The organism is Brevundimonas sp. GW821-FHT10A07, assembly GCF_059415785.1.
Map to the genome: position 1 here is coordinate 112,963 of NZ_JBWKNX010000009.1, position 45,731 is coordinate 158,693.

The window sequence follows — 45,731 nt, forward strand, 5'->3', positions numbered from 1 at the left end:
CACGGGCTGTTTGCGGTGGTTCGGGTGCGGCGAAAATGCGCCCCTCGCATTAACTGCTTGCAAGAATGCCAGATGTTTGCATATTTTTGCGAAGGCTTCGGCTGCGACATTCAGAATCGCGGCAGCCCCAGGGAGGATGACAATGTCTCAACGTCTTAATCGGCGCGTGCGCCTGCTGTCGGGCGCCGCATTCGGCGCCGCCGCGCTCGTGGCCGTCAGCAGCGCCCAGGCGCAAACCGCCGCGGCGACGACCCAGGCCGACGAACAGCCTGCGGAAGTCGGCGAAATCGTCGTCACCGGCATTCGTCGCTCGATCGAGGCTTCGATCTCGGCCAAGGCCAACAACACCTCTATCGTGGAAGTCATTTCGGCCGAGGACATCGGCAAGCTGCCGGACGTCTCTATCGCCGAATCCCTGGCCCGCTTGCCGGGCGTGACCATGCAGCGCCTCGACGGCCGCAGCCAGCAGATCTCCATCCGCGGCCTCGGCCCGGACTTCACCACCGCCCTGCTGAACGGCCGCGAACTTGTCACCACCGGCGACAACCGCGGCGTCGAGTTCGACCAGTTCCCCTCGGAACTGCTGGGCAGCGTCGTGGTCTACAAGACCCCGGATGCGGCCCTGATCGGCCAGGGCCTGGCCGGCACCGTCGACCTGCGCACCGTCCGGCCCCTGGCCTATGGCCGTCAGGCCATCGCGGTGAACTATCGCCACGAATGGAACGACATCGGCGCCCTGAACTCGGGCACGACCGACAGCGGCGACCGCTACACCGTCTCTTATATCGACCAGTTCATGGACGGCACCCTGGGCGTCGCCCTGGGCTACGCCCACATGAGCTCGCCCTATCAGTCCGAGCGGTTCAACGCCTGGGGCTATCCGAACTATTCCGACGGCAATCTGCTGACCGGCGGCGTCAAACCCTATGTCATGTCGTCGGAGCTGGAGCGCGACGGCTATATGGGCGTGCTGGAATGGCGTCCGAACGACCGCATCCACTCGACGATCGACGCCTTCTATTCCGAGTTCAAGAACACCCAGGTCCTGCGCGGCATCGAGTTCCCGCTGGCTTGGGGCGGTTCGTCCGGGGATTGCACAGTGAACGTGCCGTCGTCGCTCTGCCGTCCGGCGCCCTCGCTGCGAGCCGGCTACACGGTCGAAGACGGCATGATCGTCGCCGGCACCTGGGACAACATCAAGGGCGTCGTCCGCAACGACCTGAACAAGCGCGACAGCAATATCACCGCCCTGGGCTGGAACACCGAGTTCGTCGCCAACGACGACTGGACCCTGGCTCTCGACGTCAACTATTCGAAGGTCGAGCGGAACGACATCATCCTCGAGACCAACGCTGGCACGGGCCGCAACATCAACGGCGCCCTCGACACCCTGGGCTTCGAACTGACCGACGACGGGGTGACCCGTTTCACCAGCCAGCTCGACTACGCTGACGCCAGCCTGATCCGCATCACTTCGGCCCAGGGCTGGGGCTCTGACGTCATCGCGGGTGGCCAGGTCGGCTATATGAACACCCCGTCCATCGAGGATGAGATCAAGGCCGTTCGCCTGACGGCCAACCGCACTCTGCACCAGAGCCCGTTCAAGTCCATCGACTTCGGCTTCAACTATTCGGAGCGCAACAAGACCTTCGTCAACGACCAGTATTACATCGGCGTCCCGGGCGGCGGGGACCTGTTCGTGCCGTCGGAATATCTGCTGGCGCCGACCGACCTGGGCTACCTCGGCATCTCACAGGTGCTCAGCTACGACGCGCTGGGCGTGGTCAACAGCGGCCTGCTCGACCTGGTTCGCAACCCCAATGCCGACGTCGCCGCCGGCAACTGGGAAGTGACGGAAAAGGTCTCGACCGCCTATGTCCGCGCCAACATTGACCACTATCTGTTTGGCTTGCCTCTGACCGGCAATGTCGGAATGCAGTTCGTCTACACCGATCAGATGTCCGATGGGTTCTCGGCCCGCCAAGTCTCACCCGGCGTGTCGGAAACGCTCGCCGTCAGCGGCGGAGTCGACTATCTGGAAATCTTGCCAAGCTCGAACTTCATCCTTGAGGTCGGCGACGACATGTTCGCCCGCTTCGCTGCCTCGCGCACCTTGGCGCGGCCGCGGATGGACGACATGCGCGCCTCGCGGAACTACAGCTACAACACCAGCCTTGCCCAATCGACGGACATCAATCGTTCGCCGTGGGGCGGCGGCGGCGGCAATCCCGAGCTCCGGCCCTATATCGCCGATGTCGCCGACGTCTCGTTCGAGAAGTACTTCGCCAACCGCAAGGGTTATGTCTCGGTGGCGGCCTTCTACAAGTATCTCGAATCCTATGTTTACAACCACAACCAGATATTCGACTTCACCGGCTATCCGATCGGCGTGATCTCGCCGACCAACCCGGAGCCGGCCTTGCGTCAAGGGCTGGTCGGGGCGCCGGACAATGGCGATGGCGGCTGGATCAAGGGGCTCGAATTCTCAGTGTCGGCGCCGTTCGACATCTTCCATCCGATGCTGGAAGGCTTCGGCGGCGTCTTCAGCGCCTCGACCACCGACAGCGAGGTTCAGCCGGATCCGACCCAGCCTCCGACCGCCCTTCCCGGTCTGTCGGAAACCGTCGTCAACGGCACGCTCTACTATGAGCGTTACGGTTTCCAGGCGCGCGTCTCGGGTCGTTACCGTTCGGACTTCCTGGGCGAGGTCGCCGGCTTCGGCAACGGCCGCACCCTGCGCTCGGTCGCGGCGGAAACCGTCGTGGACGCCCAGGTCGGCTACGAGTTCCTGTCGGGTCCGCTGGAAGGCCTGTCCATCCTGGCCCAGGTCAACAACCTGACCGACGAGCCGTTCAAGACCTTCGAGAACGGCGATGAGCGCCGGACCATCGATTATCAGAGCTACGGCCGGACCTTCGCGGTGGGCATGAACTACCGCTTCTGATTTCTCCCCTGAGCAAACTTGGGCCGCCCCGGAAACGAGGCGGCCCTTTCTTTTTGGCCCTGGCCTATCGCCCCCACCGCTGGTCGCCGCCGCCCAAGTTTGGTTACAGCCTGTGTTTTTCCGCTGGACGGCGCGTCCGCGATGCCCGAACCAAGGCGACCAGAACCGCGCGGGGAAAGCGCGGCCGTCCTTAGTTCTATCCGCAGGGGGAATTCATGTCCGCTCCAGAGGCCGCCAAGCGCCAGGGTACGACCCTGGCCTTCGCCTATGTCACCACGCTCTTCTTCGCCTGGGGCTTCGCCACCTCGCTGATCGATCCGCTGATCGCGGCGGTGAAGCGGGTGTTCGATCTGAACAACGCCGAGGCCTTTCTGACCACCTTCGCCTGGTTCATCGCCTATGGGCTGATGTCCCTGCCGGCGGCGGCGGTGCTGGGCCGGCTGGGCTACAGCCGTTCGATCATCGGCGCTCTGGTGGTCATGGTGGCGGGCTGTCTGATCGTGCCGGCCGCCACGGCCGCCGACTGGTACCCCGGCGTGCTGATCGCCCTGTTCGTGATCGCCTCGGGCGTCACCCTGCTTCAGGTCGCGGCCAATCCGCTGGTCGCCGAACTGGGCAGCCGCAAGGGCGCGTCCAGCCGTCTGAACCTGTCGCAGGCCTTCAACTCCCTGGGCACCACGGTCGGACCGTGGCTGGGGTCGCACGTGCTGCTGACGGGGGGCGTCTTCGCCGCCGGCGCCGTGGTCACGGCCGCGACCCGCACCCAGTCGCTGCGCAGCATCGACATGGCCTTCCTGGGCATGGGCGCCTTCTTCGCCGTCGTGGCCTTCTTCATCTTCACGGCCCGCAAGAAGATCAATGTGGCGGCCCCGGCCGCGACCGAGGCGGTCTCGCCGCTGAAGGCCCTGTCCTCGCCCTGGGCGATCTTCGGCGCCCTGGCGATCTTCCTCTATGTCGGTTCGGAAGTGGCCATCGGCGGCATGCTGACCAACTTCCTGGAAAGCCCCGACATCCTGAACGCCCCGATCGAGACGGCGGGCAAGATGGTCGCCCTCTACTGGGGCGGCGCCATGGTCGGCCGGTTCATCGGCTCGTGGGTGCTGTCGCGCGTGTCGCCCGGCGTGGTCCTGGCCTGCTGCACCGTCGCTGCGGCCGCGCTCTGCCTGCTGGTCAGCCAGATCGGCGGACCCACGGCGGCCTATGCGGTCCTGTCGATCGGCCTGTTCAACTCGATCATGTTCCCGACCATCTTCACCCTGACGCTGGAGCGGTCCACGGCGCCGACCTCGGCGACCTCGGGCCTGCTGGTCTTCGGCATCATCGGCGGCGCCCTGCTGCCGCAGGTGGCGGCGCGCATCGCCGACGCCGCCGGCGCCCTTCAGCCGGCCTTCCTGGTGCCGATGGCGGGCTATGTCGGCCTGACCGTCTTCGCCATCGCCTGCGCCCGCACCAAGGCCAAGGCGGAAGTGACCACGGTCGCCTCGCACTAAGGGCCGGTCGTCGGACAAGACAAAGGGCGCGGAGGGCGACCTCCGCGCCCTTCTTCATTTCGGGGGCGTGATCAGCCGTCGATCAGGGACTGAAGGATCGGCGCCAGCCGGTCGCGCATCGCCTCGCATTCGGCCGGCTCGATATTGAAACTGCCGCCGCCCAGTTCGCGGCTGACCGACATGCCCATGATGAATCCCGCCAGCAGCCGCGCCCGCACCGTGGCGTCCGGGCCGCTGAGCCAGTCTTCCAGGGGGCCAAAGAAACGGGCCGTGCAGGTGGTCTGCACCATGTCCGCCGCCTTGGCCGAGCCGATGGAGCGCAGCATGATCGACATGCCCTTGAGCTTCTCGGCCTTCTTGGGTTCGAACACGATCTCATGGGCCACGCACCGGCCGAAATCGGACTTTTCGCCCGACATCAGGGCGCTGCCGTCGCCGCAGCTGTCCAGCGCCGCCAGGAACAGATCGTCCTTGGATCCGAAATACCGGCTGATCAGGGCCGCATCGACGCCGACGTCGCGGGCGATGTCGCGCATGCCCACGTCGTCATAGCTCTCGGCCGCGAATCTCTCGCGTGCTGCGTCGAGAATGGCCGTGCGCGTCGCAGCGGCGTTCCTCGGGCGTGGGCCGGGACATAACAAGGGGATGACACTCCACAGAACAATAACCGTAGACACCATATGGCTTTGTCAACGCGTGTTGACAAGCGTCACGACGCCCATCATTAAGTCACCACGCGTTGACAACGGCCGACTCCCCATCGGCCTCTGTCCGCACGACAGGGATTTACCTCCGACAGGGAGATTGCGCAGATGCGCGGGCTGAAGATTGCGGCCGTGTCCGTCATGGTGACGGGCGCGCTATATGGATGTTCCCCCAAGGCCGAAGGCCAGGCGCCCGGCGCCCCGCCGGTGACGGTGGCCACGCCGCTGCAGCAGAAGGTGGTGGACTGGGACGAGTTTACGGGCCGCTTCGAGGCGGTCGAGAGCGTCGACGTGCGGGCGCGGGTCGGCGGCTATGTCCAGGCCGTCCACTTCCGCGACGGCCAGATGGTCCAGAAGGGGCAACTGCTGTTTACCCTGGACCCGCGTCCGGCCCAGGCCGCTCTGGCCCAGGCCCAGGCCCAGGTCGCTCAGATGCAGTCGCAACTGACCCTGGCCCGCGCCAACCTGGCCCGCAGCGAGACCCTGCTGGCCTCGCAGGCGGTGTCCAAGGCCGAATATGATTCCAACAAGGCCGCCGTCGATGCAGCCGCCGCCAATATCGCCGCCGCCAACGCCGCCGTGCGCACGGCGCGGCTGAATCTGGAATATACGCGGGTCACCGCGCCGACCTCGGGCCGCGTTTCCGATCGCCGCGTCGATCCCGGCAACCTGATCGCGGGCGGCTCCTCGGCGGGCGACATCCTGACCACCATCATTTCGGGCGGCCCGATCCACTTCGTCTTCGACGGGTCGGAAGCGGTCCTGCTGAAATATCTGCGTGACGGCGGCGCCGCCAACGGCGCCCCGGTCCGCATCCGCCTGCAGGACGAGAGCGGCTTCACCCGCACCGGTCGCCTGGACTTCTCGGACAATGCGCTGGACACCTCGTCAGGCGTCATCCGCATGCGCGCCATCGTGCCGAACGGCGACGGTTTCCTGCGTCCCGGCCTGTTCGGCCGCGCCCAGGTCGCGGGCGCCGGCTCCTACGACGCCCTGCTGGTGCCGGACACCGCCATCGGCACCGATCAGTCGCGCCGCGTCGTCTCGGTCGTCAACGCCGACGGCTCGGTCACGGCCAAGGCCGTCCAGTTGGGGCCGATCGTCCAGGGTCTGCGCGTGATCAAGTCGGGTCTGGCCCCGACCGACCGCGTGATCATCGCCGGTCTCCAGCGCGCCGCCCAGCCGGGCTCCAAGGTCACGCCCAAGAACGGCCGCATCGCTCCCGTCGCCGAACAGGCGTCGGACGCCCCGGTCACCCAGGCGGCTCCGGCCTCGACCGGCTCGTTCGCCAACAGCCTCTCCACCGGCGACTAAGCCATGAACATATCCCGCTTCTTCATCGACCGGCCGATCTTCGCGGCCGTGATTGCGGTGGTGATCACCATCATCGGCGTCTTCGCCTATCCGCTGCTGCCTCTGTCGCAGTATCCGGAGATCGCGCCGCCGACGATCACCATCAACGCCGCCTATCCGGGCGCCTCGGCAGAGACCCTGGCCGAAACCGTCGCCGCCCCCATCGAGCAGGAGGTGAACGGCGTCGAGGACATGCTCTACATCACCTCCTCGTCCACCTCGGACGGCTCGGTGGCCATCACCGTCACCTTCCAGCCCGGCACGGATCTCGACGCCGCGCAGGTGCTGGTCCAGAACCGCGTCTCCCTGGCTGAACCCCGTCTTCCCGACGCGGTCCGCCAGACCGGCGTCGTGGTCAACAAGGCCGAGAGCGGCTTCCTGATGGTGCTGGGTCTGACCTCGCCCGATGGCTCGCTCAGCAACGACTATGTCGGCAACTACGGCAATTCGACGCTGCGGGACCGCCTGCTGCGGCTCGAGGGCGTGGGTGCGGTCCAGGTCTTCGGCGGCGGCAACTATTCGATGCGGATCTGGATCGACCCGGCCAAGGCGGCCGAGCGCGGCCTGACCGGCCCGGATATCGTCGCCGCCCTGCGGGCCCAAAACGTCCAGGCCGCCGCCGGCTCGATCGGCCAGCCGCCCTTCCCCAACAGCGCCTCGGCCTTCCAACTGCCGATTCAGGTTGAAGGTCGTCTGACCGATCCCGACCAGTTCTCCAATGTCGTCCTGAAAACCGACAGCCAGGGCCGCGTCACCTATCTGCGCGACGTGGCTCGGATCGAACTGGGCGCCCAGGACTACGGCATCCGCGGCTTCTTCGACGGCCAACGCGGCGTCGGCCTGGCCGTCGTCCAGCAACCGGGGGCCAACGCCCTGGGCACCGCCGAACGCGTCCTGGCCGAGGTCGAGGCCGTCAAGGCCGAACTGCCCGCCGGCATGGACCTGTCCGTCCCCTATAATCCGACCGAGTTCGTCGCCGCCTCGGTGGAGTCGGTTCAGCATACGCTGATCGAGGCCGTCATCCTGGTCGTGATCGTGGTCATGATCTTCCTTCAGACCTGGCGCGCGGCGATCATCCCGATCGTGGCCATCCCGGTCGCCCTGGTCGGCACCTTCGCGGTGCAACTGGCCCTGGGCTATTCGATCAACTCCCTGTCTCTGTTCGCGCTCGTCCTCGCCGTCGGCATCGTCGTCGATGACGCCATCGTCGTGGTCGAGAATGTGGAGCGGGCCATCAGCGAGGGGCTGACTCCCAAGGAGGCCGCCTACCGCTCGATGCAGGAGGTTTCCGGCGCCCTTATCGCCATCGGCCTGGTGCTGATCTCGGTGTTCATTCCGACGATGTTCGTGCCCGGCATCCCCGGCATCTTCTATCGCCAGTTCGCCGTGGTCATCGCCTCGGCCTCGGTGATCTCGCTGTTCGTGTCGCTGACCCTGTCGCCGGCCATGGCCGCCCTGCTGCTGAAGCCGCACAGGAAGGACCACGAGAACGACCGCAAGCCGGGCGTCCTGGGTTCGGTCGTCTATTACGGCGGCTGGGCCGGGCGTAAGTTCAACGAGGGCTTCGACTGGCTGTCGGATCGCTATGGCCGTCTGACGGCGCGCCTGGTGCGCACCGTGGGTCTGGTTCTGATCATCTACGCCGGTCTGCTGGGCCTGACCGCCTGGCGTCTGGTCGACACGCCCTCGGGCTTCATCCCCGAGCAGGATCAGGGCTTCCTGATCGGCGTCATCCAGCTTCCGGCCGGCGCCTCGCTGGACCGCACCGAGGCGGTGATGCAGCGCGCCAGCAAGATCATCCAGGATACGGGTGGCGTGGACGGCACCGTGGCCTTCGCGGGTCTCGACGGCGCCAGCTTCTCGTTCGGCTCCAACGCCGCCACCATCTTCGTGCGTCTGAGCCCGTTCGAGGACCGGACCAAGGAAGAGGCCGCCGCCGCCCTGGCCGGGGCCATCACCCAGGCCACGGGTCAGATCGAGGACGCGCAGATCTTCGTCATCGCTCCGCCGGCGGTCCAGGGTCTGGGCAACGGCAACGGCTTCAAGATGATGATCCAGGACACCTCGGGCGCCGGCTACCGCGCGCTGGAGGGGGCGACCTTCGCCATGATGGGCGCCGCCGCCCAGGCCCCGGATCAGGTGAGCCAGGTCTTCTCGACCTACAACACCGGCTCGCCGCGCATCTCGGCCGACGTGGATCGTGACAAGGCGCTGATGATGGGCGTCCAGCCCGGCGCGGTGTTCGACACCCTGGGGGTCTATCTGGGCTCATCCTATGTGAACGACTTCAACATGCTGGGCCGCACCTATCGGGTGACGGCGCAGGCCGAGCCCCAGTACCGCGACGACATCGCCGACATCGCCAACCTGAAGACCCGCTCGTCCAGCGGGGCCATGGTGCCGATTGGTTCGGTGGCGAACCTGGTCAATGACTCGGGTCCGTCCCGGATCGTCCGCTACAACCTGTTCCCGGCGTCCGAGCTTCAGGGCAACCCGGCCATGGGCGTGTCTTCCGGCCAGGCGCTGGGCGTCATGGAGCAGATGGCGACCAGCACCCTGCCGCAAGGCTTCAGCTACGAGTGGACCGAACTGGCCTACCAGCAGAAGGCGGCGGGTTCCGGCACGACCATGATCTTCCTGATGGCCGTGGTCTTCGTCTTCCTGGTGCTGGCGGCCCAGTATGAGGCCTTCACGCTTCCGCTGGCGGTCATCCTAATCGTGCCCATGTGCCTGCTGGCGGCCATGATCGGGGTGAACCTGCGGGGCCTGGACAACAACATCCTGGTCCAGATCGGTCTGGTGGTCCTGATCGCCCTTGCGGCCAAGAACGCCATCCTGATCGTCGAGTTCGCCAAACAGGCGGAAGAGGACGAGGGCATGAACCGGTTCGATGCAGCCGTGGCTGCGGCCCGGACCCGCCTGCGTCCGATCCTGATGACCTCCTTCGCCTTCATCCTCGGCGTCGTGCCGCTGATGCTGGCGACCGGGCCGGGCGCCGAAATGCGCCAGTCGCTCGGCACGGCGGTCTTCTCCGGCATGTTGGGCGTGACCTTCTTCGGCCTGATCTTCACGCCGGTCTTCTATGTCGTGACCCGCTGGCTGTCGTCCAAACTGCCGCAAGGCAAGAAGCCGACGCCGAAGTCGAACGTCACCGAAGCCGTCCGCTACGATCAAACTTCCAGCCTGACCGATCCCGATGCGCCGGCTCCGGCCGCCGGGCGGGGAGGGGACTTCTGATGACCCGCACCAAGACCCTCCGCTTCCTGACCGTCGCAGCATCCGGCGCCCTGCTGGCCGCCTGCGCGGTCGGGCCCCAGGCGCCTGCCGCCGACCTGCCTGTGGCCGGGACGGGCGCCTTCGTCGGCTCCGCCTCGACCACGGTCTCGACCGCCCAGGCGCGAGATGACTGGTGGCGGCTGTACGACGATCCGACCCTGGACGGCCTGATCCGTCAGGCCTTCGCCGAGAACAACGAGCTGGAGGCGGCCTTCGCCAACCTGCGCGCGGTTCGGGCGTCGCTGTCCGAGGCGCGCGTGGGCCGGTTCCCGACCACGACCACCAGCGCCCAGGCCCAGCGCAGCCGCGCCTCGGCCGCCACCTCCTCGGTTCTGGAGGCGGACGGCAAGGCGCCCGAGATCGACACCTATGACGTCGGTCTGTCGGCCAGCTACGAGGTCGATCTGTTCGGCCGGGTGGAATCGACCATCCGCGCCGCCCGCGCCGACGCCCGCGCGGCCGAGGCCGCCCTGGCCACGGTCCAGGTCTCGGTCGCGGCCGAGACCGCCCGCGCCTATGCCGACGCCTGCTCGGCCAACGCCCAGATCGCGGTGGCCGAACGGACGCTGGGGCTGCAACGCAATACGGCTCAGCTGACACAGACCCTGCTCGATGGCGGGGCGGGCACCGGCCTGGACGTGGCCAGCGCCCGCGCGGCCCTGGCCCAGACGGCGGCGACCCTGCCGACGCTGCGCGCGTCGCGCAACGAAGCCCTGTACCGGCTGGCGACCCTGACGGGCGTCACCCCGGCCGAGGCCAGCCAGGCCGCCGCCGCCTGCGTCCGGCCGCCGCAACTCAGCCAGCCGATCCCGGTCGGCGACGGCGCCGCCCTCCTGGCGCGTCGTCCCGACGTGCGCCAGGCCGAGGCGAACCTGGCCGCCGCCGCGGCCCGCGTGAACGTGGCGACCGCCAATCTGTATCCGCAGATCAGCCTGGGCGGCTCTCTCGGCTCGACGGCCCAGGACTCGGGCGAACTGGGCGACGACCAGAACTTCCGGTTCAGCTTCGGTCCGCTTATCAGCTGGTCCTTCCCCAACGTCTTCGCCGCCCGCGCCCAGATCAAGGCCGCCGACGCCCGCTCCGACGCGGCCCTCGCAACCTTCGACCAGACGGTGCTGACGGCCCTGCAAGAGACCGAGACGGCGCTCAGCAACTACGCCAACGAGCTGGACCGCCGCGCGGCCCTGACCGAGGCGCGCGATCAGGCCGCCCGCGCCGCCAACCTGTCGCGTCAGCGCTTCAACGCCGGCGCCGACAGCTTCCTGCTGGTGCTGGACGCCGAACGGACCCAGGCCGCCGCCGACGCCGCCCTGGCCCAGTCGGACGCCCTGGTCACCACCTACCAGATCGCCCTGTTCCGCGCCCTCGCCGGCGGCTGGCAGGCCGACAGCTGATCGACCCCGTCCCCCCGCTCGGGCGGGGGGGACGGTTTCGACGATGACAAGCGCCGGCGGCCTCACGGTCGCCGGCGTTCGTCTGAGCATGAGGCGCCGAGCCCGGCGGCCGTGACTGCGGTCGTCCACAGCTGCGATGCGTCAGTGTGTTCGTGATTTGTTCCATTCGTGCTTTAACCGCTGGCGGCGGTCGGCGGCGTGACGGAGGAACAGATGAACGACGGAGTCTGGCCGATATGATGGCCGAACTGGATGCGGAACTGGCGCGGGCGGAGGCGTCCCTGCCGGAACATCCCGAACAGACGCGCCAGACCGAGGTGATGCGCGCTCTCGCCCTGGGCCTGGGCAATTTCGAGCGGATGCAGGCCCACGACGTGCATCTGCTGGCGGCCCGTTTGTCGCCCCGCCGGGGGTGAGGGCGCGCGCGGCGGCGGTTCAGGGCTTGCGCTTGAAGGTGTCGCCGATCTCCGCCGCGTCCGGACCGTCCGGTCCCGCGCTGCGTCGCTCCTGCTGACCGACCTTCTTCACATCGGCGTCGGAGGTCAGGCCGTCGGGCTTGCCCGCCGGGTCCGCGCCGTTCTTCTCCCGGCCCTTGGTCTGTTCACGGTCCATCAGGATCTCCCTTGCTGGGAGGGGAGCGCGGGGGGAGGGGGAGGGTTCCGTCAGCCGCCCGTATCCACCTTCGCCACCACCGACATCCCCGGCGCGAGACGCTCCACGCCCGCCTGCCCCGGCTCGATGCGGATGCGGACCGGGATGCGTTGGGCGACCTTGGTGAAGTTGCCGGTGGCGTTGTCGGGGCGGATGACGCTGAACTCGCTGCCGGCGGCGGGGGCGATGCGTTCGACGCGCCCGCGCAGGGTGCGGCCGCCCAGGGAATCGACCGCGATCTCGACCGGCTGGCCGATGCGGATGTCGCGCATCTGGGTCTCCTTCATATTGGCCGTGACCCAGACGACGTCGGGCACCAGGCCCATCAGCTGGGTTCCGGCGGTGACATACTGGCCCTGGCGCACGCCGACCTCGCCCAGGCGGCCGGGGCGGGGGGCGGTGATCCGGGTGTTGGCCAGGTCGATCTGGGCCAGGCGGACGGCGGCCTGGGCGTTCTCGACGGCGGCGGCCAGACTGTCGCGGTTGACCACGGCCGAGGTGACGCCGGTCTGGGCCACGCCTTCGCCGGCCTGGGCCTGGGCCAACTGGGCCTGGGCGCTGCGCAGGGCGGCGACGGCGATGTCCACATTGGATTGCGACACCCAGCCCCCGGCCTTCAGGGTGCGGGCGCGGTCGGCGTCAGCCTGGGCGCGGGTCAGGGCGGCCTGGGCGGCGGCGATGCCGGCGCGCTGTTGCGCCACCGCGCCGCGGGCCGAGGCCTGGCTCTGGGTCGAGTTGGACAGGGCCGCCTGGGCGGAGTGCAAGGCCGCCTCGGCCTGCTCCAGCTTCTGGCGATAGGTGCGGTCGTCGACCTGGGCCAGCAGTTGGCCCTGCTGAACGGCCTGGAAGTCCTGGACCGGGACCTGGACCACATAGCCGCTGACCTGGGGGCTGATGATCGTCACCTGGCCGCGCACATAGGCGTTGTCGGTCCGCTGCACATGGCCGGTGAAGGGCGGCAACTGCCAGGCGTACAGCACCAGGCCCACGGCGAAGACCGCGACCACCGCGGCGATCATGGCCCAGAGGACGCGTTTGTCCGGCTCGGGCGACGACGCAGGCGAAGGCGCAGGTTGAGCGGATTGGGGGGATGTCGTGTCGGTCATCGGCGTGCGGGGGGCTTTCAGGGGATCAGTCGGCGGTCGGGGCGGCGGTCGGGGCGGCGGCGGGTGCTGGGCCGGCGGTCATGGAACGGGCGGCGCGCTTCGCCTGGCGGCGCGCCTCGAAACGCGGATGCAGATGGACGGCCGTGACCCAGGCGCAGCCCAGGCCGGCGGCCGCGGCGATGATCAGGAAGACGTCGTTATAGGCCAGGATATTGGCCTGTTGCGTCACCTGACGGGTCAGCATGGCCACGCCCTCGGCGTTCAGCAGGGCCGGGTCGGTGATGGTCGAGGCATAGGCGCCGGACAGCTGGCGCAGGCGCAGAACCACCTCGGGATTCAGGCTGGTGATGTCGGCGGACAGCTGGTTCGAATGGAATTTTTCGCGCACCACCTGGATCGTGCCGATCAGGGCGCTGCCGGCCAGGCCGCCCAGGTTCTGAAGCACGCTGAACATGACGATGAAGCTGATGATGTTGCGCGCCCCCTGTTGCAGCACCTTGCCGACGCCGATCAGCAGGGCCGGGCCGACGAACATGGCCGAGGCGAAGGCGATCATGGCCTGGCTGACATACAGCTGGGCCGGACGGGTCAGAACGGTGGCGTGGCTGTCGATGAAGGCGCCGACGGCGATGAGGCCCAGGGCGATGGCGATGGGCTTGTTCAGCTTGGCCATGTTCAGGGTCAGGGCGCTGACCGCCGTGCCGGCGATCATGGCCAGCAGGATCAGCAGGAAGAGGCCGTGCAACTGGTCCGGACCCAGGCCGACTACGGTCAGGAAGCCCACGGCGCCCGAGGTCTGTTCCGACAGGGTGATGCGGATCAGCAGGATGGCGCCGAACAGGCGCAGGATGTCCGGGCCGGTCAGCCAGCGGACGTTGATCAGCGGATTCCGCCGATCGTACTCGATCATCAGGGCCGCAGTCAGCAGCAGGATGGCGCCGGCCAGGGCCCAGCCGATCCAGGCGGCCTCGGTCCACCAGACGATCCGGCCCAGACCCAGGACGGCGGCCAGCAGGGCCACGCCCGGCGCGAACAGGGCGAAGGTGACGAAGTCCAGCGGCTCGAACAGCTTCAGCCGCTCGGACGGGGGCAGGCGCAGCACCTGGACGGCGGCCCAGGCCAGAAGCGCCATGCCCAGCTCGAAGGTGTAGAAGGCGCGCCAGTCGTTCATCTCCAGCAGGCTGGGCATGATCAGGCGGGCGATGGGGACGGCGAAGCTGGACAGGCCGATGCCGATCACCAGTCCCTTCAGGCGGTGCTGGGCCGGGAAGGCCTGGATCATATAGAGGAAGCCCAGGGTGCTGAGCCCCACCGCCGCCATGCCTGCGACGGCGCGGACGAACAGGGTGGACTCATAGTTGTCGACCGCCAGGTGGGCGGCGCAGGTGACGACGAAGGCGGTCAGGCAGATCTGGGTGAACAGGCGCAGGCCGTACTGCTGTCTGAACTTGAACAGGATCAGGTTCATGCAGGCGTTGGTCATGACGAAGACGACCGGCAGCCAGGCCGCCTCGGTGATCGTGATTCCCAACGAGCCCTGAAGACTGGTCAGATTGGCGGTGACGGCCGCATTGCCCAGGCTGCCGACCAGGGCCACCAGAACCCCGGTCAGGGCGTACTGCAACCGCAGCCAGGCCGTATGGTCGGGCGTGGCCGGCGAGCCGGGCAGGGTGGGTCGCTCGTGCGGCTTCAGGGTGGCGAGATACTGCTCCCAGGGCAGATGCCAGTTGTGATCGGCGCGACGAGCCATCAGGACGCCTCCGGCCTGGGCTTCAGCCCGTCCAGAATGATGACGCGGGTGCGCTGGGACACGGCCTGACGCTCGGCCTCGTCGGCGCCCTGGAAGCCGGCGCCCAGCAGGGTGGCGATCAGGCGGATGTCCATCGGCCGCAGATCCTTTCGCACCAGACCGGCCGCCTGGGCCCGTTCGAGGGGGGCGGCGCCCGCCTCCATCAAGCTCTGCCGCAGGGGGGTAAGCGCATCGGGCGACCTCACGTTCCGGACCAACCCCGCCAGGCCGGCGTTGCGGATCATGTCCTCGGCCAGCCGGTCCAGAAACCAGAAGAAGGCTTCCGGGGCGTCGCCCTGTTCCGCGGTGCGGCGGTCCAGGTCGGCGAGGTCGGCCTCGAGCACGGCCAGGGCCAGTTCGGTGCGGTCGGCGAAATGACGATACAGGGTGCCGCGACCGACGCCGGCCTTTTCCGCGATCAGGTCCAGCGGCGCGTCCAGGCCCTGGTCGGCGAAGACCGCGCGCGCGGCCTCAAGCAGGGCGGCGTGGTTGTGGACGACGTCCTTACGGACATGTTTGGGGGCGGGGCGCGACATGATGACGCGCATAAATGGACATGGGTGTCCGTTTTGCAAGGGGCCGTTCGAAGATCCCTCTCCCAGCGGGAGAGGGCTTGAGCGCCTGAGAGCGTAGCGATCAGTCTTGCGCGCAAGGGTGAGGGGCACGGTGGTGCGAGCTGGCCCACCGGCGGGCCCTCATCCGGCCCTTCGGGCCACCTTCTCCCCATGGGAGAAGGAAGGGGAGTTTACAGCCCCTTCTCCAGCACCACGAAATCCAGCTCGGGCCGAGGCGGATCGACGGGGAAGGGGCGGGTCTCGCCGGTGGGGCGGTAGCCGCGCCGTTTGTACCAGGCGATCAGTTCCGCGCGGCGGTGGATGACGGTCATCTCCATGCGGCGGGCCGCGAACCGGGCGACGGCCTCGGTCTCTGCGGCGGCCAGCAGGCGGCGGCCCAGGCCGGAGGCTTGCAGGCTCGGCTCAACGGTCAGCAGGCCGAGATAGGCCCGGTCGTCGCCGATGCGGGCGACCTGGACGCAGCCGACCGGGGCGCCGTCCCGATGGGCCAGCAGGATGACCCGGTCGGGGTCGGCGATCAGGGCCGACAGCTCCTCGGCGCTGGTGCGGGTGTCGAACAGCAGGTCCGCCTCGTGCGTCCAGCCGGCCTTGGCCGTCTCGCCGCGATAGGCGCGCTCGATCAGGGGATGAAGCGCGGCGACGTCGTCGAGTGTCGCCGCGCGGAAGGCGATGTCGCTCACCTGGAAACGCCCAGCTCCCGCACCAGATGGTCCATGCCATAGACGTCGCGCAGGGCCACGGTGACGGCCTGGGTGGTGACGATGACGCTGCGGTTGACGGCGCGGTCGTAGCCGTAGGCGTTGCGTTGGGTCAGGACGGTGGAGTCGAAATTGGCCCCCACGATCTCGCCCTTCGCATTGATGGCGGGGGACCCCGACGAGCCGCCGATGGTGTCGGTCGAGACGGCCATGTCCATGACGGCGTTCGGGTCGATCCGGTCCTTGGCCGCCAGCAGTTTGGGCGCGACGGCGAAGGGCTCGGCGCCGGTGGCGCGGTCCCACAGGCCGGCGAAGGTAGTGAAGGCGCCGAACCGCTGACCCGGAACGTCCGAGCCTTCGACCTGGCCATAGGTCAGGCGAAGCGTGCCGGTGGCGTCGGGATAGACGGCGTCGCCATAGGCGGCGAAACGGGCGGCGGCCAGCTGTTCCGAGGCGCGGTCGGTCGGGGCCTGGACCCGCGTCTCCCAGGCGTCGCGAACGGCGCGGGCGTCGGCGTCAATGGCCAGGGCGTATTGGATCATCGAGTCGGTCGAGGCCTGGACGGCGGCGAGACCGCCGGTCCACAGGGCGCGGCGCACGGCCGGGTCAGCCAGGGTCGTGCCGGCGACCAGTCGGGCCGACAGGGTCTCGGGGCTTTCCTTGCCCAGCAGGGTGCGGACCGAGGGGTTGTCGACCGTCAGCCATTCACGGGTCTTGGACAGCCACCATTCCAGCCGGATCTGCTCAAGCTCGGGATAGGTGGGGCGTTCGGCGAACAGGCGGGACTCGACGCCCGACAGACGGCTGTCGGCGAACTCGGGCAGGCGCTGGTCAGACGGCTTGGCGCGCTCCTGGGCGCCGCGCACCAGGGTGCGGGCCCAGGCGAACAGTTGCGACCCGCCGGCGACCGAGGTCGTGCCCAGGCCCGTGCCGCCTTCCAGCAGGGCCATGGAGGGATAGAGTTCGCGGGCGACGGGCTGGACCGTGCTGAGCGTTGACCAGGGATCGACGCCGGACCTGGCGGCGCGGGCGCGGAAGTCGGTTTCCTGCTCGGCCTTGCGGGCCATGAAGGCCGGATCGATCAGGGCGGCCATCCGGCCACGGCCGCGCTTGTAGGTGTTCTCAAGGCTGACGATGGGGTCCATGGCGATGAAGGCCTGGTCCTCGCCCTCTTCGGAATAGCGGATCAACCGGCCGCGCAGTTCGGAGGCGATCAACTGGTCCAGCGGCAGGACCACGTCGCGGATGGTGGTCAGCTGGTCCATGGTCAGCAGGCGCTGGGTCGAACCGGGATTGCCGGAGATGAAGACGGCCTCGCCCTCGGTCGGCTTGTTCGGGTTCCAGGCGAAATGGGTCGATGTGACCGCAGGCTCACCATCCTCGTACAGGCGGATGAAGGCGGCATCTATGGCGAAGCGGGGGAAGGAGAAGTTGTCCAGATCGCCGCCGAAGGTGGCGGCGCGATCCTCGGGCGCCCAGGCCAGGCGGACGTCGGAATATTTGCGGTACGTGTAGAGCTTGAACTGGCCGCCCCGGTACAGGCTGACGACCTGGCAGCGGATCTTGGGGTCGTTTCCGCAGGCTTCGCTCTCGATCCGGCCGGCCTCGGCGTCGCGGGCCTGGGTGAAGGCCTGGCCTTCAAGCCCGGCGCCGGCCCTGTGCATCCGCTCGGTCACGTCGGTGATGTCGGTCAGGATCTCGGCGGTGGCGCCGGGGCATTTCAGCTCTTCCTCGCGCGACTTCGGCGTGAAGCCGGTCTCGGCGTAGTTGACCTGGGGCGTGGACAGGTTGGCGACGCAGGTGGCGACGCAATGGTTGTTGGTCATGACCAGGCCCTGGCCCGAGACCACGCCCGCCGAACAGCCGCCGAACTTCACCGAAGACAGCCGCACCCGGTCCAGGAAGGCCTGGTTGATGTCGGTTCCCAGCGCCTGGTTGGCGCGGGCGACGGGGAAGTTGTCGAAGGTCCACATGCCTTCTTCGGCGCTGGCCGATGAGGCGAAAGCGATGACGGCGGCGGAGGCGAGAAGGGCGAGGCGCATGGGGGGCTCCAAAACTCTCCCTCCCCGTCCGGGGAGGGTGGCCGGCGCGCAGCGCCGGACGGGTGGGGGCGGCAGGGCGACAAGGGCGCGGTCCTGTGACGGATCGCCGAGCCCTTCCCACCCGGTCGCTTCGCGACCCCCCTCCCCCGAGGGGGAGGGAGAGGCGCTTATGCGTCGGTCTTACCGCCGAACGCCCAGTTCGCGCAGCAGGCGCGGCTGGTTGTAGACGTTACGCAGGGCCTCGGTGATGGCGGCGGTCGAGACCGTGACGGTGCGGTTCAGTTCGCCGTCGTAGCCGAAGCTGCCGCCCAGCGAGTGGATGTTGCCGTCGAAGGCGGCGCCGATGACTTCACCCTTGGCGTTGATCACGGGCGAGCCCGAGTTGCCGCCGATGATGTCATTGGTCGAGACGAAGTCATAGACGGTCGACTTGTTCACCTTGCCCTCGGCCGCCAGCCAGTCCTCGGCCGCGTTGAACGGCTCGGCCCCGGTGTTGCGCTCGTACAGGCCGCCGATCTCGGTGAAGGGCGTCACCGTCACGCCGCGATAGGTCCAGCCCTTCACCTGGCCATAGGACAGGCGCAGGCTGAAGGTGGCGTCGGGGTAGAGGTTGGTGCCGTAGACCGCGAACCGGGCCTGGGCGATCTTTTCGCCGGCGCGGCTGGTCGGGCCGGACACGGCCGATTCCCACTGGGTGCGGATCGCCTGGGCCGCATCGTCATTGGCCAGGACGAAGGCGATCAGCGGGTCGCCCGAGGCGGCCAGCTGTTCCGGCGTCATGGCCAGGGCCTGGGCGCGGAAGGCCGGGTCGGCCAGGCGGGTGCCGTCCACCAGACGTTCGGCGATTTGCTCCGGGCTCTCCTTGCCCAGCAGGGCCTTCACGTCGGTATTGTCGACGGTCAGATATTCGCGCGTCTTCGACAGCCAGAAGTCCAGATAGATCTTCTCGAGATCGTTGGAGATCGGCGTCTCGGTCGCCAGGCGGCGGCCCAGCGAGGCGATGTCGGCGTCCGAATAGCCGGCGCGGCGTTCGGCGACCGGCTTGGCGCGCTCCTTGGCCGCGCGGACGATGGACTTGGCGTAGCTGTACAGTGACGAGCGTTGGCCGGCGGCGGCTTCCAGCTGGCGGTAGGGCAGGTAGAGGTCGCGCTGGGCGGCGGCGACGCGCTCCAGTTCGGCCCACGGGTCGCCGATGCGCTGGGCCAGGGCCGGGTCGGCGGCGACGCGCTGGCGCAGTTCCTGTTCGGCCGTCCGCTTCGTCGCCATGAAGGCCGGGTCGGTCAGGGCGCCCTGTTGGCCGTAATAGACCTTGAAGCCATTCTCCAGGCCGAAGATCGGATCGACCGAGACGCGCTTGGCCTCTTTGCCGGTGGTCGAATATTCCAGCAGGCGGCCGCGCAGTTCCGAGGTCTGGATCAGGGTCAGGGGCAGTTGCTGGTCACGCAGGGCCTCCAACTGGGCCATGGTCAGCAGGCGCGAGGTCGAGCCGGGGTTGCCGGCCACGAAGGTGACGTCGCCTTCCTTGGGCGCATTGGGGTTCCAGGCCAGGTGGTTCGGCGTGGCGACCGGCTTGCCGTCCTCGTAGATGCGCAGGAAACCGGCATCCAGGGCGTAGCGCGGGAAGTTGAAATTGTCCGGGTCGCCGCCGAAGAAGGCCGCCTGGAACTCCGGCGCGAAGACAAGGCGCACGTCGTCATACTTGCGGAACTTGTACAGCTTGTACTGGCCGCCGCGGTACAGGCTGATGACCTGGCAGGTCAGCTTCTGGTCGTCGCCGCAGACCTCCTTCTGGATCTTGTCGATCTCGGCGGCCCGGGCCTGGACGAAGGCGGCGCCCTCAAGCCCGGCGCCGGCGCCGACGACCCGGTCGGTCACATCGGTGATGTCGGTCAGGATCTCGGCCGTCTGGCCGGGGCATTTCTTCTCTTCCTCGCGGGTGGCGGGCATCCAGCCGTTCTTGACGTAGTCGTTCTCGGCGCTGGACAGGTCCTGGACGCAGCCCACGACACAGTGGTGATTGGTCAGGATCAGGCCTTCGCCCGAGACCAGCGAGGCCGAACAGCCCTGCAGGCGGACGGCGGCGTTGCGCACGCGATCCAGCCAGGCCTGGTCGATGTTCGTGCCGTACTTCTCGTTCACCGTGGCGATGGGGAAGTTGTCGAAGGTCCACATGCCCTCGTCGGCGCGGGCCGAGGTCGCGGGGGCGGACAGGACGACGGTCGCGGCGCCGAGGGCGGCCAGCGAGGCGGTGAGACGAAGGGACGGCAGGGACATGCGGGGTTTCCTACAGAGGGCGGAGCGAGGATGATCCGCCTGTTAACTTGTAACTAGCGCCGTTTCGGCGACGTCGCCAAGAGGCGAGACGGCCTTTGCCCTACGGCCCGTGGTCGCACGGGTCAAAAGCAAGCCTTACCCCGATTTAACTTGGCCGTGATGCCGCGCTCGCTCAGATAGACGGACGTATCGGGGATTTATCGACAACCATGTCGCTTGCGCTATCAACCTTGCTCTACGAGTGGCGTCGCTACATGGCGGCCGTCGTGGCGCTCGCCTTCTCGGGATTGCTCGTCCTGGCCCAGGTCGGCATGTTCATGGGCATCGGCAAGGCCTTCACGGCCCAGATCGATCGGGCCCGCGCCGACATCATGATTCTGAGCCCGGGCGCGACCGCCCTGTTCAACGGCGGCCCCTCAGGCGTGCCGCGGCGAATCATGCCGGTGGTCTATCAGCATCCGGAAGTCCTGGCCGTGGCCGATCTGGACGGTTCCGGCGGTCGTTGGCAGAACATCGTCAAGGATAAGGAGCCCGGCGGCGACCCGGCCGCGCCCGGCGCCAAGAAGATGGAGTTCGTCAACGTCACCACCATCGACGCCGTGCCTGGCGCGGTGACGGTGCCGGTCGACTATTCCGACGACCTGGTCGAGGCTCTGCGTCAGCCCTATGCGGTGGCGGTGGACCAGACGGCTTTGGGGCGATTGGGCGTCAAACTGGGGGATCAGGCCAGCTACAACGGCAAGACTGTCCGGGTCGCGGCTGTGACCCAGGGCTATCCCAACATGATGCAGGCGACGGTCGTCATGTCGCGCGACACCCTGCGGATGCTGGGCGAGGCCAACACCGGCGAACGGGTCGGACCGCTGATGGTGCAGATCAAGGATCCGGCGCGCGCGCCCATCGTGGTCGCCCAGCTGAACTCTATCTCGAACGGTCAGTTCAAGGCCTGGACGCGTCAGGATCTGGCCAAGGCCAATGAAGGGGCGATGATGAAGGAGAGCTTCATCGCCATCATGCTGGGCTTTTCGCTGTTCCTAGGCGTGCTGATCGGGGTGGCGATCACCTGGCAGACGCTGCGCGGCGCCATCATGGCCAATATCAAGGAGTTCGCCTCGCTGCGCGCCCTGGGCGTCGCCATGGGGTCGCTGCGCTGGATCGTGCTGGAGCTCAGCTTCTGGGTCGGGATCGCCGGGGTGCTGGCGGCCTTCGTCCTGACCTGGGGGGTCAGCCTGCTGGCGGCCGGTTCGGGCCTGACCATGTCCTTCCCGCCCATGATGGTGATGATGGTGTCGCTGATGCTGATCGTCATCGCCCTGCTGTCCGGTCTGTTGTCGCTGGGCGTCCTCAAGAACAGCCAGCCGGCGGACCTGCTGCGATGAACACTCATACGAAAGTGCACGGCAAACACGGCGACTTCGCCATCGAAGCCAAGGGCCTGGTCAAACGGTTCAAGACGGGCCGCAGCTGGGTCGAAGTCCTGAAGGGCGTCGATTTCGATGCGCGGCACGGCGACCTGACCATGGTCATGGGCCCCTCCGGTTCCGGCAAGTCCACCCTGATCGCCAACCTTTCGGGCCTGCTGAAGCCCGAGGAGGGGCGGGTGGACATACTGGACGTCGACGACCTGTGGACCTACGGCTCGGGTCGGATCGACAAGTTCCGCCTGGACCACTGCGGCTTCATCTTCCAGGGGTTCAACCTGTTCCCGTCCCTGACCGCCCTGCAGCAGGTCATGACGGTGCTGAAGTATCAGGGGCTGTCGTCGGCGGACGCGAAGAAGCGCGCCACCACGGCGCTGGAAGAAGTGGGCCTGGGCCATCGTCTGCACCAGAGGCCCAACGCCCTGTCCGGCGGCGAGAAGCAACGCGTCGCGATCGCCCGCGCCCTGGCCAAGGACCCGCAGATCCTGTTCGCCGACGAACCGACCTCGGCGCTCGACGGCGAAAACGGCCAGGTGGTCATCCGCCTGCTGCGCCGGGCCGCCACCGAACACGGCGCCGCCGTGATCTGCGTGACCCACGACCCGCGCCTGGAAGCCTGGGCCGACCGGGTCATTCACATCGAGGACGGCCGGATCCTGGACGATCAGCGCCGCACTCCTGATCCCGACGCCCAGCTGGCGTCCCACTAAGACCCTTTTCCAACGGACTGAACCGTCATGCCCGCCTTCCTCAAAAACAAATGGCTCTGGATCGGCCTGGTCCTGATCATCGTCCTGGTCGTCGGCTTCATGGCCTTCAGCAAGGCCGGGGCGGCCAAGAAGGCCCAGGTCGAGAAAGAATCCGCCCAGAAGATCGACAGCCCCTACGCCGCCATCGCCAACGGCAAGGCCGATGTCGAGGGCGGGGTGATCAAGGTCGCCGCGCGTCGCGGCGGCGTGGTGCGTGAAGTCTTCGTCAACGAGGGCGACCGGGTCGTCACCGGCCAGATCCTGGCGCGGCAGGAGGACGACGAGACCCGTCTGGCGGCGCAGAGCGCGGCTGCGGCTGTGTCGGAGACCCGCGCGCAGCTGGGGCTGACGCGCGTCGAACTGACCGCCGCCCGGCGCGAGTACAACCGGCTGTCGCGGCTGGCCTCGACCAATTTCGTCGCCGCCCAGCGTCTGGATCAGGCCCGTGATCAGATCGCCCAGGCCGAAGCGCGTCTCGCGTCGCAGGAGGCCGCGATCCAGACGGCCCAGTCGCGTCTGGACGAGGCCCGCTATAATCAGGAACTGACGGTGATCCGCGCGCCGATGGACGGTCGGATCGCCCGCCGCTACGCTCAGCCCGGCGCCGGCGCCTCGACCCTGAACGTCACCGCCATGTTCGACCTTGAGCCGGACACCGACCGCATCGTGCGGGCCGAGATCGTTGAGGCGGACCTGCCCAATGTCACGGTCGGTCAGGAGGTCGAACTGACGCCCGAGGGGGATCCGACCAAGATTTCGGTCGGGCGGGTCCTGCGCCGCGCCGCAGTCTTCGGCGCCCGTCAGCTGCAGTCCGAGGATCCCTCGGCCAGGACCGACGAACGGGTGGTCGAAGTGGTGGTTTCGGCCGACAACACCCCCTTCCTGATCGGGCAGCGGGTGCTGGTGAAGTTCATGAAGCCGGGCCAGAAGGCGGGCGTCGCCCGCCCGGCCAGCGCCGGAGTGGGGCCCAACCAGGCCATGCGTCCGGCCGGCCAGTCGTAAGCCGGCGGGTCAGCGGCCGGTGAAGTCTCCCGGCCGCTTCTCCAGCACCGCGTTCACGCCTTCCAGATGGTCCTCGGTCATGTGGGCTAGGGCCTGCATGGCGGCCGACAGCTCCAGGATCTGTTCGAAGGTCTGGTCGCGGCCCTGGCGCATCAGGGTCTTGGCCATGCGCAGGGCCTGGGGCGGCTGGGCGGCGATCTGGCCGGCGGTGATCAGGGCTTCGTCCATCAGCCGATCGTGCGGCACGACCCGATTGACCAGGCCCCAGCGCTCGGCCGTCTCGGCGTCGATGCTGCGGCCGGTGAACAGCATTTCGGCGGCGCGGGCATAGCCGACGTCGCGCGGCAGCCGCCAGGCCCCGCCGTCGCCGGGAATGATGCCCAGCTTCAGGAAGGGCACGCCGAAGCTGGCGCGTTCGGACGCGATGCGGATGTCGGCGGTGGCGGCGATGCCGCAGCCCAGGCCCATGGCCGGACCGTTGACGGCCGAGACCAGCGGAATCTCCAGATCATAGAGACTGCGGACGATCCGATGGACGACGCGGCGATAGCGGGCGCGGATCTCGGCGCCTGAGCCTTCGAACAGGTCGCGCCGGTCTCGCATGGCGGTCAGGTCGCCGCCGGCCGAGAAGGCGCGCCCGGCTCCCGTCAGGACCACGCATTTGACCGTCATGTCGGCGTTGGCGCGGGCGCAGGCGTCGGCGAATTCGTCGCCGTCGGTCAGGTCGGGCAGGGCGTTCAGCCGGGTCTCGCGGTCCAGCGTCCAGATCAGGATCGCGCCCTGTCTGGTTTCGGCGATCAGGCCCATCGGTCGTCTCCTCGTTCCCCCTCCGTCATCGGACGCCGACGCCGCGTCACGCAAGCCCGGAATTGCAAAAGCCCCGGCGCGGACCGGGGCTGCTGCACGTCAGGCTTTCGAGGCCGTCAGGGCTTCTTGGGCGTATAGGGTACGAAGTTGGACGGATGGCTGACCGCCCGTCCCGAGTTCGACGGCATGTGCCGACTGTTGACCAGCATCCCGCCCCACAGGGCGAAGGACATCATGGCGTGTTGGAGGTTACGCTCCTTATCGTTCATTTTGGCGTCTCCTTTCGCAGAACGATGAAAAGAGACGCGTCGTACCTATGGAATCTCACCATCAGTCGTTTCGCGTCAGAGCCCAAGATAGGCAGTTTCGCGGAAATTGCAAATTTATCGATCAGGAAGCGGAGTATATTTCTTGATGGTGTCACATTGAGCGAGGTCCCGCGCCCGGCCGGGCCGCCGAAGTCGATCGCCACGCCCTGTGTCATGGTATGCGCCGTCGATGGCGAAAGCGGCCTGTGTCTGGGGTGTTTCCGGACCTTGGGCGAGATCGCCGACTGGCGCGCGCTCAGCGACGCGGAAAGGGCGGCGGTGATGGCGGATCTGCCATCCCGGCGGTCTCGGGTGGACCCGGCCAAGCTGGGCTAGGACGGGTCGGGGCTTAAGCTTTCGTCAGCCAAGTCGGTTCACCGCATTCCAACCTGGGTCGGATAGGCAGGGTGCATGATCCGCATCGACCTTCAGTCCGCCGCCGTTCTGAGCGTCGCCCTCATGGCCTCGTTCGCGACAGCTTTCACGATCCGTCATCTGGACGGCGGAGAGACAGCCATGGCGGCTGCCGCCGATGTCGCTGTCGCGGCTTCCGCGTCCGGAACCCCGACCCAGGTGGTCAAGGGGCCGGACGGTCACTACTGGGCCCAGGCCAGGATCGACGGCCGTGCGGTCCAGGTTCTGGTGGATACGGGCGCCAGCGTGGTGGCCCTGACGCGCGCCGATGCACGTCGGCTGGGTGTCGATCCGGCGCCGGAAGCCTTCACCGGTAAGGTCCAGACCGCCTCGGGCGTGGTGCGGGCCGCGCCGGTCGAACTGAAGACGATCTCGGTCGCCGGGGTCCGGGTCGATAAGGTCGAGGCCCTGGTGGTCGAGGAAGGCCTGACCTATTCGCTGCTGGGCATGAGCTATCTGGGTCGGCTGTCCGCTTTCGAGGCGACGCCGGCGGGTCTGACGCTCAGGCCCTAGAGATCCCGCATCTGGCGCTTGGCTTCGCGGAAATACTGCCAGCCGGTCCACAGGGTGATGACGGCGGCGAACCAGATCAGGAAGACGGCGAAGGATTCGAACGCCGGCTGCCACGACAGGGGCGAACCGTCCGGCTCCTGCAGGCCGAAGGCGTTCCACAACAGGGTGAGCTGCAGCGCGGCCAGGGCGACCATCTGCACGGTGGTCTTCCACTTGGCGGCCAGGGTGACGGGCAGTTCGATCCGCCCGGCCATGGTCTCGCGCAGGGCCGAGACCGCGAACTCACGGAACAGGATCAGGCCGCAGGGCAGGGCGATGCCCGGCAGGGAGCCGGAGGCGAGCACGCCCAGGATGGCCCCCGTGATCAACACCTTGTCCGCGATCGGATCCAGGATGGCGCCCCACCGCGTGGTCGAGTTCCAGCGGCGCGCCAGGAAGCCGTCGACCCAGTCGGTCGAGGCGGCGATGACGAAGATCCAGAAGGCCCAGATCCCGAACTTGGCCTGGGTGTCCGGCGACAGCCAGGCGTCAAGCGCCCCCGGCGCGGCCCCGGCCATCATGGCGAACATCACCACACCGGCGAACAGGCGGATGCCGGTCAGAATGTTCGGGATCGGATTGGCGCGGTGCGGATAGGTGGTCATGGCAGGATTTCCAGCAGGGACGCGAGCAGGGGGTGAAGCGTCTCCGCGAACGGATTGGCGATGGTCACGCCTCGATAGACGAAGCCGTCCTGCATGTCTTCGGAAAGCAGAAGACCGCAGCCCGCTTCGGCGGCGACGGTCAGGATCAAGGCGTCCCAGATCTGCAGATTGAAGAAGGCTGCGGCCTCCAATGCGGCGTCCATGGTCGTGGCCGAGGCGGCGGTCAGCCCAACGCCAGCGCTCCAGTCCAGCACGATCTTCCTGGCGACCTTCGGCGGGTGTCCGCCCTTGCGTGTCAGGATGTTGTAGAACTCGCCGGCAACCTGGGTCGGGATGACGAGGTTCTGCTTGGCGAGGGTCTTCAGCACCCCTAACGCGCGCTGACGCTTGGGTTCGTCATCACCGATGCCGGCGGCGTAACCCAGGACGTTGGTGTCGAGCGCCAGCTTCAAGCGTAACCGTCTTCACGTGTGATGCGTCCGGGCGCGCGGGCGGGCAGGGCGGCCAAATCGTCCACCAGGGCGTGCAGCCGGGCGACGCGTTCATCGTCTGTCTGCTCGCCGGCGGTTGCAGGCGTAATCCGCACCAGCGGCTTGCCGTGCGCGGTGACGACGTAGGACTCGCCAGACGCCACCTCGCGAAAGATGCGCGAGAACTCGCGATTGGCCTCAGTCGCGGTGATCGTCCGTTCCATGGTTCAATAGTAGTGTTTTCCACTACTTTGCGCAAGTCACGCCAATGGTTCGAACCGCGGCTTGTTCGTCAGGGCGCGCAGGACGCCGTCGGCGATGCCGAAATGCAGGCCGGTCAGGGTCAGTTCGCCGGCCGCCTCGCGCTCGGCGATCCAGGGGAAGGTGCGCAGGTTCTCGATCGACAGGCGGACGACGGCCTCTTCGGCGGCGCCTTCGACCTGATCTTCGGACACTTCCTCGGCGACGCGGCGGACGACGGCCGAGCCCTGGGCCACCCAGGGGGCGACGAAGTCGGCGCAGATGTCGGGCGCCCCGTTCAACATGGCGTCGACCCCGCCGCAGTGGGCGTGGCCCATGACGACGATGCGGCGCACGTTCAGCACCTTGACCCCGAACTCCAGCGCGGCCGACACCCCGTGCAGCAGGCCGTCAGGCTCGTAGGGCGGGACCAGATTGGCGACGTTGCGCACCACGAACAACTGGCCGGGCGCCGCGTCGAAGATCAGGGCCGGATCGGCGCGGCTGTCGGAACAGGCGACGATCAGGGTGTGCGGCTTCTGGCCCAGCTCGGCCAGGGCTTCGTACCCGGCGCGGGCGGCGGGCCAATGATCGGTGCGGAACCTGCGGTATCCGGCGGTCAGTTCGTCGTCGATGTCGCTCATGACTCGCCTGTAGCCTCGCTTCAATCCGGACTCAACGGCCACGAGGCCGCAAGGCCGAGGCCGAACTTCAGCTTTTCCTGAAAAAGGCGTGGATGCGTTCGGCCAGGGCCTGGTTGATTCCGTCGATCTTCAGCAGGTCCGCCACCGAGGCGCGGCTGACGCCCTTGGCGGAGCCGAAGGCGTGGAGCAGGGCCTTCTTGCGGCCGGGGCCGACGCCTTCGATCTCGTCCAGAGGGTTCTTCTTGATGTCCATCGAGCGACGCTTGGCGTGGGCGCCGTTGGCGAAGCGGTGGGCCTCGTCGCGCAGCCGTTGCAGGTAATAGAGGGCCGGGGACTTCAGCGGCAGCATGAAGGGCGGCTTGCCGGGCATGAAGAACTTCTCCATCCCCGCATCGCGATCCGGCCCCTTGGCGACGCCGACCACCGCGATGTCGTCCAGGCCCAGATCGGCCAAGACCGCCAACACCTCGGCCAGCTGGCCCGCGCCGCCGTCGATCAGCAGCAGGTCGGGGCGGACGGCGTCCTCGCCCTCTTCCTCGTCCTTGACCAGGCGGGCGAAGCGGCGGCGCATCACCTCGCGCATCATGCCGTAGTCGTCGCCGGGGGTCAGGTCCTCGCCCCGGATATTGAACTTGCGATACTGCGACTTCTGGAATCCGTCGGGGCCGGCCACGACCATGCCGCCGACCGCATTGGTGCCCTGGATATGGGCGTTGTCGTAGATTTCGATCCGCTCGGGTCGGGTTTCCAGGCCGAAGGCCTCGCAGACCTCGTCCAGGATCTTGCCCTGGGCCGAGCTCTCGGCCAGGCGGCGGCCCAGGGCCTCGCGCGCATTGGTCAGGGCGTGATCGACCAGGGCCAGTTTCTCGCCGCGCATCGGGCGGACGATCTCGATCTTGCGGTCCGCCTTCATCGAGAAGGCCTCTTCCAGCAGCTCCAGCTCGTGCGGGCGGACGTTGGACAGGATCAGGCGCGGGATCGGCTTGTCCTCGTAGAACTGGCCCAGGAAGGCTGCCAGGATCTCCGGGTCGGTGTCGGTCTTGTCCACGCGCGGGAAATAGGCGCGGCCGCCCCAGTTCTGGCCGGCGCGATAGAAGAAGACCTGGACACAGGCCTGGCCGCCGTCGCTGTGCAGGGCGAAGACGTCGCCCTCGGCCACGCTGTCGGCGCTGACGGAGTTCTCCATTGAAATGGCGGACAGGGCGCGGATGCGGTCGCGGACGCGGGCGGCCTGTTCGAAGTCCATGGCGTCCGACGCCGCCTGCATTTCCTGCGACAGGCGGCCGATGACGGCGCGGGACTTGCCGCGCAGGAACTGTTCGGCCTCGGTGACCAGCTCGCCATAGTCCTCCAGCGAGATCAGGCCAGTGCAGGGGGCAGAGCAGCGCTTGATCTGGTGCAGCATACAGGGACGGGTTCGGGTCTCGTAGACGCTGTCCGAACAGGATCGCAGCAGGAAGGCCTTCTGCAGCGTGTTCAGCGTCCGATTGACCGCCCAGGTCGAGGCGAAGGGGCCGAAATAGTGGCCCGGCGTGGTGTGGGCGCCGCGATGCTTCTTCACCTGGGGGGCGCGGTGGTCGCTGCGGATCATCAGCTCGGCGAAGGACTTGTCGTCGCGCAGCAGGACGTTGAAGCGCGGCTTCAGCTTCTTGATGAAGTTGGATTCCAGCAGCAGGGCCTCGGTCTCGGACGCCGTGACGACCAGCTCCATTGACCGGGTCTGGGCCACCATCAGGCCGATGCGCTGGGTGTGGAACCGGCCCTGGGCGTACTGGACGATGCGCTTCTTCAGCGACTTGGCCTTGCCGACATAGAGGCATGAGCCGTCCTCGCCATACATGCGATAGACGCCCGGCTTGTCGGGCGCCCGACGCGCCTCGTCGGCGATCAGGGCGGCGGCCGTCAGGTTCGAATCGAGCGTCTCCTCGGTCATCCGGGTGGATATAGGCTCACGACCGCCGAACCAGAAGGACGCCCGCCAGAACCAGGCCCACGCCGGCGATGCGGCCCAGGTTCAGCGGCTGGCGGGGCACGCCCAGGGCGCCGAAATGGTCGAGGACCAGGCTGAGCAGCAGCTGGCCGCCGACCATCAGGGTGATGGTCATGGCCACGCCGAGGCGCGGCACGCCCCAGGCGGCGGCGACCACGAAACAGGCGCCGTAAACCCCGCCCAGCCAGGCGTACCAGGGCAGGGCCCGGGCGGCGGCGAAGTCGGGGCGCGTGTGCATCAGGGCCGCGACGATCCCCAGCACCGTCGTGCCGACGGCGAAGGAGATGAAGGCGGCGTTGACCGGCGAGGCGACGGCCGAGGCCAGCCGGGCGTTGGTCGGCGCCTGCAGGGCGGTGGCGCCCCCGGCCAGGACGACGACGAGGATGGCGATCAGCGACGGGTTCATGCGCCTTGGCTAGCATGCCCTCGGCCGTTTGTTAGCCCGAGATGAAGCGGGCGGCGCGTTCGCCCTCGGGATCGCCGGCGACGCCAAAGCCGCGGTTGATGGTCATGTGGCTGTCGTCGGGGGCGGCGACGACCTCGGCCCGGCCGCCGGCTCGGGTCAGGGCCTGAGCCAGGTCGCGGCTCTGGACGGCCGAATCCTGACGCCGGGCGACGTGGAAGATCAGGAAGGGCGGATAGGCGACGCCGGGGCGGACGCGCAATGTCGGCGACAGGGCGGCCGCCTGGTCGCCGAAAGCCTGGTCATAGGTCTGGCCCAGCCACTGATCGATCCGGTCGTCGCCGCGCGGGGCGGTGGCGTCATAGCCCGCCCCGTCCAGCAGGATGACCCCCGCCAGATCAGACGGCTTCAGCCCGACAGCACCCAGATAGTCGGGGTCGATCCCGACCAGGGCGGCCAGATGGGCGCCGGCCGAGTGGCCCAGCAGATAGATCGGGCGGCCGGGCAGGCGGCGTTTCAGGTCGGCGACGGCGGCGGCGACGTCCATGGCGGACTCGCGGGCGCTGACGGCGGGAACCAGACGATAGCTGGTCGAGGCCAGGGTCAGGCCGTGACGCTGGGCGTAGGCGGGCAGTTCGCTGACCATAGCCCGCTCGCCGCGCGACCAGCCGCCGCCGTGGACGAACAACAGGATCGGTCCGGAGCCGTGGTCCGCATAGACGTCATAGGCCTGGAGCGGGTCGGGGCCGAAGGCCCAGGTGTGGACAGGGGCCGCCGCGCTGCCGCCGGTCTGGTCGCGTCGGCGCCCCAGGCGGCGCTGCGCCAGGGCCGGGCCGGCCAGGGTTGAGAGGGTCAGGCCCAGCAGGGCGGCGCGGCGGGAGACGGGCATGGGACATCCTTTCGGGATCCTCAGGATAACGCCGTGCGCCGTCCGGCCCGCCTCACCAATTTGTATCGATTTGTACGCCGTCGAACCATTCGGCCAGCCGCGCGCGACAGCCCCGGTTGACGTCGGCGGGCAGGGTGTCGGGCGCGAACCAGCCGACCTCGGCGATCTCGCCGTGGCTGGTGCGCTCGCCCCGGTCGAAGGCGTCGATGACGAAGACGGCGACATGATCGCCGGGAAAGAACCGATCGTTGGCGTGCAGCGAGACCAGGCGCGGCGCCGCCCGCGCGATCAGCCCGGTCTCCTCGCGCAGTTCGCGCACCACGGCCTCATGGGTGGTCTCGCCCCGGTCCACCCCGCCGCCCGGCAGCCACCAGCCCGCCAGATAGGTGTGCCGGACCATCGCCACCCGCCCGTCCGCATCCACCGCCACGGCCCGCACGCCCAGCGTCTTGCCCCGCGACAACCGCGACCAGGCGAAGAAGACGGGGCGGGTGAAGGGTTCGACGCGCTGACGCCAGTTCATCAATGTGTCCGCCCCCGGTCGTGGTGTGTGGCGGGATGTTCGATCATCTTTGGGGGCGGGAGGGAAGGGGTGTGGGGGAGGTAGAATGGACGAGGGATCGGTTGCGTCGCTTCTCAACCAACTGAATCGCCGCCTCTTAGGATCTGCCAGCGGACTTAGCGCCGGTGGTCCCCAAATCGGATGTGTCGCGGTTAGAGTGCTGGCTTGGTTGCGAACATCGGGAAGAACGATCGCTGACGCTTGAGCCGCAGGGTGTCCTCGACCGAGATCGTATTGCCCTTACGCCGCACGCCCCCGTCCGGCGTGAGCACTTCAAGATCCTCGTTTTCAAGCATTGCTGAGTGGATGTCGTCCTTGTGGGCGGGCGTGGCGCTGTAGGCGGACTCGTAGAAGTCGCTCATCGGCATGACGTCGCCAGCTTCCATCACCAGCTTCGGGATATCCGAATGGAGTTGGTTTCGGGCAGCGGTGCGGTCGTCGTCCTTGAAGAGGTAGAGGCGCCCTTCGTTGGCGGGGTTGTAGTTGAACATCCGCAGGCCCGATCGGCCGAAGTGGTCGAGCTCGCCGTTATCGTGGAGGATATTGTTGTAGACTTGGCGGGCCCGGTAGTTGTTGGCGAGGTGGAGCATCCAGTACCGCCATCCGTCGGGATTGCGGATTGAGAAGGGGCTGACAAAGGGCGCGCACGATTTAAGCGCCTCATAGACCGTCTTTTCTGCGGCCCCCAGCCACTCCTTTTTGGACATCAGCTTGTCATCCAAGTGGCGCAGCTGTTCGGGTGTCACGCTCAGATGTCTCAGCTGGCGTTCTAGCAGTTCAGGGTCGCGTTGGCTGAGGTAGGTCATCAGCGTCTGGATCGCGAAGGTGTAGAAGACTTCTGTCGAAGCCGTGGTGCGCATGATGTCTTGGACGGTCGCGACTTGAACGTCGGCGTGTCCGTACTGGTCAAGGTTGAAGATGACGCTGCGATAGCGCCCCCCTTCCACGATCGCCTTCATCGCTGGGTAGGCCACCTCGAAGGGGTCGGAAAAGTACTGGGTTTGTATATGAAGCTTGGAGGGCTTGCCCTTGATCGCCGCCACCAGCGGCTCACATCGCGAGCGCAGCAGTTCCACGACATCGGGTGACGCGTCGTTGAAAACCAACATCGCTTCGATTTCGATCGGACTGATACCCTGTACGGCGCGCTGGATGTTGATCGCATCGAGGGTGTTTTCGAGTTCTTCGAGGAAGATCACGGGTGAGCCCGCAGAGCCGCAGTTGTACTGGCCCCCGCCCGCAAACCCATCGACGATAGCGAGGCGAAACCGCTCGCGCTTGGGTAGTTGGCAACGCACGATCAGATACTGACGGAAGTACTCTCGCAAGATCTTGTGCTTACGCCGGCTATGGTCGTCCAGCTTGGCCTTTTCAAGCCAATCGTCATAACCCGCAGTCTTCAAGCCCTACCCCCCGTCGAACCTGGCCTCGGCGTTAAGCCTCCGGTGCCACTGGCATGTCGTTCCAGGTACGGCCGCGATACTCGCGGCCGTTGGCCTTCTTGGAACGCTTCTTGTTATCCTTGCCCCAGGTGCCCCACTGCTTAAAGAAGAAAGCAGTGCCGTAGGTATCGCATTGCGCGTAAATCTCGTCGATCCAATCTTCTCTGATCGGACGAGCGTTGAGCCCGCTCTCCCCGCCGACGATAGCCCAGTGCACGTCTGTGAGGTCAACATCACCAACCGGACCGATCAGAGGCTCGAAGGAGATGAAGCGGATCGCCGCGGGCACGGCGCGCAGATGGTCGATGCGTTCGACGACATCAGCGTTTTCGACGCTGGTGCCCAGCCACACATTAGGCAGAACGTCGGGGATCAGGCGCGCGACCACTTCGGCCATTCGCTCGGGGCGCTTAGTGAGAATTTGGTAGTTGTGGCGGGGCGTCTCGCGCATCACGCGCCAGACGTCGACGATGAATTCCTCGCTCACCGCGTCGTGGAAGAGGTCGCTCATCGAGTTGACGAAGATCTTCTTGGGCTTGCGCCAGCCGTAAGGGATTTCGAGTGCCGCGCGGTCCTCGCGGACCACGCCGTTCCAGATGGCGCGTTTGCCGCTCTTGCGGGTCAGGCCCGTGTACTTGGGGACGCCCATGGCCTCTAGCCGGCGAGCCATCTGCATGGCGTAGCAGTTGGTGCAGCCGGCGGTGACGATGGAGCAGCCCGCCACGGGGTTCCAGGTGGAGTCGGTCCACTCGATCTGCGTCTCAGCCATGGTCAAACTCTTCTGTCGCGTCTCATGCGAAGCTTGCATCGCGGCGCACCATCCACTCCAAGCGGAAAGGCATTCTTAAGCATAACCCTTCCGTGGAAAAATTTCTTGTAACTACTCTGAAACCCCTCGACGCCAACTGCGGACGCAAGTGGACACTAGAGTCCTATCTGGCCGCGCCGCAGACGTGCCATGCGGACTGGTAGCCGAGCCCCCGCGTTGCCAGGATCGACGTCGCTAGCGCCTCGGCCGCTGCCATGAAGCGGATATTCCCAAGGTCGCCTAAGAGTCACTTTCGTCCCTCCATCCCGCCATCCCCCTCCCAAAAACCTGCCCCCGCTTGAACCGCGCCCCGTCCCGCTCTAATCGAAGATCAGACACAGGAGCATCCCATGCTGGCTCTCGGCATCATCTTCGGCTTCGTCGCCGTCATCGCGGCGTTCAACGTCTTCGAGTTCGGTCGGGTTGACTGAAGTCCCGGCGGCGCCCGCCGGCGTCGCCCCGGCGCGGGGCGTCGCCCTGGTCACGGGCGCGGCGCGGCGGATCGGGCGGGAGATCTGCCTGACCCTGGCGCGGGCGGGCTTCGACGTGGCGATCCATCATCATGCGTCGGGCGAGGACGCCCGGACCCTGGCCGACGAGATCGCGGGCCTGGGGCGGCGGGCCTGTCTGTTGCAGGCGGACCTGACGGACGAGGCCCGGGTGCGGGCGCTGGCGCCGGCGGCGGTCGAGGCGCTGGGGCCTGTGACGGTGCTGGTCAACAACGCCTCGGTGTTCGAGGACGACCGGGTCGGCGGCCTGACGCGCGACAGCTGGGACCGGCATATCGAGACCAATCTGCGGGCGCCCCTGGTGCTGGCCGAGGCCTTCGCCGCCCAGGCCGTGGAAGGCGTGATCATCAATCTGCTGGATCAGAAGGTGCTGAAGCCGGATCCGCGCTTCTTCTCCTACAGCCTGTCGCGCAACGGCCTGTGGTGGGCGACCCGGACCCTGGCCCAGGCCCTGGCGCCGGGCATCCGGGTCAATGCCGTGGGGCCGGGGCCGACCCTGCCCTCGATCCACCAGACCCCCGAGGAATTCGCCGCCGAGGCGCGCGGCACCCTGTTGCAGACGCCCGGCAGCCCGCAGGCGGTGGCCGAGGCCGTGCTGTGGCTCATTGACGCGCGGATGGTCACGGGCCAGATGATCGCCGTCGACGGGGGCCAGCACCTGGCCTGGCGCACCCCCGACATCCAGGAGTAGCGCGTGGTCCAGTCCTCTCAGGTGACGCCGTTTCCGGCGGACGAGCCGCTGCGTTTCGAACGGCTGAGCGTCTTCGTGCGCGGGCTGGAGGTCGAGGCCGGGATCGGGGTCTATGACCACGAGCAGGGGCGGCTGCAGCGGCTGGTGATCGATGTGACGCTGGAGCTGGAGCCGCGGCCGATCGAACGGCTGGGCGACACCATCAACTACGAGACCGTGGCCAATGCGGCGCGCGCCATCGCCGCCGAGGGCCATGTGGGCCTGGTCGAGACCTTCGCCGAACGGCTGGCGCGGGCCTGTCTGGAGGACCGGCGGGTGCGGCGGGCGACCGTGCGGATCGAGAAGCCAGGCGCCCTTCAGGCCGTGATCGCGCCGGGCTGCGAGATCGTTCTGGCGCGCTAGGGCGTCGGTGATCCCGCTCCCTGTCGTCCGGGTTTCAGACTATTCAGACGGTGTTTTTCGGAGACCGCACCCATGACCCAGCTCTGCGTCGTCGCCGCCGGCGGCACCGGCGGCCACATGTTCCCGGCCGAGGCCCTGGCGCGGGAACTGGCCGCGCGCGGCTGGCGCGTGGTGCTGGCGACCGATCATCGCGGCGAGCAATACGCCCACGCCTTCCCGGCCGTGGAACGGCTGGCCCTGGATGCGGCGACCGGCTCGGGCCCGCTGGGCCTGATCAAGGCGGGGGTGGCCATCTTCAAGGGGGTGATGCAGGCGCGCGCGGCCTTTGACCGGCTGGGGGCGGACGTGGTGGTGGGGTTCGGCGGCTATCCGTCGGCGCCGGCGCTGGTGGCGGCGGTGACGTCGCAGCGGCCGACCGTGATCCATGAGCAGAACGCCGTCCTGGGCCGCACCAACCGTATCCTGGCCCCCTATGTCGGCGAAGTGGCCTCGTCCTTCCCGACGCTGGAGCGGGCGCCGGCCAGGGTGCAGGGCCGGTCGCACGTCGTCGGCTCGCCGGTGCGGAGCGAGATCCGCGCCCTGTTCGACCGGGCCTATGCCGCCCCGGTCGACGGCGGCCCCATCCAGGTGCTGGTGACGGGCGGCAGCCAGGGGGCGCGCATCCTGTCGGAGACCACGCCCCGCGCCCTGGCCGCCCTGCCGGAAGCCCTGCGCCGTCGTCTGAAGGTGCAGCAGCAGTCGCGGCCCGAGACGCTGGAGACCGCCCGCCAGATCTATCTGGAGGCCGGGATCGAGGCCGAGGTCGCGCCCTTCTTCCGCGACATGGCCGAGCGTCTGTCCAAGGCGCATCTGGTCGTCGGCCGTTCGGGCGCCTCGACCTGCGCCGAACTGGCCGTCGCGGCCCTGCCGTCGGTGCTGATTCCGCTGAAGATCGCCATGGACGACCACCAGCGCCTGAACGCCAAGGCCCTGGTCGACGCCGGGGCGGCGGAGATGGTGCTGGAGGACGATCTGACGGTTCAGGGCCTGACGGCGACGCTGGAGGGACTGCTGTCCGACCCGGCGCGTCTGGCGGCCATGGCGGCGGCGGCGCGTTCGGTCGCCATCCCCGATGCGGCGCAGCGCCTGGCCGATCTGGTGGAGAAGACGGCGAAGGGCTGAACCGCGTTCGCCAAGCTTTGCGGGAACTCATTCGGCGTCAATGCGTCCCTTACGCATGCCTCCTGAAATCACCGCCCTGACCCGCCAGATTCATGACCTGTGGCGCCGGTTCGACTGGCTGCCCGAATGGGCCGTGATCGTGCTGGTGACGGCCGGCTTCGTCGCAGGCGGATGGGTGGCGCACAAGATCGTCTTCATGATCCTGCGGCGGGTGGTGAAGAACCGCGACGTCTTCTGGCGCGGCGTGGTCGAGCGGGCGCGCAAGAAGCTGCGGGTCATGATGATCCTGATCGGCATCGGCATCGGCGTGACCGTCTCGCCGATGGATCCCGCGCCGTCGGCCGACATCCGCGAAGTGCTGCGTTTCCTGTTCGTCCTGACCCTGGGCTGGCTGGCCTCGGGCCTGCTGGACATGTGGTCGGTGATGCACCTGAAGCGGTACAATATCGCCGTCGAGGACAATCTGCTCGCCCGCAAACACCTGACCCAGACCCGCATCCTGCAACGGGTGGCCAAGGTGATCCTGTTCATCGTCACCGTGGGTCTGGCCCTGATGACCATCGCCGGCTTCCGCCAGTGGGGCGTCAGCCTGCTGGCCTCGGCGGGCGTGGTCGGCATCATCGCCGGTCTGGCCCTGCAGCCGATCCTGACGAACATGGTCGCGGGCATCCAGATCGCCCTGACCCAGCCGATCCGCCTGGACGACGCCGTCATCGTCGAGAACGAGTGGGGCAATGTCGAGGAGATCACCGCCACCTATGTGGTGGTCAAGCTGTGGGACTGGCGGCGGATGGTCCTGCCCCTGTCCTACTTCATCTCGACGCCGTTCCAGAACTGGACGCGAGAGAACGCCCGCCTGATCGGCTCGGCCTTCTTCTACGTCGATTACGAAGCCCCGATCGACCGGCTGCGCACGGCCTTCGAGGGGATCGTCAAGGCGTCCAAGCTGTGGGACGGCGACGTGCAGGTGATGCAGGTGACCGACATCACCGCACGAGTGCTTCAGGTCCGCTGCCTGGCCAGCGCCCGCTCCGCCGGCGTCGCCTTCGACCTGCGCTGCGAAATCCGCGAGAAACTGATGGCCTTCATGCGCGACGAATGCCGCGAAGCCCTGCCGCGCGAACGGCTGGAATGGCCGCAGGGGGAGGAGCGGGCCGTCAGTCCTTCAGCGCCGCTTGACCCTGAAGGATCGCTTCGTCCAGCCTGAGGGTCTCGCGAGCAGCAGCCTCCCCGCACGCCACGGCCATCAGTTCCGCCGCGTCTCCGCCAGGCGCGGCTTCATAGGGCGGGGCGGGGTCGGGCGTCGCCGGGCCTTCGGTTCCGTCGGCGCGCAGGGAAGCGAAGTCGAGCCGGTCCGCCGTGCCGGCGCGGCAATCGAAGGCCCAGCGCGACCAGCCGCCGACATAGGTCACGTCCCCGACCTTGAACCCGGTCTCCGTGACCTGAAGCTCGCGCATATGGGCCACGTCGCCCGTGCGTTCGATGGAGGCGACATCGGCATAGATGGCGAAACGGCCGACGCCGGTCGGGACCAGTTCAGGATCGGCCCCAGTCAGCAGGAAGGCCAGCAGCAGGGGGATCATGCGACCAGCTTCTCCGCCTGGTGCAGGTCCACGCTGACCAACTGGCTCATGCCGCGCTCGGGCATGGTGACGCCGTACAGCCGGTCCATGCGGCTCATGGTGACGGGGTTGTGGGTGATGACGATGAAGCGGGTGTCCGTGCGTGACCGCATCTCGTGCAGCATCTTGCAGAACCGGTCGACGTTCGCGTCGTCGAGCGGGGCGTCGACCTCGTCCAGCACGCAGACGGGGGCGGGGTTGGCCAGGAAGACGCCGAAGATCAGGGCCGCCGCCGTCAGGGCCTGTTCGCCGCCGCTCATCAGGCTCATGACCGACAGCCGCTTGCCGGGCGGGCAGGCGTAGATCTCCAGGCCCGCCTCCAGCGGATCGTCGCTCTCGACCAGTTTCAGCTCGGCCTGGCCGCCGTCGAACAGGGCCTCGAACAGGGCCTTGAAGTTGGCGTTGATGACGTCGAACGCGGCGACCAGCCGTTCGCGGCCCTCGGCGTTCAGTTCGTCGATGCCGTCGCGCAGCTTGGCGATGGCCTGGGTCAGGTCGATCCGCTCGGACTTCATGCTGTTCAGCCGCTCGCCGTATTCGGTCGCCTCGTCCTCGGCCCGCAGGTTGACGGCGCCCAGGGCCTCGCGTTCCCGCTCCAGCCCGTACAGCAGGCTTTCGGCGCCGGCGGCGTCGGGCGGCCGGGCCACGGCCTCGTCGGTCAGCTTGCGGGCCAGGTCTTCCGGCGACATCTGGGCGGTTTCGCGGACGGTGGTCTCGGCTTCGGTCAGCTTCTCGGCCGCGGCCTCGGCGCGGGCGGCGAGACCGGCGCGGGCTTCGCGGGCCTGGGAGGCGGCGGCGTCGGCGGCGCGGGCGGCGCGATCAGCCTCGCTTGCAGCAGTCTCGGCCGTGGCCATGGCGTCGGACGAGGCCTGTTTGCGCTGTTCGGCGGCGGTCAGCGCATCCAGCAGCTTGCTGCGCTGTTCCGCGAAGCCCTGGGGCGCGACCTCGGCCTGTTTCAGCTGGGCGGCGGTTCGCTCGGCGTCCGTGGTCAGGGCGGCGACCCGGGCGCCGCTGTCCTTGGACCGGGCGATCCAGCCGTCGCGGGCGCGGGTCAGGCCGCCCAGGCGTTGTTCGCGGCCCTGGCGGTCGCGGGCCTCGGCGTCGCGATCGGAACGGGCGGTCTGGGCGGCGATGCGGGCGGCGTCGGCGGCGGCGCGGGCGGCGGTCAGATCGTCACGCAGGACGGACAGGGTCTCGGACGGGGCCTCGACCGTCTGTGCGGCGGCCAGGGCGGCTTCGGCCTCGGCCACCTCGGCCGCCAGACGCGCCAGGGCCTCATCCAGAGCCTGGGCGCGGGCCTCGCGGCGGGTCTGGTCGCGGGTCAGGCTTTCGACGCGGTCGCGGGCGGCGGTCACGGCCTTGTCGAGGGCGAAGGGTTTGAGGCGGGCGGTCTTCACCGCCTCCTCGGCGGCGCGGAAGGCCTCTGCCGCCCCCTTTTGCTGGGCCTGGGCCTGTTCGAGCGCCGGCTTGCCCTTGTCGATCTCGGTTTCCAGCTCGGCCAGGCGGGTGCGCTGGGCCAGGCGGACGGCGGCGGGGCGGGGCGCCTCGGCGCGGCTGACGAAACCGTCCCAGCGGAACAGGTCGCCCTCGGGCGTGGCCAGACGGGCGCCGACGGGCAGGGAGCGGGCCAGTTCGGCCGCCTGGGCGCGAGGGGCGACGCCGCACAGAACCAGGCGGGCGGCCAACTGCTCGGGCGCCTGGACGTGGTCGGACAGGGGCTCCACCCCCGCGGGCCAGACCGGCGGGTGGGGATCGGCCCCGCCCCAGTAGGCGGCGGCGCGGGCGTCCAGGGCCGCGTCGAGGTCTTCGCCCAGGGCGGCGGCCAGGGCGGCCTCATAGCCCCGGTCGGCGCGGACCTTGTCGAGGGCGGGTGCGTGGTCGCGCTTGCCGCCGACCAGCAGTTGGGCCAGGCCGCGCGCCTCGGTCTGGAGCCGGCCCAGCCGGTCTTCGGCGGCGCGGGCGGCGGTGCGGGCGTCCTGTTCGGCGCGGGCCAGGTCGCCGCGTTTGGCCTCAGCGGCCTCGACGGCTTCGCGGGCGGCGGTCAGCTCGGCCTGGGCGGTCTCCAGCGCCTGGCGAGCGGTCTCAAGCTCGGGCGTTTCCAGCGGCCCCAGGGCGTCGCGTTCGCGCTGCGCCTGATCCCGCTGGGCGGCGACGCGGGTGAGGCGGGTCTCGGCGTCTCGGCGGCGGGCGGCCTCGGCGTTGGCGCGGGCCTCGACGGCGGCGAGGGCGGCGGCCAGACGTTCAACCTCGGCGTCGGCGGCCTTGCGGGCCTCTTCGGCGGCGGTCAGGGCCTTGTCCAGTTCGGGGCCGCGTTCGGGGGCGGCGGCGATCTCGGCCTGGAGCCGGGTCAGTTCCTGGTCCAGCCGGTCCAGTTCGCGCCGGGCGTCGGCGGCCATATTGGTCTCGCGCTCGGCGTCGGCGGCGATGCGGGCGGCCTCGGCCTTGAGACGGTCCACCTCGGCGCGGGCGGCCTGTTCGGCCATGTCGAGGCGGTCGCGCTCCAGACTGGCCCGGTGCAGCAGGGCGGAGGCGACGGCGTCCTCCTCCCGCGCCGGCTTCAGCGCCTCCTGGGCGGCGAGGGCGGCGGTCTGGGCGGCGGCGGCGGCGGTCGTCGTTTCCGCCACCGCGCGGTCGGCGGCGCGCAGTTCCTCGGCGGCGGTCTCGGCCGCCAGTCTGGCGTCGTTCCAGCGGACGTAGAGGAGCGCCGACTGGAGGGCGCGGATCTCGGCGGAGATCTTCTTGTACTTCTCGGCCTGGCGGGCTTCGCGCCTCAGCCGGTTCAGCGCCGTCTCCAGCTCGCGGCCGATGTCGTCAAGGCGTTCGAGGTTGGTCTCGGCCGCCTTGAGCCGCAGTTCGGCCTCGTGGCGGCGGGTGTGCAGGCCGGCGACGCCGCCCGCCTCTTCCAGGATGCGGCGGCGGTTCTGGGGTTTGGCGGCGATCAGTTCCGAGATCTGGCCCTGGCGGACCAGGGCGGGGGAGTTGGCGCCGGTCGAGGCGTCGGCGAACAGCAGCTGGACGTCGCGGGCGCGGACCTCCTTGCCGTTGATCCGGTAGGTCGAGCCCTGGCCCCGGTCGATGCGGCGCGACACCTCCAGCACCGGGCTGTCGGTGAAGGGCTGGGGGGCGCGGCGCTGGGCGTTGTCGATGGTCAGGCTGACTTCGGCGTGACTGCGCGGCGGGCGGCCGGCGGCGCCGGCGAAGATGACGTCGTCCATGCCCTGACCGCGCATGGCCTTGGCCGAGTTGGCGCCCATGACCCAGCGCAGGCTTTCAAGGACGTTGGACTTGCCGCAGCCGTTGGGGCCGACGACGCCGGTCAGGCCGGATTCGATGTGCACTTCCGCCGGATCGACGAACGACTTGAAGCCGACGAGCCGGAGGCGCTGGAACTGCATCGGTCCTGGCGGTTACCGGCGCAGCAGCGGATCGACGGCGGCCGACAGGGCCTCCAGCGAGTGGTCGGCGACGGGCTTGCCGTTGACGAAGAAGCTGGGGGTGCCCGCCACGCCGGCTTCCTGCGCGCCTTCGATCTGGGCCTGAAGCGCAGCGCCGGTCGCGGGGTCGCCGAGGCAGGTCTCGATCTGTTCGCGCGTCTTGCCGCTGGCGGCCAGGCCGGCGTCGAACCAGGGCTTGGCGCCGGTGGTGCGCAGATTGGCCTGGTCGCGCATGAAGACCTCGGCCACGTCGAAATAGCGGCCGGGCGCGGCGCAGATGGCCACGGCCGCAGCAGCGGCGGCGACATTGGCCGGGGCGGTCGGCAGGTTGCGATGGACCAGGCGGACCTTGCCCGTGTCGATATAGCGGGCTTTGAAGGCCGGCAGGACGTCGTTGTGGAAGTCGGCGCAGTGCGAGCAGGTGAAGCTGGCGTATTCGATAACCGTCACCGGCGCGTCGGCCCGACCCAGGACATGATCCAGGGCCGTCACGGGCGGCGGGGGCTCGGCGGCGAAGGCCGGCCCCGCCAGTGTGGCGGTCAGGAGGGCGAGGGTGAGGACGGCGCGCCGGATCATGGCTTATTTCGCCAGTTCGGCGTCGATGGCCGTCGACAGGTCGGCCAGGCTGGCGCCTTCGCCGCCGGGGGTGATGACCTGGGTGTCGTTGACGTAGAAGGCCGGGGTGCCGGTCACGCCCTGGGCCTGGGCGAACTGGACGCGCTTCTCCATGGCGGCGACGGCCTCCTTGTCGGTGACGCAGTCGTTGAACTGCTGCTCGGACAGGCCGGCGGCCTGGGCCGTGCGCAGCAGCCAGTCGCGCGGCGACGAGGTCAGCATTTCCTGCTGGGTGGCCATCAGCTGGTGGATGACGTCGAAATACTTGTCCGGACCGGCGCAGCGGGCGACCAGGAAGCCGGCGGTGGCGGCGTCGACCGGCGGGGTCGGCAGTTCGCGGAAGATGTAGCGGACCTTGTTGGTGTCGACGTACTTGGCCTTGAACGCCGGCCAGGTCTTGGCCTGCCACACGGCGCAGTGGGGGCAGGTGACCGAGGCGTATTCGACCACGGTGACCTTGGCGCCTTCCGCCGCGCCCAGGCCCATGTCGCCCTCGGCCGCGCCCTTGGAGCCGCCGGCGCCGCAGGCGGCCAGGGCCATGGTCGCCATGGCGGCGCCGGTGATGGCCGCACGGCGGCTCATGCGGGCGAAACGGGTTTCGAAATTGGCCATTGGACTTCCTTGGTCGGAGCGTTGCCGGATGATCGCGCGATTCCCGGGGAACAGCGCAACCTTGATCATTCGAGAACAGGTGCGGCGAAGATTTGTCAATCGCGGTCGTTCGAGCGTGACAGGGTGGCGCGGCCCAGGCGGGCCAGGGCGGCGCGCAGTTCGTCGGGAACGTCGGCGATGGAGGCGGCCAGATCGGCCTCGGCCTCGGCGGCCAGGGGCGGGGGCTTGGCGGCGCGCTTGGGGCGGGCGGCGGCCTCGGTCAGGGGTTTGATCGGACCCTGGGCGATGCGGAGGCGATCGACCGAACCGGCGCCGAGGAACAGGTTCACGCGGGCCAGGATGTCTTCGGACTGATGCTGGACCAGAAGGGCGGCGGCGCCGGCGACGCGCAGCTCCAGCACGCCGGGCTGGCCGGCCTTGCCCTTGGTCAGCTTCTGGGGGCGGGTGACGCGGGCCAGGCGGTCGCCGACGATCTCGCGCCAGCGGGGCTCCAGCGCGCCGGCGCCGCGGCCGAATTTCTCGTCCAGCTTCTTGATCAGCGGCGTCAGGGCCTTGCCGGCGCGCGGGGCCGGGCGCGGCGCCGGGCGGGTGCGGCGGCGCGACAGAATCTCGCGGACCTCGGCGTCTGTGGGCAGCGGGCGGCGCATGGGCCTATATAGCGCCATCTCATGCTCGACGTCTCTCTGATCCGTTCCGAATTGCTGGCCTGGTACGACCGGCATGCGCGCAGTCTGGCGTGGCGCGCGCCGCCGGGGGTGGAGGCGCGGACCGATCCCTATCGGGTCTGGCTGTCGGAGGTGATGCTGCAGCAGACCACGACGCCGCATGCGACGCCCTATTTCCAGAGCTTCACCGCCCGCTGGCCGACGGTGTCGGACCTGGCGGGGGCCGAGGACGGCGAGGTCATGGCCGCCTGGGCGGGGCTGGGCTACTACGCCCGGGCTCGCAATCTGCTGGCCTGCGTCCGGGCGGTGGCGGGCGAGCATGGGGGCGTGTTTCCGGATACGGAGGCGGGCTTGCTGGCCCTGCCGGGAGTGGGCGCCTATACGGCCGCCGCCGTGGCGGCCATCGCCTTTGATCGCCCGGCCAATGTGGTGGACGGCAATGTCGAGCGCGTCATGGCGCGGCTGTTCGCGGTCGAGACCCCGGTTCCGGCTGCGCGGCCCAAGCTGAGGCGGTTGGCGGGGCTGTTCGTGACGGACGAGCGGCCGGGCGATTGGGCGCAGGCGCTGATGGATCTGGGGGCGACGGTGTGTCGGCCCAAGTCGCCGCTATGCGGCCAGTGCCCGGCGGCGGATCAGTGTCTGGGTCTGGCGAGCGGAGCGCCGGAGCGGTTCCCGGTCAAACTGAAGAAGGCTGAGCGTCCGCATCGCCAGGGCGTGGCCTTCGTCATGATCGATCCCGACGGACAGGTGGCGCTGGAGCGGCGGCCGGACAAGGGGTTGCTGGGCGGGATGCTCGGCTTGCCGACGTCGGACTGGGGCGCCGCGCCCCATCCTACGCCGCCGGTCGCCGCCGACTGGCGCGAGGCGGGGGCGGTCGAGCATGTCTTCACCCATTTCAGCCTGACCCTGACGGTGCGGGTCGCCCACGTCAGGCCGGCCGGCGACTATCAGTGGCTGGGGCTGGAGGCGGCGCGGGCCGCCTTGCCGACCGTCTTCGCCAAGGCGCTGGATCGGGCCGGCGAACCGGCCCTGATCTGAACCCGCCGCCTATTGCATCCCGGCGCGGACCTCGGCGCGGAGGGCGTCGATGGATTTCAGGCCCTGGTCGGTCTTGAAGCGCCAGTAGGTCCAGCCGTTGCAGGCGGGGGCGTTCTCGAACAGGGCGCCCAGCTTGTGGATCGAGCCGGTCATCGAGCCGGACACCAGGGAGCCGTCGGCGCGGACGCGGGCCTCGCGCTCGCCCTTGGGGCAATAGAGGCGGTCGCCCGGGTGCAACAGGCCGGCTTCGACCAGGGCGCCGAAGGGCACCTTGGGCTCGGCGCGCTTGGAGCCCATGACCATCAGGTCTTCGGGATTGGCGGGAATGACCGAGGCGATGCGGGTCTCGGCGACCTCGGCGTAGGTCTCGTCACGCTCGATGCCGATATAGTGGCGACCCAGGCGTTTGGCGGCGGCGCCGGTGGTGCCGGTGCCGAAGAAGGGATCCAGCACGACGTCGCCGGGGCGGGTGGCCGACAGCAGCACACGGTGCAGCAGGGCCTCGGGCTTCTGGGTCGGATGAGCCTTCTTGCCGTCGGCGTCCTTGATCCGCTCCTCGCCGGTGCACAGGGCGAAGGTCCAGTCGGACCGCATCTGGGTGTCTTCGTTGAAGGCCTTCAGGGCGTCGTAGTTGAAGGTGTAGCGCTTCTGGTCGCGCGAGCGGGCGGCCCAGATCAGGGTCTCGTGGGCGTTGGTGAACCGGGTGCCCTTGAAGTTCGGCATCGGGTTGGACTTGCGCCAGATGATGTCGTTCAGCACCCAGAAGCCCAGATCCTGGATCGCCGCGCCCAGGCGGAAGACGTTGTGATAGGAGCCGATCACCCAGATCGAGCCCTCGGGCTTCAGCACCCGACGGCATTCGGTCAGCCAGGCGCGGGTGAAGGCGTCGTATTCGGCGAAACTGTCGAACTTGTCCCAGTCGTCGTCGACGGCGTCGACCTTGGAATTGTCGGGACGCAGCAGGTCGCCGCCCAGCTGGAGATTATAGGGCGGGTCGGCGAAGACCATGTCGACCGAGGCGTCGGGCAGGCTTTTCAGCACGGCGATGCAATCGCCACGGTGAATGACGTCCTTAGCCAGGGTGGGCTTATCCAGGGTGGGGAGCTTCAGATCGGACATGCAACGCGGCCTCGGAACAGTGAGACGGGCATGGTGAATCCTTACGGTTAAGGCAGTGTTGATTCCGGGGTTTTCTTTGCGCGCCGTGACGCGGGCGAGCGGAGGCGCCGACGCGCTTTCGCTGCGAAGTTCATGGAGGGCTGGGCGGGGCGCCGGGCCTTCGCCCGGAGTTTTGTGTTCTGAGTACCGTTTCGACGAAGGTTTGACGCCCCGCGCGGTTGGTTGGCCTGCAAGCTCGGGGCGCCGAGCGGTGGCGGTCTT

At 68.5% G+C, this 45,731-nt stretch carries 42 protein-coding genes; 16 read left to right on the plus strand and 26 right to left on the minus strand.

Annotated elements, in window-relative coordinates; genetic code table 11:
- The first annotated feature begins 142 nt into the window (after positions 1-142).
- Positions 143-2,944, plus strand: coding sequence for a TonB-dependent receptor (locus tag AC07NC_RS09545; RefSeq protein ID WP_494569393.1), 2,802 nt, complete (start codon positions 143-145; stop codon positions 2,942-2,944).
- Positions 2,945-3,159: 215 nt separating this feature from the next.
- A complete protein-coding gene (locus AC07NC_RS09550; RefSeq protein ID WP_008259895.1) occupies positions 3,160-4,434 on the plus strand; it encodes a sugar MFS transporter in 1,275 nt (424 codons plus the stop codon).
- Positions 4,435-4,505: 71 nt separating this feature from the next.
- Here the strand turns inward: AC07NC_RS09550 and AC07NC_RS09555 are convergent, their stop codons facing one another.
- Positions 4,506-5,114, minus strand: a complete 609-nt coding sequence (locus tag AC07NC_RS09555) for a TetR/AcrR family transcriptional regulator (RefSeq protein ID WP_494569394.1) — start codon at positions 5,112-5,114, stop codon at positions 4,506-4,508.
- Between the two features lie 132 nt (positions 5,115-5,246).
- Between AC07NC_RS09555 and AC07NC_RS09560 the strand changes: the two genes are divergently transcribed.
- The 4 genes from AC07NC_RS09560 (at position 5,247) to AC07NC_RS09575 (ending at position 11,577) form a co-directional block, all read left to right on the plus strand.
- Positions 5,247-6,452, plus strand: coding sequence for an efflux RND transporter periplasmic adaptor subunit (locus tag AC07NC_RS09560; RefSeq protein WP_008260475.1), 1,206 nt, complete (start codon positions 5,247-5,249; stop codon positions 6,450-6,452).
- A gap of 3 nt (positions 6,453-6,455) precedes the next feature.
- Positions 6,456-9,728, plus strand: a complete 3,273-nt coding sequence (locus AC07NC_RS09565; RefSeq protein ID WP_292148674.1) for an efflux RND transporter permease subunit — start codon at positions 6,456-6,458, stop codon at positions 9,726-9,728.
- The gene (locus AC07NC_RS09570) at positions 9,728-11,161 is read left to right on the plus strand and encodes an efflux transporter outer membrane subunit (protein WP_494569395.1); all 1,434 of its coding nucleotides are present in this window, start codon (positions 9,728-9,730) and stop codon (positions 11,159-11,161) included. The genes AC07NC_RS09565 and AC07NC_RS09570 overlap by 1 nt, the downstream gene beginning before the upstream one ends.
- A gap of 236 nt (positions 11,162-11,397) precedes the next feature.
- Positions 11,398-11,577, plus strand: coding sequence for a hypothetical protein (locus tag AC07NC_RS09575; protein WP_494569396.1), 180 nt, complete (start codon positions 11,398-11,400; stop codon positions 11,575-11,577).
- A 19-nt stretch (positions 11,578-11,596) separates the two neighbouring features.
- Here the strand turns inward: AC07NC_RS09575 and AC07NC_RS09580 are convergent, their stop codons facing one another.
- From AC07NC_RS09580 to AC07NC_RS09610, 7 genes are all read right to left on the minus strand, one after another.
- Positions 11,597-11,773, minus strand: a complete 177-nt coding sequence (locus tag AC07NC_RS09580; RefSeq protein WP_183196064.1) for a hypothetical protein — start codon at positions 11,771-11,773, stop codon at positions 11,597-11,599.
- A gap of 50 nt (positions 11,774-11,823) precedes the next feature.
- On the minus strand, positions 11,824-12,831 hold the full coding sequence (locus tag AC07NC_RS09585) for an HlyD family secretion protein (protein ID WP_035306530.1): 1,008 nt from the start codon (positions 12,829-12,831) through the stop codon (positions 11,824-11,826).
- Positions 12,832-12,943: 112 nt separating this feature from the next.
- Positions 12,944-14,668, minus strand: a complete 1,725-nt coding sequence (locus AC07NC_RS09590; RefSeq protein ID WP_492072893.1) for an MFS transporter — start codon at positions 14,666-14,668, stop codon at positions 12,944-12,946.
- Positions 14,668-15,243, minus strand: coding sequence for a TetR/AcrR family transcriptional regulator (locus tag AC07NC_RS09595; protein ID WP_008261319.1), 576 nt, complete (start codon positions 15,241-15,243; stop codon positions 14,668-14,670). The genes AC07NC_RS09590 and AC07NC_RS09595 overlap by 1 nt, the downstream gene beginning before the upstream one ends.
- 209 nt (positions 15,244-15,452) lie before the next feature.
- On the minus strand, positions 15,453-15,962 hold the full coding sequence (locus AC07NC_RS09600) for a GNAT family N-acetyltransferase (protein WP_494569397.1): 510 nt from the start codon (positions 15,960-15,962) through the stop codon (positions 15,453-15,455).
- Positions 15,959-18,022, minus strand: a complete 2,064-nt coding sequence (locus AC07NC_RS09605; RefSeq protein WP_494569398.1) for a S46 family peptidase — start codon at positions 18,020-18,022, stop codon at positions 15,959-15,961. Before AC07NC_RS09605 ends, AC07NC_RS09600 begins: the two co-directional genes overlap by 4 nt.
- Positions 18,023-18,202: 180 nt before the next feature.
- Positions 18,203-20,296 (minus strand): S46 family peptidase, encoded by a 2,094-nt coding sequence (locus tag AC07NC_RS09610; RefSeq protein WP_494569399.1) that lies wholly within the window; start codon positions 20,294-20,296, stop codon positions 18,203-18,205.
- A 209-nt stretch (positions 20,297-20,505) separates the two neighbouring features.
- Here AC07NC_RS09610 and AC07NC_RS09615 point away from each other — a divergent pair, with 209 nt between their 5' ends.
- Genes AC07NC_RS09615 through AC07NC_RS09625 form a run of 3 tightly spaced genes read left to right on the plus strand, consistent with a single transcriptional unit; the run spans position 20,506 to position 23,468 of the window.
- The gene (locus tag AC07NC_RS09615) at positions 20,506-21,675 is read left to right on the plus strand and encodes an ABC transporter permease (RefSeq protein WP_035309573.1); all 1,170 of its coding nucleotides are present in this window, start codon (positions 20,506-20,508) and stop codon (positions 21,673-21,675) included.
- A complete protein-coding gene (locus tag AC07NC_RS09620; RefSeq protein ID WP_035309575.1) occupies positions 21,672-22,427 on the plus strand; it encodes an ABC transporter ATP-binding protein in 756 nt (251 codons plus the stop codon). Before AC07NC_RS09615 ends, AC07NC_RS09620 begins: the two co-directional genes overlap by 4 nt.
- 27 nt (positions 22,428-22,454) lie before the next feature.
- A complete protein-coding gene (locus AC07NC_RS09625) occupies positions 22,455-23,468 on the plus strand; it encodes an HlyD family secretion protein (RefSeq protein WP_035309577.1) in 1,014 nt (337 codons plus the stop codon).
- 9 nt (positions 23,469-23,477) lie between these two features.
- Here AC07NC_RS09625 and AC07NC_RS09630 read toward each other — a convergent pair whose 3' ends face one another.
- Together AC07NC_RS09630 and AC07NC_RS09635 are read right to left on the minus strand one after the other, a co-directional pair.
- The gene (locus tag AC07NC_RS09630; RefSeq protein ID WP_292150434.1) at positions 23,478-24,275 is read right to left on the minus strand and encodes a crotonase/enoyl-CoA hydratase family protein; all 798 of its coding nucleotides are present in this window, start codon (positions 24,273-24,275) and stop codon (positions 23,478-23,480) included.
- Positions 24,276-24,391: 116 nt separating this feature from the next.
- Positions 24,392-24,544 carry a hypothetical protein gene (locus AC07NC_RS09635; RefSeq protein ID WP_164952605.1) on the minus strand — a complete coding sequence of 51 codons (153 nt, stop codon included), beginning with the start codon at positions 24,542-24,544 and terminating at the stop codon, positions 24,392-24,394.
- Positions 24,545-24,700: 156 nt separating this feature from the next.
- Here AC07NC_RS09635 and AC07NC_RS09640 point away from each other — a divergent pair, with 156 nt between their 5' ends.
- Together AC07NC_RS09640 and AC07NC_RS09645 are read left to right on the plus strand one after the other, a co-directional pair.
- A complete protein-coding gene (locus AC07NC_RS09640; protein ID WP_494569400.1) occupies positions 24,701-24,919 on the plus strand; it encodes a DUF1289 domain-containing protein in 219 nt (72 codons plus the stop codon).
- A gap of 75 nt (positions 24,920-24,994) precedes the next feature.
- Entirely contained in the window at positions 24,995-25,510 is a 516-nt protein-coding gene (locus tag AC07NC_RS09645; RefSeq protein WP_492072908.1) for a retropepsin-like aspartic protease family protein, read from the plus strand.
- Here the strand turns inward: AC07NC_RS09645 and pgsA are convergent.
- The 10 genes from pgsA to AC07NC_RS09695 form a co-directional block, all read right to left on the minus strand.
- A complete protein-coding gene (gene pgsA / locus AC07NC_RS09650) occupies positions 25,507-26,154 on the minus strand; it encodes a CDP-diacylglycerol--glycerol-3-phosphate 3-phosphatidyltransferase (RefSeq protein ID WP_008262640.1) in 648 nt (215 codons plus the stop codon). The two genes, AC07NC_RS09645 and pgsA, sit on opposite strands and share 4 nt — an antisense overlap.
- The gene (locus tag AC07NC_RS09655; protein ID WP_008259070.1) at positions 26,151-26,606 is read right to left on the minus strand and encodes a PIN domain-containing protein; all 456 of its coding nucleotides are present in this window, start codon (positions 26,604-26,606) and stop codon (positions 26,151-26,153) included. The genes pgsA and AC07NC_RS09655 overlap by 4 nt, the downstream gene beginning before the upstream one ends.
- Positions 26,603-26,848, minus strand: a complete 246-nt coding sequence (locus AC07NC_RS09660) for a type II toxin-antitoxin system Phd/YefM family antitoxin (protein ID WP_372705215.1) — start codon at positions 26,846-26,848, stop codon at positions 26,603-26,605. The genes AC07NC_RS09655 and AC07NC_RS09660 overlap by 4 nt, the downstream gene beginning before the upstream one ends.
- A gap of 36 nt (positions 26,849-26,884) precedes the next feature.
- Positions 26,885-27,508 (minus strand): carbonic anhydrase, encoded by a 624-nt coding sequence (locus AC07NC_RS09665; protein WP_035309586.1) that lies wholly within the window; start codon positions 27,506-27,508, stop codon positions 26,885-26,887.
- Between the two features lie 67 nt (positions 27,509-27,575).
- Entirely contained in the window at positions 27,576-29,441 is a 1,866-nt protein-coding gene (uvrC, locus tag AC07NC_RS09670) for an excinuclease ABC subunit UvrC (RefSeq protein ID WP_494569401.1), read from the minus strand.
- Positions 29,442-29,457: 16 nt separating this feature from the next.
- Positions 29,458-29,904, minus strand: coding sequence for a DMT family transporter (locus AC07NC_RS09675; RefSeq protein ID WP_494569402.1), 447 nt, complete (start codon positions 29,902-29,904; stop codon positions 29,458-29,460).
- Between the two features lie 31 nt (positions 29,905-29,935).
- Complete coding sequence (locus AC07NC_RS09680) at positions 29,936-30,790, minus strand: alpha/beta hydrolase (RefSeq protein WP_494569403.1); 855 nt, start codon at positions 30,788-30,790, stop codon at positions 29,936-29,938.
- A 52-nt stretch (positions 30,791-30,842) separates the two neighbouring features.
- Positions 30,843-31,313 (minus strand): NUDIX domain-containing protein, encoded by a 471-nt coding sequence (locus AC07NC_RS09685; RefSeq protein ID WP_494569404.1) that lies wholly within the window; start codon positions 31,311-31,313, stop codon positions 30,843-30,845.
- 191 nt (positions 31,314-31,504) lie between these two features.
- Entirely contained in the window at positions 31,505-32,755 is a 1,251-nt protein-coding gene (locus AC07NC_RS09690; RefSeq protein WP_494569405.1) for a three-Cys-motif partner protein TcmP, read from the minus strand.
- Between the two features lie 31 nt (positions 32,756-32,786).
- Positions 32,787-33,563: a DUF5131 family protein gene (locus tag AC07NC_RS09695; protein ID WP_494569406.1), complete on the minus strand. Its 777-nt coding sequence runs from the start codon at positions 33,561-33,563 to the stop codon at positions 32,787-32,789.
- Positions 33,564-34,025: 462 nt separating this feature from the next.
- Between AC07NC_RS09695 and AC07NC_RS09700 the strand changes: the two genes are divergently transcribed.
- The 4 genes from AC07NC_RS09700 (at position 34,026) to AC07NC_RS09715 (ending at position 37,572) form a co-directional block, all read left to right on the plus strand.
- Positions 34,026-34,802 (plus strand): SDR family oxidoreductase, encoded by a 777-nt coding sequence (locus AC07NC_RS09700; protein WP_494569407.1) that lies wholly within the window; start codon positions 34,026-34,028, stop codon positions 34,800-34,802.
- Positions 34,803-34,805: 3 nt separating this feature from the next.
- Positions 34,806-35,204 (plus strand): dihydroneopterin aldolase, encoded by a 399-nt coding sequence (gene folB / locus AC07NC_RS09705; protein WP_008259843.1) that lies wholly within the window; start codon positions 34,806-34,808, stop codon positions 35,202-35,204.
- Positions 35,205-35,276: 72 nt separating this feature from the next.
- Positions 35,277-36,365 carry an undecaprenyldiphospho-muramoylpentapeptide beta-N-acetylglucosaminyltransferase gene (murG, locus tag AC07NC_RS09710; RefSeq protein WP_494569408.1) on the plus strand — a complete coding sequence of 363 codons (1,089 nt, stop codon included), beginning with the start codon at positions 35,277-35,279 and terminating at the stop codon, positions 36,363-36,365.
- 55 nt (positions 36,366-36,420) lie between these two features.
- On the plus strand, positions 36,421-37,572 hold the full coding sequence (locus tag AC07NC_RS09715) for a mechanosensitive ion channel family protein (protein WP_494569409.1): 1,152 nt from the start codon (positions 36,421-36,423) through the stop codon (positions 37,570-37,572).
- Here the strand turns inward: AC07NC_RS09715 and AC07NC_RS09720 are convergent.
- The 5 genes from AC07NC_RS09720 to AC07NC_RS09740 form a co-directional block, all read right to left on the minus strand.
- A complete protein-coding gene (locus tag AC07NC_RS09720) occupies positions 37,523-37,948 on the minus strand; it encodes a surface-adhesin E family protein (RefSeq protein ID WP_494569410.1) in 426 nt (141 codons plus the stop codon). The two genes, AC07NC_RS09715 and AC07NC_RS09720, sit on opposite strands and share 50 nt — an antisense overlap.
- Positions 37,945-41,382, minus strand: a complete 3,438-nt coding sequence (locus tag AC07NC_RS09725; RefSeq protein WP_494569411.1) for an AAA family ATPase — start codon at positions 41,380-41,382, stop codon at positions 37,945-37,947. The genes AC07NC_RS09720 and AC07NC_RS09725 overlap by 4 nt, the downstream gene beginning before the upstream one ends.
- 12 nt (positions 41,383-41,394) lie before the next feature.
- Positions 41,395-41,997, minus strand: a complete 603-nt coding sequence (locus tag AC07NC_RS09730; RefSeq protein WP_492072923.1) for a thioredoxin domain-containing protein — start codon at positions 41,995-41,997, stop codon at positions 41,395-41,397.
- Positions 41,998-42,000: 3 nt separating this feature from the next.
- Complete coding sequence (locus AC07NC_RS09735; RefSeq protein ID WP_008261078.1) at positions 42,001-42,648, minus strand: DsbA family protein; 648 nt, start codon at positions 42,646-42,648, stop codon at positions 42,001-42,003.
- A gap of 95 nt (positions 42,649-42,743) precedes the next feature.
- Positions 42,744-43,295, minus strand: a complete 552-nt coding sequence (locus tag AC07NC_RS09740; protein WP_035311017.1) for a DUF721 domain-containing protein — start codon at positions 43,293-43,295, stop codon at positions 42,744-42,746.
- A gap of 21 nt (positions 43,296-43,316) precedes the next feature.
- On the opposite strand from AC07NC_RS09740, the gene mutY reads away from it, so the two are divergent.
- Entirely contained in the window at positions 43,317-44,351 is a 1,035-nt protein-coding gene (gene mutY, locus AC07NC_RS09745; protein WP_494569412.1) for an A/G-specific adenine glycosylase, read from the plus strand.
- A 9-nt stretch (positions 44,352-44,360) separates the two neighbouring features.
- Here mutY and AC07NC_RS09750 read toward each other — a convergent pair whose 3' ends face one another.
- Positions 44,361-45,470, minus strand: coding sequence for a site-specific DNA-methyltransferase (locus tag AC07NC_RS09750; protein ID WP_494569413.1), 1,110 nt, complete (start codon positions 45,468-45,470; stop codon positions 44,361-44,363).
- Between the last annotated feature and the right edge of the window lie 261 nt (positions 45,471-45,731).

Coding starts and splice junctions, on each gene's coding strand:
- AC07NC_RS09545 (WP_494569393.1), top strand. CDS start 143: ATGTCTCAACGTCTTAATCGGCGCGTGCGCCTGCTGTCGGGCGCCGCA.
- AC07NC_RS09550 (WP_008259895.1), top strand. CDS start 3,160: ATGTCCGCTCCAGAGGCCGCCAAGCGCCAGGGTACGACCCTGGCCTTC.
- AC07NC_RS09555 (WP_494569394.1), bottom strand. CDS start 5,114: ATGGTGTCTACGGTTATTGTTCTGTGGAGTGTCATCCCCTTGTTATGT.
- AC07NC_RS09560 (WP_008260475.1), top strand. CDS start 5,247: ATGCGCGGGCTGAAGATTGCGGCCGTGTCCGTCATGGTGACGGGCGCG.
- AC07NC_RS09565 (WP_292148674.1), top strand. CDS start 6,456: ATGAACATATCCCGCTTCTTCATCGACCGGCCGATCTTCGCGGCCGTG.
- AC07NC_RS09570 (WP_494569395.1), top strand. CDS start 9,728: ATGACCCGCACCAAGACCCTCCGCTTCCTGACCGTCGCAGCATCCGGC.
- AC07NC_RS09575 (WP_494569396.1), top strand. CDS start 11,398: ATGATGGCCGAACTGGATGCGGAACTGGCGCGGGCGGAGGCGTCCCTG.
- AC07NC_RS09580 (WP_183196064.1), bottom strand. CDS start 11,773: ATGGACCGTGAACAGACCAAGGGCCGGGAGAAGAACGGCGCGGACCCG.
- AC07NC_RS09585 (WP_035306530.1), bottom strand. CDS start 12,831: ATGATCGCCGCGGTGGTCGCGGTCTTCGCCGTGGGCCTGGTGCTGTAC.
- AC07NC_RS09590 (WP_492072893.1), bottom strand. CDS start 14,668: ATGGCTCGTCGCGCCGATCACAACTGGCATCTGCCCTGGGAGCAGTAT.
- AC07NC_RS09595 (WP_008261319.1), bottom strand. CDS start 15,243: ATGTCGCGCCCCGCCCCCAAACATGTCCGTAAGGACGTCGTCCACAAC.
- AC07NC_RS09605 (WP_494569398.1), bottom strand. CDS start 18,022: ATGCGCCTCGCCCTTCTCGCCTCCGCCGCCGTCATCGCTTTCGCCTCA.
- AC07NC_RS09610 (WP_494569399.1), bottom strand. CDS start 20,296: ATGTCCCTGCCGTCCCTTCGTCTCACCGCCTCGCTGGCCGCCCTCGGC.
- AC07NC_RS09615 (WP_035309573.1), top strand. CDS start 20,506: ATGTCGCTTGCGCTATCAACCTTGCTCTACGAGTGGCGTCGCTACATG.
- AC07NC_RS09620 (WP_035309575.1), top strand. CDS start 21,672: ATGAACACTCATACGAAAGTGCACGGCAAACACGGCGACTTCGCCATC.
- AC07NC_RS09625 (WP_035309577.1), top strand. CDS start 22,455: ATGCCCGCCTTCCTCAAAAACAAATGGCTCTGGATCGGCCTGGTCCTG.
- AC07NC_RS09630 (WP_292150434.1), bottom strand. CDS start 24,275: ATGGGCCTGATCGCCGAAACCAGACAGGGCGCGATCCTGATCTGGACG.
- AC07NC_RS09635 (WP_164952605.1), bottom strand. CDS start 24,544: ATGAACGATAAGGAGCGTAACCTCCAACACGCCATGATGTCCTTCGCC.
- AC07NC_RS09645 (WP_492072908.1), top strand. CDS start 24,995: ATGATCCGCATCGACCTTCAGTCCGCCGCCGTTCTGAGCGTCGCCCTC.
- pgsA (WP_008262640.1), bottom strand. CDS start 26,154: ATGACCACCTATCCGCACCGCGCCAATCCGATCCCGAACATTCTGACC.
- AC07NC_RS09660 (WP_372705215.1), bottom strand. CDS start 26,848: ATGGAACGGACGATCACCGCGACTGAGGCCAATCGCGAGTTCTCGCGC.
- AC07NC_RS09665 (WP_035309586.1), bottom strand. CDS start 27,508: ATGAGCGACATCGACGACGAACTGACCGCCGGATACCGCAGGTTCCGC.
- uvrC (WP_494569401.1), bottom strand. CDS start 29,441: ATGACCGAGGAGACGCTCGATTCGAACCTGACGGCCGCCGCCCTGATC.
- AC07NC_RS09675 (WP_494569402.1), bottom strand. CDS start 29,904: ATGAACCCGTCGCTGATCGCCATCCTCGTCGTCGTCCTGGCCGGGGGC.
- AC07NC_RS09680 (WP_494569403.1), bottom strand. CDS start 30,790: ATGCCCGTCTCCCGCCGCGCCGCCCTGCTGGGCCTGACCCTCTCAACC.
- AC07NC_RS09685 (WP_494569404.1), bottom strand. CDS start 31,313: ATGAACTGGCGTCAGCGCGTCGAACCCTTCACCCGCCCCGTCTTCTTC.
- AC07NC_RS09695 (WP_494569406.1), bottom strand. CDS start 33,563: ATGGCTGAGACGCAGATCGAGTGGACCGACTCCACCTGGAACCCCGTG.
- murG (WP_494569408.1), top strand. CDS start 35,277: ATGACCCAGCTCTGCGTCGTCGCCGCCGGCGGCACCGGCGGCCACATG.
- AC07NC_RS09715 (WP_494569409.1), top strand. CDS start 36,421: ATGCCTCCTGAAATCACCGCCCTGACCCGCCAGATTCATGACCTGTGG.
- AC07NC_RS09720 (WP_494569410.1), bottom strand. CDS start 37,948: ATGATCCCCCTGCTGCTGGCCTTCCTGCTGACTGGGGCCGATCCTGAA.
- AC07NC_RS09725 (WP_494569411.1), bottom strand. CDS start 41,382: ATGCAGTTCCAGCGCCTCCGGCTCGTCGGCTTCAAGTCGTTCGTCGAT.
- AC07NC_RS09730 (WP_492072923.1), bottom strand. CDS start 41,997: ATGATCCGGCGCGCCGTCCTCACCCTCGCCCTCCTGACCGCCACACTG.
- AC07NC_RS09735 (WP_008261078.1), bottom strand. CDS start 42,648: ATGGCCAATTTCGAAACCCGTTTCGCCCGCATGAGCCGCCGTGCGGCC.
- AC07NC_RS09740 (WP_035311017.1), bottom strand. CDS start 43,295: ATGCGCCGCCCGCTGCCCACAGACGCCGAGGTCCGCGAGATTCTGTCG.
- mutY (WP_494569412.1), top strand. CDS start 43,317: ATGCTCGACGTCTCTCTGATCCGTTCCGAATTGCTGGCCTGGTACGAC.
- AC07NC_RS09750 (WP_494569413.1), bottom strand. CDS start 45,470: ATGTCCGATCTGAAGCTCCCCACCCTGGATAAGCCCACCCTGGCTAAG.